Genomic DNA, 57,671 nt, shown 5'->3' on the forward strand with positions numbered 1-57,671 from the left:
AGCCTGAACGCCGCCGTGATCACGGAGTACGCGCTCGCGCAGAACTTCCCGAATCCGTTCAATCCGTCCACGAGCATTGTGTTCGACATGGTGGACGCCGGGTTCGTGAGTCTGAAGGTTTACAACACGCTGGGCCAGGAAGTGGCGGCGGTGGTGAATGGCAGCATGGACGCTGGCCGTCACGTCGTGACGTTCGACGCGGCGAATCTGCCCAGCGGCATGTACCTCTACCGCCTCGAGACCAACGGCTTCAGCGCGCAGCACAAGATGTTGCTGATGAAGTAATTCAAGCGGGGTGGTAGGGGCCGAGTGCGTCGCCCCGCCGTTTCCCCGCCGGAACCTGAATAAACAACAGCGGGCGGCCCAATCGGGTCGCCCGCTTTCTTCGTGTCCCCTCCGTTCACGCGGAGCAGGAGGGGGATTCTGATCTCGGCAACTCAGTTCTGCGAAGCGTTCATCACGGCCATACGGTCTTGACAAGGTAGTGGTAGCGCAATGTCGCGTGCGCCAGCGCATTGCTGTCCACACACAGGGTGTCGGTCACCTCGGCGATCAGATCCACAAACGAGCCGTTCTCGGCCACGTCGCGATAGACCCGATACGCCGCCACGTTGCCCGCGGGACGCCGCCAACGCAGCGACATGTGGGGTCCGCTGGCCAAAGCAGTCAGTTGCAGCGGTGGCTGCACACTGATGCTGTCCGGTCCGTACCAGATGAAGACCTCTTCGTCCGACCACGGCGACCAATTCAGATTGGAGTCGCGGAAGCGAATTCGCCAGCCGTAATCCTGCCCGGCGTCCAGCAGACTGTCCACCGGGCCGAACCGATCCAGTTGAATCCCGGCATTGCGGTCGATCGGCGTGTAATTTGGCGCGCCGCTGTCGTAATAGTAGTTTTCGAAATCCCGCGTGAGGTTCATCAGCGGCGCGGCATAGCTGCCGGGAGTGGCCGTGAGCTGAAGCTGCGAACTCTGGACGGTGTCGGGGCCGCCCGGCGCGGTCGCGATCAGGGTAATCGAACCGAACACTTCCCCCGTGGGATAGACTCCCAACGGGGCTGCCGGAGCCGCCGCTCCGACACTGTGTTCCCAGTGATCGAACGGCACATCGGCCATCGGCATATTGCTGTTGCCCAGCGAATAGGCCGTCGCTGCATAGCGGTGATTGGCCAGATCGACTTCCACCAGCACATAGTGATTGTAGTCGAAGGCGCGATGAACCTCCGGGTAGTCCGTCTGGTTCGCGTACATCCGCCAGCGATCCAGCGATCCTCCCCCGCCCCCGCATACCAGCGTACGCAGATTGCCGTTAGCTCGCGCGCCGCGCTCGTAGTTGTGTGAATGCCCGAAACTGATCATCGCCGCTTTGGAATAGCCTTCCAGCATCGGCAGGATTGTGTTCAGCGTCCACGACGTGTTGCCGTCGGGCCAGACCTCGCTGTGTCCGGGATGGTGTGTGGAGACGAAGATCATGTCAATCGTCGTATCGCTCTGCGCCTGCGCGAGCCTCGTATTCAGCCAATTGGCCTGCGTCGTGCCTTGCGTATTACTATTCAAAGCAATAAACAGCACGCGTCCCAGCGCGAAAGAATAGTAGCGCTCGCCTTCCGGTCCGGCGAAATCGTCGTACTTCATGTAGTCGTAGAAGTAGGACGACTCGCCTTCGTGATTGCCGATCGACACCATGAACGGAATGCTCTGATTGAGCTGGCGGAAGGGCAGGAAATACTCAGTCTGGTACGTCGCCAGACTCAGGCCGTTGCCGAGGATGTCACCGCAGTGCATCACGAACTGAATGGAGTCGGCATAGGACGCGCCAAAGCGATTGAGCAGCGTCTGCTGCATCGCATTGGCGACCTCAGTACTCCGGGAAATGTTCGTCTGGGAGTCGCTGATGAGCATGAACCGCAGCGTGCCGGATCGAGTCCCTTGGGCCGGAGGCGTGTGGAAGCGGGTCACCGGTGTACTGGCCGTGTCCGAGCGACAGCGGTAGAAGTAGGTGGTATTCGGTTGTAAATTCGTTAATGATACCGTGTGCCACACGGCCGTTCCGCCGATGGTTTGCGCACTTCCGGTGGCAGTCAACCCCAGGCCCTCGGTCAGGCCGTAATCGACAACCGTCTGCGTCGAGGGTTGGTAATGCCAACTGATCATGATGGATGTCGGAGCGGGCGACTGCAAATATGGCGTCATCACATCGGCCGGATTGCTGATCACGTGTCCGTATCCGCCCAGTGCGGCAGCTTGTGCGCCGGAGAGCGATACGTCGTAGATGGCCACCTGTGCGATGTCAATGGGGTTATCTTCGCCGTTCTCATCGGCGAAGAACAGCACTTGATTGCCGTTGTTGGCCGGGTTGAGCGCGAACCGGCCATTCAAAACCTGCGCCCCGCCGTCTTGCAGCAACGCGCCGTCCAGATAGTAGCGGTAGCTGCTGCCCAAGTCGGCGGAGATGACGAGCCGGTACCATTCGTTGGGCACCGTCGCATACGCCGAATAGCCGGTCACGCCCACGCCGATATTGCCACCGCTGTTGATGAAAGCGTCACCGTCGTTGGCATTCGTGATGCTGGTCTGGTAGAACGTGTACCAGCGTCCTAACTGCGCGACCCGGAAGTCGATCACGATCGAGAACTCGTTGACCCAACTCGCGCTGCCGCCATTGGCCGGCATATCGTGATAGCAGCGGTAGTAGCTGCCGACGCCGATGTTAATCGCACCGCTGCCGTTGGGTCCGGCGATTACACTGTGGGTGCCCTGCAGGACAAGATCGTTGCCGACCTGCGCGTAGGTCGGATGCGCCGCATCTTCAAATGTCCACCAGCCCACCGGGTTGACCGACGCGGTCATCGCGACCAGCTGAAAATCCACCGTGTTATTGCCCGGAGCCAGCGTCACGGTCTGACGTCGATTCAGGTAGTTCGCGCGGCGAACGACCGTTTCATAAGTGCCGGCGCCGACGGTGGACAGCGAGTACGCTCCACCGCCGTTGGTCTGAATCGAGTCGATGGAACCGAATCGTACCCAGGCTTGAGCGACGGGAAGTCCACTCGTGGAATCCGTCACGATTCCTGATACCGCGGCGAACGCCGCGTTGTGCCCGATCGCCGAAACCAAGACCGCGAGCGCCAGAAATCGCGCTGCTCCCAACAGGTGCGTGTTCATAGGTGTGTCTGTGAGTAGCAGAGGCGGCCCTGCGTGGCCGCCTCTTGCAGAGTAGTAGATCGCTTAATCCGGCGCGTTTCTCACGGAGTGGTCGAGCTTTGCACCGTGTAGAACTTCAGCCCCTGGCTGATCGCTCCGAGATCCAGAAAGACGGTGTCCGTGGCGCTGCCCTCAAATGTGCTATACAGGCCGCCTTGCGTGCTCGCGCTCCAGACGTGATAGTACGGTGCTTGCGTGGAGTTCCAGCGCAGCCGGATATCGGCGCCGACGCGAATCGCCGTCACGGTCGGCGGCAGGAGGGCGAAGCCCGTGGCGCGGATCATGCGGTTACCGGGGCTGCACTGCTCGATTCCCTCGTTCTCGTTGTGCCATTGCGTGTCGCACGGCACATAGACAAAGGACCGGTGCTGTCGCGCACTCGACGTGTCATGCAGGATGGACTCGTACGCCCCCGAGTTGGGGTTGGCCACGGCCACGCAGAACGCTCCATTCACTACCGGCGGCGCGCCGGTTTCATCGCGGAACAGTACTCGCGTGAAATTATCGGGATTGCCGGGAATCCCGCCAATCACATTGCCGATGCTGCCGACCGTTTCTTCGAGAATCAGGCTCCCCGGCATTCCGCCGCCATCGACATTCAGCAGTTGAACACGCAGCAGCTGATGCCGCGGATCCGGACTCGCCGCGGAGATTCCAATCAACGCGCCTTCGACGACGTAGGGAGTCTGAGGCGCATCGAACTTCACCGCCCATTGCAACCCGGTATCAAATCCCCACTGACTGGCCTCGGCCGTCCCATCGTCGTAGGCGATCATGCCGGCTCCTGCCGCGCCGACTTCGAACGCATATAGATCGGTGAGCGAGACGGCATTATGCGAATCCACCACGCGCACGAAGTACTCCCAGCGTCCCGCGCTCAAGCTGAGTGTCGCCGCAAATTCGTCCGGATTGCCCGTCGCGGCCATCGCGACGGAATCGAACACCGTCCCGGGCATGAGTCGGTAGAACAACCGTGTACTGAACCCCGGATAGTCATCGGCCACGATGGCCGTCAGGGTCACATTGCCGGGCAACTGATCGTGCAGCGCATCGTGCTCCAACAGCGGCGCGGAATTGGGTTGATCGAGAATGACAAAGACGTTATCCGAGGAGTCCACGATCCCGGCGAAATCAAGGCTGGAGACGATCAGCCGGGCAAACGGTGTGACCGGTCCGACCGGGGTCCAGAAGTGCGAGCCGTCATTGGCCGTCGCGGCTTCGAGGATTTCGGTGGGGCCGGTGTTGGCGCGCCGAAGTTCGATCTTGACGTTACCCGTAATGCCGTTCGAGGACCAGCGGATTTCATAAGGGATCTGCGTGTACCACAGCTCGCCGCCGTTGGCCGCCAGCACCTGGATATGACGCAGGCCAACTTCGAAGTCCGTTTCAGACGAATCACCGACGAGGGGGTGCGCGGTGCCGGTGACTCGGATGCGCGCTGTGGTGGTCGTCGGCCCGGTCACAGACCACGTGTACGCGCCGTCATTGGCCGTGTTGTCGGAGATGGACTCCCAACTGCCGGTGGGGAAAGCACGATTGATTTGAATCCGCACGTTTTCACTGAAACTGGCGCTGCTCCACAGGATGTCCTGCGTCTCGCCGTCGAAGTAGGCGCCGCCGCCGTTGGGCGTTCCCAGCGTGATCGAACCGCTCGTGGCAACGACATCCGCCCACTCGGTCTGTGCGATGTCCTGATTCGAGGCATTCTGCACAAACCCGATCACGGACAGGTTCTCCGGTCCCCAGGATGCGTCGCGGGCGATCACACCCTCGATTTCATAGGATTGTCCGGTCGTTATCGAAAACGGCTGTCCCGGCACAGCATTCGGCGCGGCATCGCGGAACGGCTCCGGGAACGAGGTCTCGCCATTCGGCGCGGAATAGCTGATGAGGTCCGAGACCAGCACCGCATACATGCGATAGCTGCCGCTGTTCATATTCTGGTCGGCCGTCGCCCGGATCAGGTAGTGTACGCCGGTCGCGCCGGACGGGGCGGCCCACAGCTGCATGCTGCACGGGCTGGAGATGGCGGCGCGGCTCCGGATGTCGCTTCGGATGGCGGTCGGGTCGTTCATGGCGGGATTCAGCACGCCGTCCATGTAAATATCCGGCACGCCTGTCACCCCGTAGTAGTTCACTCGCGCTGCGACTTCATTGGGGTTCAAGACATAAAAGGGATCGCCGGTGCCCGGCCACCAGACATGCCAGCTGATCTTGATGACCGTGTCGCGGGTCATGCTGTTCAGCACGGAATGCAGGCCGGGGTTGTAGGTGGCGCAAGGTCCGCAACTCGTGTTGGTGAAGTGCTCGGCGAGCACACACTGACGCGGGGCGGCCAGACCTGCGGCAGACAGAACCAACAGGAGGGCGACGGCATGCATCGCCTTGATTTGCGTAAACATATGCTCCTCGGGACGGGCTTCGGTTCGCAGGCACCACCGGTACATATCCGGTTCACTTTCAATATAGCCTGCCATGCCTCCGATGTCAAGGCGAGTTAAGAAATAGTTCACAATCTTGTGGGTCAATCACGCTATTTCACGGTCTTCCCGTCCGCTTACCGTCCCGTTGCCCGGTTCAGGGTCGGTTCGGCCTGACGCCCTCGCGCACTTATCCACCTCGACACCCCGCTTATCCACAGCAATTGGCTACAGCAACCCTAATCGAAGCTGTAGGGATTCTGCTCACTATACTTAATAATCCTTAGAGTAAGTATTTTCATAGAGAAGTGAGCAAGAAAGTGAGCCCGATTTCATTGCGCTCTCAAAGCAGCGAGCGTATATTGCCCCGCACTGACGAATAGATGATCATGCTGGTGTCACCTCTATTGACCCACAATGTTGGGAGAGAACGAGGATCTGATGAAATTTGTGTACTTCGCTTTGTGTCTCATGATCGGTGGCTTGACGGCGGCTTTTGCCAATGGCGGCGGCACGTGCGCGACGGCGACGGTGATCCCGGGCTGCCCGTTTACGGATGCCGGCACTTTTGACCTTGATGACGATTGCAACTCGCCGGTTGCCATGCCGTACAACGAGGTCTTCTACTCGTTCACGCCGTCGGCTACGGGCAATTATCAGTTCCTTGTGCGGGGCTACGGTCGGCAGGCCGCGATGCGAATCATGCAGGGCGGGTGCTGTGCGGACGGCGTCAGCAACGGTTCCGCCTCGACCCCGGTTTCGATCGATTGCGGCGAGCCTGCCAGCTCGACCACCTATTTCAGCGCGGACCTGACTGCTGGGGTTCTGTACTTCTTCCATATCGGCACTTCGACCTCGATGGTCAGTAATGCGGCTTTTGATTTTCAAATGACCTGTGTGCCCTGCCCGCGGAATGAGTCTGCCGTCAACCACGCGACTTGCCAGACCGCCGAGGTGATAGCGGAGAACGACTCGCTCTTGGCGGACAGCTCGAACGGCTCGACTCCGGACTGGTTCCGCTTCGCGCTCACGACTTCCCGCAGTGTGCGCATCTTCTGCGGTGGCCGCGAATTCGGTCATTGCATCTCGGGAGTCTATCCGCTGAATCCGCCCGATTCCCCAGTGGATGGCCGCTTCTCCGTGTTCGTCGGCACGAACTGCAACAATCTTGTGCGCCTCGGCGATTACGATGAAGAGGGCTGCTCCGCGGATGCGATCGGCGATCTCGGTTGCCTTGCGGCGGGCACTTACTGGATTCGAGTCAACTGCAATGGCAGCCAGCCCTACATACTGAAGGTCGCGTCGGGCGATCCGCCGGCCTGTCCGGCGGTTTCCGTCCCGGCTCAGCACTGTGCGGGTCCCTGCGTCGGACCGCTCCCCGACCAGGCCACGGTCAGCTACCCGATCGAAGTCGGAATCCCCTATCACATCACCGACCTCAACGTACGCTTGACGCTCACGCATTCGCACGACAGCAATCTGGATCTCTGGCTGGTCACCCCGTGGGCGGATACGATCATGCTGGCGAACAGCCGCGGCGGCGCGGGCGACAATTACACCGGCACGTTGTTCGATGACGGCGCGGCGACGCCCATTGGCTCTGGACTCGCCCCGTTCGCGGGCAGCTACCGCCCGGAAGAGCTATTGAGCGCGGTCGTTGAGCATGCCGCCAACGGCACCTGGCTGTTTGTAGCCCGCGATGACGCCACTCTGGAACAAGGATATTTGAACTGCGTCTGTCTGGAGTTCAGCTACGACCGCATTCTCGACGTGGAGTTGACGGGCTTTGACGCCGAGCGCGCCGACGGCCAGGTGACGCTGCGCTGGAGTACGGCTGCGGAAACGGAGAGTGAGGCGTTTGAAATCGAGCGCGACGGCAGTCTCGTCTCGCGCACGCCCGGTGCCGGTACGAGTACCTCGACCCGCAACTATCAGTGGACCGACAGCGATGTGTTCAACGGGACCACCTATCACTACACGCTGATCGCGGTCAGTCTCGGCGGCACGCGCCGCGTGTTGGGCGCGCTCTCCACGGCTCCGAGTTTCTCGAACGCCCCGGTGAGCGACTACGCGCTGCATCAGAACTACCCGAACCCGTTCAATCCGGAAACGAGTATTGCTTTCGACCTGCCGGTGGACGGTCTGGTCCGGCTGGCGGTATACAACCTGCTCGGACAGGAAGTCGCGCCGCTCGTGAATCGTACCTTGCAAGCAGGCCGGCACGTCGTCTCGTTTGACGGCAGCAATCTGCCGACCGGCATTTACGTCTGTCGCATGGAAGCCGCTGGCTTCAGCGATCAGAAAAAGATGATCTTGATGAAGTAAGTTCCGGAGCGTCGCATGGGTTTGTTGCCCAAACCAAAATCCGCCGAGCGGGGTGCCCTCACCCCGCCGGAATCGGAGCGAGTAGGGCCCCAGTCTTCATCGAATTTGTCAGTTTCTTCTCAGATTCCGGGCACCCCGGGACGGGTGCCTCGGCGAAATCATCTCGGCAACAAGCCCGCACGGCAGTGCGACCCGAGGCTTGGAATCGCCGCGGCAGGTCCCCTGGCCTGCCCCGAATTGTGCAACGACAGCGGGCGACCTGATTCAGGCCGCCCGTTGCCATTTCACCCCGGGCAAAGTCTCCCGAGCCCGCCGGAATTGGGGTCCGGCTCTCTCTCCCCCCAAATTTTGATATGGTGAGACAAAAGCGGGCCTTCATTCTGAGTTTCAGCTTGCAGGTCCTTCCCCCCCTCCCGCCAACTTGACTCTGCTGCTCCGCCTTGCTATATTCCTTCAAGAGCACTTGGGGGGCCCAACGGAAGTAGGTTTGACATGCCGACCATGAGTATCTTCCGGCCGAACATTCTCGCCGTTCCTGACGGACGGCCCACACCTCGACGAACCATCTTCGACACCTTGCTGCGCTCCGCGGCGAGGTGTGTTTTGTTGTGGGCGATTGCGACTTGTTCCGCCCAGCCTCCCGACACGCTGTGGACGCGGACATTTGGGGGAAGTCGCGACGATTTCGTAAACGCAGTCGGGGTAGACAGTTCGGGCGCGATTGTCATCGTGGGTTGGTCCCATAGTCCTGAAACACCAGGAGGTTTCTGTGCACGTTTGAATTCGCAAGGAGAATTGCTTTGGGCTCGCGGTTACGAGCCGGAGATCCTGAGCTGGATAATGGCCGTTCAGGCACTGAACGACGGTTCATCACTGCTCGCGGGCTGGTTGAACGCTCCATTCGGTGTACCCGTTCTGGCCAAAGTGAATAGCGATGGCGACACGCTATGGACTCGCCGGTATGAGGAAACAGAGAACGAGCGCATTCAGGCACTTTGCTTGGCGAGTCCTGACGGCTTCGCGCTCGCACTCGATGGGACCGGCGGTCCCGCCGGTCCTCAGATTACGGTCATCCGCACGGATGAGTTCGGGGCCGCTCTCTGGACGCACGACTACTGTCGCAGAGACGTGTATTATGTCAGCGGCATCTGCCAAACTCGTGATGGGGGATATGTCATCAGCGCGCGTGTACACGATCCCTTCGACTACTATGTGTTGAAGATCAGTAGCGACGGGGACTCCTTGTGGTCGGCTGTCATCGATGGTGGCGACTTCACAGCGTATTCAGAGGCGATCGTTGCCGACAGGGAGAATGGAGTGTTCGTGTGCGGATGGGTCGAAGTGGATAGTAGCTTCGACACGGAGATCTTCATCGCCCGTATAGCCGGCAATGGGGAAGCGCGCAGTTCCAGAACTTACGGAGGTATCGGCCAACAGGCGGCGTGGGGCGGCGCGCTCACCGAAGATGGCGGTCTGATGCTGGCGGGGTCGAACAACTCGGGGAACATCGCCAACCCGGATCTCTTTCTATTGCGACTCGATAGTCTTGGTGACAGCCTGTGGTCGCGCAACTATGGTACGGATGCCGTCGAACACGGATGGGGAGGTCTCGCGATCAACGCAACCGGGGAGATTGCGATGGCTGGTGGTGTACTTGGCACCGGTGGCAACTGGGATGTCTATGTCGTCAAGACTGCGAGTGAGGCCAGCGACAGTCCCCGCGAGCGCTCCCCCACACCCAGCTCGCTTCGAATTCTCAGCATCTATCCGAATCCGCTGAACGGCGTCGCCACAATCGAGTTTGAAACGAGTTCTGGTGACCTCCTGACATTCAAGCTCTTCAATGTTCTTGGTGAGCAGGTGGCTAACGTATTACAAACACGCTTTCAACCAGGCAGGCATCGGATATTCATTGATACTGCCCGTTTTGCGAGTGGGGCATACATTTGCAGGGCTGAGAGCGGCGCTTTCAGTCTCGCTCTCCCGTTGTACGTCGTTAGATGATACCGAGTGATTAGCTCACGGTCTCAGCATGACTCTGAAGCGGCGCCCACTCCCTGAAGCTGACCCATGAGTAGATCAGAGTGGAGTGTACCCAAAAAACTGGACGGTCAGGAGTGTTGAGGTCTTGCACGCGGCGGCGGCATGTGCGGCACGTGCCCCGCTCGGGAGGACGTGCAGCATAGCTAATGAAGCGTCGCGGACGGCGGGACTTGTTGTCCATTCACAGGCATGTAGAATCGAACAAAGCAACGCGGGCGACCTGATTCAGGCCGCCCGCTTGTCATTCAGTCACCCTATCGGTTCACGAGGGGTCTCTACGCTGAGGCGGGTTAGCGCACCGTTCCCGCTGGCATCTTAGCGCCGGACACGCGCGTTACCCGCCCGGAATCAGTGGCGGTCTTCCGCCGCTTAGCCCTTTGGCACCTTATTCTCCACGACGCGCGGCTCCGTCCGCGGCGGCAGGAATTGCGGTCCCGCTCCGGTCACGGTGTAGCGCAGGACTTCCACGGTCTGGTTGGGATCGATCGAGCTCGTTTCCGTCCGCGTATTGCCCTGCACCACGGTTCGCACTTGGAACGCCTGCGCGCCCAGTCCGTTGCCGCAGTCGCTGTACCAATCGACTTCGACGATATATTCACCGACCGGTGGATTCGTGGCCCAGAAGATATTTTCGGGACGGCCATTGATGTAGTTTCCGCACAGATTATCGCGATCCAGCGTGCCGCCCGTGGACGTCACATCGTGGCCGTAAAAGCAACGCTCGCCGCCCGGCTCCGTCACCCACAAATCCAGGTCGAGCGGGTGTTCATTGAACCACGTGAGCGTGACCTGCACGGCGCCGGTGCCCACCGGAATCGTCGGTGTCGGAATACAGACGCACATGCCGGTATCGGGCAGCGTCGTGCTGCCGCTGGTGTAGCTGACGCTGCAATTGGGGTGATCGAAATAGTGCCACGGCTGATTGATCGTCACGTCTGTGAACGTATGCGAGTAGTTGTAGGGCCAGAAGGAATCCCGGTGCTGAATACACAGGTGGTACGACCCCTGCGGCATGAACAGCTTGCCCTCGCTGGCCCAACCGATGGTTCCCGGCGGCGCCCAGAGTCCGCCCAGTCCGTATTGCGGCATCAGGCCGTTGTCAAATTCCGGGTAGGTCAGAGCGTAGGTCTCGACGCAGATCCGCAGCCAGGAGTTCGACAGGTTCGTGACTTGCAGGCACCCCGCCGCGGTGTTGCGCGCGGGCGCCCACGTGCCGAACCACGTCGATAGACTGGCCGTCTGCGCGATGATCGTATGCGTTTCGGCGTCATAGCGGCCGCCGTAGTATTCGAGACTGTCCGTCGTGGGGTTAATGCGGTAGATCGCTACGTTTCCCGGATCAGGATTGCCGTCCACCGGAATCGCGATTTCGACCGGCTCCGCGAACACGAAACCTTCCGGGCCGAAGCGATAGACCTGCGTGGCCTGTGTTTCTCCGGCCGGCACCGCCGCGGTGATTCCATTCGGTCGTTCGATGGAGAAGACGACGGTCGCGGGATTGCCGTCTTCAAGATGCGGTACCGCACCCACCGGCACACTGATCCGCGCTCCTGCCGGAGTCGTGATCACGCCGGACGAGTCGGATTCCACCGGCCCGCTGCCGTTGTCGGGGACGACCGCGGCCAGAATCGTGAAGTCGCCGTCGCTGACGTCAAACACCTCGGGATGATTGGTATCGCTGACCTTGATCCGGCAGGTCGGAGCCACGGCGCTCACCACGCCCCACGCGTACGAGTTCGCGTTCTCCTGATGGATAACAATATCGTTCCAGGTGGTGCCGCCGTCACTCGAATACTGCAGCGTCACGTGCGTCACGTCCGTCGAGATCCAGGTAATCGTCGTCGTCGTGCCGGCACTCAGCGTTTCACCGCCATTGGGCGCCGTGAGTGTGATCGAAGGCGTCGGATCCGGCTCCTTCTCATCTTCGTTCTTGGGACAGCCGATGAAAATCAGTGCCGCGACTGCGAGCACCAGACCTAACCAAAAGTATCGCGTGAGCATTGCCGCCTCCGGAAATTTTTCCCTGTCGAATCAGGTGGAATCCGTGCCTTGGAACACGGTGATAGTTGAAACTTCACGGATTGCAAAGCCCGTGCCCCGTGAATAGCTTCACAAGCCGCTCGGCAAAATCACGGCCCTGCAACGGGAAACGGCTTGGCTTGCGGCGGCGGGATGGCGACCCGGCAGTGTAGGGGGCAGTGGAGGGCCGTCGGAATCCGCAAATTACCCGCAAGGCTGCACATCATAGCCCTGAGGTCAATTATCACATACTATCACAAACATCACCGATATAGCTTCAGGGGAACCTCCTCCACGCTGCTCAGTTTATTGCATGTAGCACAAGGCAACCGGGACAATTCAGTGCTGCCGGTTTCGCGGTGGGTGGAACATTGGCCGCGATCTTGCACTCGAATTCAGTGTGATTCCAAGGAGTAAGTAACGATATGTCCGCAACGAAATCCCATCGCAATCGTAATTTAGTGGTCACCGGCGGAGTGTTGCTGGTCGGCATTCTGGCCGGAGTCTTACTGACCGCGAAGTTGAACTGGACGGAGTCCAGCACTGCGCAAGGCGTCGCCGGCCCTGTAAACGTCGGCTACAATGCGGTCTCTGCGCCGCTGGTGAACAACGACGGTGAAAGTCCGTTCGTCGCCGTGGCCGAACGCGTCTCGCCGACCGTCGTGAACATCACCTCGGACCGCAAGATCACGTTCGGTGGCGGAGACATGCCGGATCTCTTCCGGGACTCCCCGTTCTGGGAGTGGTTCCATCCGCGCGGTCAGGGTGAAGGGGATCAGGAGAACACTCCCCGCCCGCATTCCAAGAAGAAGGAATATCATTCACCGGCGACCGGCTCCGGAATTATCATCAGCCGCGACGGCTACATTCTGACGAATAATCATGTGGTCGAAGATGCCGACAAGTTGTCGGTCAAGGTACTGGACGGCAAGGAATATGTGGCCACGGTGGTGGGCGCCGACCCGGAGACCGACGTGGCGGTGATCAAGGTCGATCATATGTTCGATGCCACCGCGGTCGCGTTGATCGGGGATTCCGAGAAGCTGCGCATCGGCGATTGGGCCATTGCCATGGGCAATCCGCTCGGTCTCGACTGGACATTGACGGTCGGCGTGATTTCCGCTGAAGGTCGTTCCAATCTCGCGATTCAGGGTGGCGGTCCGGCCTATCAGAACTTCATTCAGACGGATGCCTCGATCAACTTCGGTAATTCGGGCGGTCCGCTCTGCAATATTCACGGTGAAGTCATTGGTGTGAACACGGCGATCAATCCGTCGGGTCAGGGCATCGGCTTCGCGATTCCGATCAACATGGCCATGAAGGTCGTCAAGCAGCTGCGCGAAAATGGCGCGGTTGCCCGCGGCTATCTTGGCATCCGTCCGGCTCCGCTGACCGATGACATTCGCTCGGCCATCGGTTTCCCCGAAAACGGCAAGGGCATTTGGGTGGACATGGTGGAGAAGGGCAAGCCCGCCGATGAAGGCGGCCTGCGGGACGGCGACGTGATTACCAAGTTCAACGGTAAAGACGTGGACGACGTGGACAAGTTCCGGATGCTCGTCGCGGATCACACCCCCGGTCAGAAAGTAAATTGCGACATCTGGCGCAGCGGTGACAACCGCAGCTTGACCTTCACGCTCGGCGACCGTGCCAAGTTGGCGACGTTCCTCGGCAAAGGCGGTGAGAAGCCGGAATCACAGAAGACCGATGAGAAGTGGCTGGGGATCACGGTCGAACCGGTGACCGAGCAGTTGGCTGAAGCACTGGAACTCGACGGCACCTTTGGCGTCGTCGTGACGGATGTTGATGCCGATGGCAAGGCCGCCGAGAAGTTGCAGGAGCGCGATGTGATTATCGAGATCGACCGCAAGACTGTCGATTCCGTCAGTGACTTCCGCGACATCGCATCGAGTTTGAAGGATGCCAACAAGGCCGTGCTCTTCCGCATCATTCGCGGCGGAGTCAAGACCTTCGTCGCCATCGACACGAAGTAAGAATCAGCACTCGAGTCCCGGGATAAGTCGAGGCGGCCCTGCGTGGCCGCCTCGACTTGTTTGCGGTGAAATGACGACGACATTATTCGATAACTGGAGTAAGCATATCGCAATATCTCAATCAAACGCTCGCGGACTGGAGCTTGCATCACGGATCATTTCTCCTTAACTTCGGTCAGATTGAGCAGAATCGGTTCGCGCCGCACGCAAGAGGCGATTCGTCACTGAAACGGAGGGTCATCATGAGTAGAGTCAGTCTGTCTTTACTGTTGCTGGTTGTGGTCACCGCTTCGCCCGGTTTCGGGCAAGTGAAGTGAGCGTCACCGAATCTCCCGGTCGGGAGGTTTCAAGCGGCTCGCGGTTTCAGTGTTGGAGAAGCGGAATTCGGAATTGACTACGAGTACGAGTATCTGAATCATGCCCGGCGCGGTGTCGAGATCACGGCCAATCCAAAGGAAGAGGCGACGGAGTTCTCGACCTTGACATTGTCGGGCAGTTACGCGCTGTCCTCGCGACTGCGGGTCGCCGCGCTCGTGCCCTATCGTCGAATCGTCTCGCCGAAGAAGGATCTGACGAGCGGAGATCGCTATTTCCGGCACTTCAGCGGGGTCGGTGATTTGATTGTCGCCGGAACCTACCTGCCGTTCACGTCGATGGGACGCGGGATGAATTTGGCGCTTACGGCCGGCGCGCGATTACCCACCGGCGATGCGAACCCGGATCACGACTGGGGGTACGGCATTTCCCGTGATCCCGTGCTGCAGACGGGGTACGGCACGGTCGATCCGGTCTGGGGCGTCTCCGGCGGAGCGTGGCATGGCCGGCTCTCGACCACGGCCACAGTGGCGGGGCGAGTCTCCGGCGGCGAAAACGTCTATGGTTATCGCTACTCCAACGAAGTGCAATCTCAACTCGGCTTGCGCTATCGATTCAGTGATCGCGTGTCGGCTGGCCTGTCCTCCGCATATCTGAAGTCCTGGCACGATGTGGACCAGCAGGTTATGGTCGGGAACACCGGCGGGGAGTGGCTCTACGGAATTCCGGAAGTGACGTTCTCCGCGGCGGGGGTTCAGTTGGATGTTTCCATGCAGTTCCCGCTGTACTATTTCATTAACGGCGGTCAGTTGATGTCGCAGAGCATTCTCACGACGGGTCTGCGCTTCGATGTGACGCAGCCGGCGATGAACTTCTTCTCGGTGAATCGCGCGGAACTGTCGCCGCTGGCGCAGTCTGGGACCGCCTTGACGAAGCTCCTGCCCGCCGATCTCAGCAATCTGGGCGGGAGCGGGGAGTGGCGCCTGATTGAGTTCATGTCGCGCCAGTGTCATGCCTGCCGGGAGTTTGAACCGAAACTGCGGAACTTCGCATCGCGGCACGGCAGCCTGTTTGTCGCGCAGATCGATATCTTTGATTATTCCGCCGAATCGCTGAAGCCCTATGCCATCGAATCGACGCCCACTATGATTCTGTTCGGACCGGACGGTCAACCCGTGGCTCGCGTCGAGGGAACGGATCTGGCGAAGATCGAGGCGGCTCTGGCGACGAATCCGTAGGTCCCAATCGGGCAGTCCGATGAGCAGCGGGCGACCCATGATGGGCCGCCCGCTTAGTCGTTAATGAGAGACGTCTGAGTTCATCGCGCGGACTGGGTCGTGCGCACCGGCCACGCTCCTTACTCGATCACGGCAACCACCTGATAGCACCGGGATTCCGCGGGCAGCAGTGCGGTCCACGAGGTTCCGGCGAAAATGCCGCTGAGATCCGGAGCGAACGGTCCGTCCGCCGACGGTGCGGAATATACAACATAGCTTGCCGCCCAAGGCGACGCCGTCCAATCCAACTGGATCGAGTCCAGTGACCTGGAGATGACGAGTTCGTTGACGCCATCCGGTGTCCATCCCGCCAATCGCGCCAGCATCACCCAGAACGCGCGGGCTTTGCGGTTGCAGTTCAGGGACTGCGAGTGCGCGCAGGAACAGGTGGCACAAAGCGGATCGCCGGGGTGCGCCGCGCACCATTCGACGGCCCAGTTGCCACCATTGTAATCGCAGTTGTCGTTGGCGTAACGATCGAGGTAGTATTCGCCATCGGGATCGTAGCTCTCGAGATCCGCGAAGTCGAACAGCACTTTGTTCTGCGCGCGGCAGTAGGCGCGGATCTGTTCGTTCCGCTGATGGAGGGTGCCATTGACGCCGCTGCCGTCGAGATGGCCGGTCATGTAAACGAACGTCACGTCCGGGAAGTCAATCTCAAGCTGATTCATGAGCGACAAGTAGCTCTCGATATCAGCCACCGTCGCGGAGCTCACCTGTCCGCACCATGACCACATCACGAGATTGCGCAGGTGCGGATAGATCGCGAAGGCGCCGTCGCTGTTGGAGAGCATGGTGCGCGTTCGCTCGGCCCACGTCACGCGGTCGGGATTACCGAGGTCGCCGTCGGGCACGTAATCCCACAGCGACAATTCGTCAGCGGGAGCGATGGGGTTTCCGGCGCCGTAGCGGTAATGGTTGTAGTCGTTGAACCAGTCGTACAGGGTGTCGGACGCGAGCAGCACTCCCATTCCGCTGACAATCTGGCTGCCGTGTGAGGTGTGCCCGTAGGTCAATTTGAACTGGCTTCGCGCGCTTTCAATGGTCTCGCGGGGCACGAGGTCCAGGCGTGCGCAGGTGTGGTCAATAATCAAGCCTTGACCGCGAACGGCCGCCGCGGCGAGTAAGACCACACACCATGTGTGAACGGAGTTGCGTTTGAGGTTCATTTTCTTTCATCATGTTGAGGTTCTGTCGAATCTGCCTTGCAGTCTGCTATTGTCGGTGTGTCATCGTTGCAGCGAAAGCGTTACAAATGTGACTGCTGCTGGCAGCGTAGATAGAGACAACATACAGAACTCTCAGCGCACTGTCAAGCCCGGCGTCAGCGCTGAACAACTTGCGGCAAGAAAATGCAGGTACGCTCAAGTCGTCGCGTCACTCCTGATACGACGAATTCGCCGTGGCTCTCTGTAGGGTCTCACTCCGAGCAGTAGGGAGATGCGGAAGTGGGCTGACCCGCCCGCTTCGCTTTCTCCCGCCCCCGTTCACGGGGGGCAAGGGGGGTCTCGTCAAACCTGCCATTCGCGGAGTAGCCACCGCGTCCCTTGTCTCGCCGGCAGGGACTGTGTCCCTGCCGCAATCAGGGAACAGTAATCACAGTGGGCGGTCATCAGACCGCCTGCACTTCTTGTTTGATCCTTGATCCTTGATCCTTGTTCCTTGTTCCTTGATCCCAATTCCCGTGCTCTTCTCCTTCTCCGCTCCCCTCGATTTCCGCCAGACCTTGCGCTACATCGGTCGTTTCGAGAACGATACGCTGCACGCCGTCCGCGATGATGCGTACTATCATCTGCTCGGGGATGACCGCGGCTATTTTCTGGTGAAAGTCCGTTCCGCTCCGCCCCAACTTGATTGGGGGGGGCAGGGGGGAGGTAAGCCGCCGAGCCGGGTTAAGTCTCCGCAACCCGGCCGGAATCTGCTGCAAGCTCAGATTGTGCAGGGCGGTCATTGGAAACTCCGTGAGCAGCAGCTCTCCCATTTCTTGGCGCGCACCTTCGGGCCGGACGAGACGCTGAACGCGTTCTATCGCTGGCGCGGCAAAGACGAGGTGTTGCGGCGGCTCGTGCGGCGGTTTCGCGGCGTGCGCGTAGTGGGCGTCGCCAGCCTCTGGGAATGCCTGCTCTGGTCCGTGATCGGACAGCAGGTGTCGGTGCAGTCCGCCTTCGCCGTGCGTTCGCGTGTGACGCGGCTCTCGGGCGCGCAGGTGACGTGGCGCGGCCAACTCTACGAAGGCTTTCCCACTCCCGAAGCGCTGCTCAGTTTGACCCCGCAACAGCTGCGCGACTGCGGCTTTTCGCGGCAGAAAGCGGAGTACGCGCTCGGCATCGCGGAGCAGATCCTGAGCGGCGATCTCAACGAAGCCGCGCTCTGCTCCGGTCCGCCGAGTGCGATGCGCGGCGCGCTGCTCGCGCTGCGTGGCATCGGCCCGTGGTCGGTGGAGTACGCGATGATGCGCCTGCACGCCGATCCCGATGCCTGCCCGTACGAAGACATCGGCCTGCGCAACGCGATTACGCGAGAATACGGTCTGGCGCGTCAAGCCACCGTGCGCGAAGTCGAGGAGTTGAGCGAGCACTGGCGCCCCTTCCGCGCCTATGCCACGTTCTATCTCTGGCAGACGCTGTTGTGATCCCGCATGGCAGCACGCGCGCTTGGCTTTGCGGCGGCACATCTCGTGAGCATTGATGTGCCCCGCTCGGAATCGGTTCTAATCTCGCCCATTTCCCGAGGGTAGAGGCGGCCCTGCGTGGCCGCCTGCCCCTCGTGGCCGCCTGCCCCTCGTGGCCGCCTGCCCCTCGTGGCCGCCACTGGTCTTCTCCCCCACATCCTGCGGGGGGATCAAAGGGGGAGATCTTCCCCTACCAAAATAGAAGCGGCTGCCCGGTTCGTCCGGACAGCCGCTTTGCAATAGATAGAATCTTTGAGTCGGAAGACACTCAGGTGTTGCGGCCGCCCGTTGCGTCAATATAGAACTTAACCGATCCGCCGAACCAGAATTCAATGCGATCGTTGGCGAACTTCACGAGGCTCTCCGTCGCGCCGCTGCCGCGAGAACAACGGAGTTGCCATTGACGTTCAGGTCGGCCTCAGCGTTCACCTATGTGAACTTCGCCATCCGGCCCCTGTCGAAAAAACCCGGCCAGACCGTTTACCTTCAGCGCCTGAAGGCCTCGGTTCGGCAGGTCCGTCTCTTTGATCTCCGCCCGCCACGTCCCGTCCGGTGCAGGAGCTTCATGATTGCGGACGCTCAAACGCGCGTCTTGGGCGCCGTCGGATGAGTCCATGTTCTGATGATTGTACGTGTTGGCCGGATTGCCCCATGACATAGCACACCTCCTCAGTGTTCCCGTTTATTGTGTATATGCCCACGGCCCTCCAAACGGGCCAATGTCGGACCGCGAGCTGTCTCTGTCTAAAATCGTCGGATTCCCGCTACTAACCGCTGGCGATCCGGTCAACAAGCGGCCAGAAAGGAGATCGAGCATTGGATCGCCATGCAAATCTCCCGGACCGGGATCGAAATTGAAGTAGTCATGTTCGTTCCGCCAGAACATGTTATATCCATACACCACAGGGTTCACTGCGTAGTTAGCGTTCCACATGGCATATGCTGCCGACTCTTCGAAAATATTGTTGAACACGGTTCCTTGAAGTGACCAGATTTGCAGACCCACATATCGAGCGATCAGAAGGTTGTTGTGAATCATGCCGCTCGTACGGAGAAGATAGATCAGTACATTCTCTGTGTCCGCTTGGACGATATTATTCAGAAATCTGAACCGCACACCATCGTCAAATTCAACGGTGGTGTGGCCTGCGTGCCTAATGGTTAACCCTCGGATTACGAGTTCGGTTCCACAGGCCGGTGCGAAACAGGCGTTGTGTGCATGTTGTGCATCCAATATGCACCTCGTCGGCCCATGTTCCGATTCGAGCCAGATCCCCTTGCCGAACAGATTCAATGTCTCATAATACGTGCCATCTCTTACTCTGATCGTATCGAAGTCGATCGCGGCATTGATCGCATCTTGAATGCGCGCGTAATCATCGGGCACCCAGATCAAGCGCGGTCCCTGTGCGAGAGAATTTGCCACATTGATGCGCAAAATTGGACTCACTCCGAGATTGCCGTACTCGTCGCGTGCCCGCGCTTCCACGAGATGTACCCCGTCAAGCAGCGAGTCGGTGATCAACGTCAGTCGATACGGCGGCGCGGTGATACCACTCGTCTCGAGTCCATTTACAAAAAACTTGACCTCGGCAATCTGTGAGCTATCCGTCACCGCGACATCCAGCCCTACGGTTCCCCGAACCTCGGCTTCCGGCGGAGTCACCCACTGCACCTCCGGCGGCTGCCAATCCGTCGGCCCGTAGTTGTTCGTGACGTTCTTTTCCGTGCAGCCGACAATTATTGCCGCCAACGCCAGCACGCCGTAGCGCATCTGTCTCATGATAGAACTCCTCTGATCCAAGACCCGTTTGTCTTAATGTATGGCCAATGCGCTCTGAAGTCAAGCCGGGACCCCCAAACCCGGACCACGGGCTTCAGCACATTGTCCGCCTTCTGCACGGTAAGGCGCTGACGCCGCCCGGCCTGCCGTAGCTCAGATTTCTGGCTTTCCAGGGACAGCCGGAATTCCGAGGATGTTGTAAAAATACGAAATTTCTCTTGACATTTGCACAAGTATTTAGTATATTCGTCCCTGGAAGGCGATCTCCTCCGCGCACACATCATCCCACGGCCCTTGGTGGCCAAAGTCGGCTTCGTTCCTTCGCATCTTTCGCTTTCAAACAACTGTTGAAGTCTTAAATTTTCATCGAGTAAGGTAGTTCGTTCGGGCAAAAAGTAATTTGCGCGGCACCCGGAGCAAGGTCTCCAGCCCCATCGCCCCCCGCTCGCCACTCAGATCGGTGCGGCAGCGCGAGGCCGGAGACCGGCCCTTGCAACTTGCAGCAAGACACGGAGCATATGCCCCGCCTCCGGGGGATATGAACGTGATTGCGGCAAATTAAGATCAAGTTAATTCTTAACTAAGGTTACCGCCCCAGCTTGACACCACGGCCTTTTTGTCGTATCTTTTCTACCTGAATGTGTGTCTGCAAATTGCTTCGATGAGACCGGGTAGCGCAGGGTGATGCGAATGGAAAATGGTAGGGTTTTTCGCTTTCTGGTGATGTTCTTGACGCTGGTCGGTGTGCTGTGGGCGATTCGCGAAATCGCCGGACATCGCCCTTCGGCTCCCGCGGCCGTGCAGCCGACGGCCGTGAAGGCTGCCTACACTCCGGCGGCGGATGGCGCAGACTACTCACTGCCGCTGGTAGCTTTCGAGAACTCCTGTGAAGACGGCCAGAAAGTGGATATCAGTGAGTGTACCGGCAAACTTTCTCGCAGTGAGGGCCGGACCTACCGGCTCAAACTCGACCAAGACGCGCCGGTCATGATCGAAGTGCGGCCGCTCGATGGCCTCTTTGATCCGAGCTTCGCCCTCATCGACGAGTACGGGCACTGTCTGATCGGCATTGATGATGCCGGCGAGGCAGCCTCCGAGCGCGGGGAGATCCCCAAGCTCGCGGCCGGGCGCTATGAGTTGATCGTAAGCGGGTATGGCGATCAGTGCGGACCGTTTCAGCTCACCGTGCGCGAACCCCTGCCCCTGCTGACGATGGCCGGGAACCCGCAGCTGCGCAAGGGCGGCAACGGCGCTTCGTTGCACTGGGAGACGTTCGGTGAAAACGATATCACCCATTTCAAGATCTATCGCCTTTCAGCTGCCGGACGAAGCTGTGTGACCACGGTCCGCAGCCACGGTAGCCCGGCCGGGACCGCCCGCTATCGCTGGGTTGACCGCAAGCCGGCGGAGATCGATGCCTACGAGTTGGAAGCGATTGCCGGGGACGGCCGAACCCAGATCGTGGCCACGGTCGCCTCCTGACCTCCCGCTGAGGTTTCTAAAATCTTTGGGGACAACCATTTGGTTGTCCCCTTCTTGTTGCCTTTCGCATTAGGGTTTCTTAAATTATCTCTATAAACTACGATTCTGTTCTGACCCGCATTTTCACGGCGACCGACCCGTCCACCATGACCGATCAGGAACTCGTCAAATCCGCCTGGGAATTCCGCGACCGCGCCGCCGCAACCTATTCCAACTACCCGGTCGGAGCGGCGCTGTTGTCCAAATCGGGGAAAATGTACGGTGGATGCAACGTGGAGTCGTCGAGCTACGGTTTGTCCTGCTGCGCAGAGCGCGTCGCCCTGTTCAAAGCGGTTAGCGAAGGCGAGCGCGAGTTTGTCAAAATCGCCGTGGTCGCCGAGGCGCCCGTGACGGCGACTCCGTGCGGCGCCTGCCGGCAGTTGCTTTCCGATTATTGTGGCGAGCTGGAGATTCTGTTGTCGCGCAAACCGGGCGAGCTGGAGCGAGTGCTGCTCTCTGAGATTTTTGCGCGGCCGTTTGTGCCGACGATGCTGAAATAGTATTCCGAATCCGGGCGCCCGGGGACGGACGCCGCGGCGAACCTGCAAGATGCCGATCACGATCAAGATTCCCAAGCCACCCCAGGAACGTCCTCTGCGCGAACCGCCGGATGGTCCGCACCTGATCGGAATTTGCGGCGGCTCCGGCTCGGGGAAGACGCTGGTCGCGCGCTCCGTGGCGCGCGCGCTGGGACCGGATCATGTACTGCTGATCGAGCAGGACAGTTACTACAAGGATCTCTCGGAGATTCCACTGGATGACCGGAATCATGTAAACTTCGATCATCCGACGGCGTTTGATACGCAGCTCATGATCGCGAACATGCGCGAGTTGCTGGCGGGGCGCGCGATTCAGCTGCCGCTTTACGACTACACGCGGCACGCGCGGGCGGGCTATGCCGAGACGTTTCCGCGGGATGTGATCCTGATCGACGGGATTCTGATCTTCGAAGATCCGGCGCTGCGCGATCTGATGGATATTCGCGTGTACGTGGATACGGAACCTGATGTACGATTGGCGCGCCGCATCCGCCGCGACATCTCGGAGCGCGGACGAACGCTGGAGAGTGTGCTCGAACAATATGAACTACAGGTACGGCCCATGCATGATTTGTATGTCGAGCCGTACAAGAAGTTCGCCGATGTGATTATTCCGCAGGGCGGGCTCAACAAAGTTGCCGTGGACATGCTGGTGACCAAGGTGCGGGCGCTACTCCGGAAAAGCTGAAAGCCGGACACCCCCCTTATGATCCCCCCTTGAAAGTGGGGATGGGGTGCGAACAGGAATAGCGATAAGTACCATGAATCAGGCAGCGACTAAGGCGCGAGGAACGAAATCACAGATTGACGAATTCCTGGCGATCAAGCGAATCGCGATCATCGGGTTGTCGCGGGAGCAGCGCAGCTACTCGCGAAGCGTTGCGCGTGAATTGCGGCGGCGCGGCCGCGATCTGATCGGCGTCAATCGCAATAGCAAAGACATCGACGGTATTCCGTGTGTCGCGGAGATTGCGGCGCTGCCCGCGGGGTTGGATGCAGCGCTGGTGATCTTGCCGCCCGCGCAGAGTGATGCAAGTGTGCACGCGTGCCTCGACGCGGGCCTGCAGCGGATCTGGGTACGTGGTCAGGAGGGCCGGGCCTCTGTCCGTGCGGAACTGGCGGAGCAGTGCGTGAAGCTTGGCGTGACGCTGATCGACGGGCATTGTCCGCTGATGTTCCTCGCCGGGACGGGCTTTCCGCACTCGCTGCATCGGCGGTTTGCGCAGTGGTTCGGGATCTATCCGCGATGAAACGGGTCGAAACAGGAACAAATAAAAGATGCTGAACGATCATCCCAGCATTCCGTTGGAGATGGACCGGATCCGAGCCTTCTGCGAGCGCTGGAAAGTCGTGGAGTTCTCGCTGTTCGGCTCCGTGCTCACCGATCAGTTCCGGCCCGACAGCGACGTGGACGTAATGGTGGAGTTTGCCCGGGACGCAACATGGGGATTCGACATCGTTGAGATGGAGCATGAACTCGCGACGATCTTCGGCCGCCGTGTGGACCTGCTGACCAAGCGCAGCATCGTCCAGAGCGAGAACTACCTGATGCGTAACAGCATTCTCTCGAATATTCGGACGCTCTATGCCGCATGACGAAACCTATCTGCTCTACATGCTGCTGGCGGCGCGGCGCGTAGCGGTGTCGGTTGCCGGTGTGACACGCCAGGAATTCGACACCGACTTGGAAAAGCGGGACTCAGTCGCTCTGCAAATCGGCAATGTCGGGGAGGCCGCCAGTTCGGTATCACGGCCATTTCAGGATGCTCATCCCGAGCTTCCGTGGTCCAAAATCATTGGTACTCGAAACCGGATCTTTCACCGCTACATGGAGATTGACTGGGATATAGTGTGGAACATCGCGACCATCGAACTCCCGCAAGTCGCCGAACAGCTTGCGCGCCTCGTGCCGCAGCAGTAGCCACCTCTCCGGTATCGCATGGTGAATCCTGAGCAGTGGACCGCGGTTGATGCATACGTGATCGACCTGTTGCATCCCGCGGATGCGGTGCTCGCTGACGTGCTGCGCGCGTGCGACGACGCGGGGTTGCCGCGGATTCAGGTGGCGCCGAATCAGGGGAAGCTGTTACAGATTCTCGGGCAGGTGATCGGTGCGCGACAGATTCTCGAAATTGGCACGCTGGGCGGCTACAGCACGATCTGGCTCGCGCGGGGACTTCCGGCGGACGGCTATCTGCTCACACTGGAAGCGAATTCGCATCATGCCGATGTCGCGCGGGCGAACTTGCGGCGCGCTGGCTACGAGCGCACGGTCGAAGTGCGGCAAGGGAACGCGCTGGAGATTCTGCCGGAACTCGTGGCGGCGCGACGCGGACCGTTTGATCTGATCTTCATTGACGCGGACAAGCCGAGCTACGCTGAGTATTTCGCGTGGTCGCTGAAGCTCGCGCGGCCCGGCACTCTGATCATCGCGGACAATGTGATTCGCCATGGCGAAGTGGCGAACGGCGCGAGTGCTGATCCGCTGGTGGTGGGTGTTCGGCAATTTCTTGCCGCCGTGGCCGCCGAACCGCGTGTGCAGGCCACCGCGATCCAGACCGTTGGCTGCAAGGGTTGGGACGGGTTGGCGGTGATGGCGGTCATGGGGAAATAGAAATCAAATCAAAACAGTGCGAGCCGGATTGCGGAAGAAGTTGGGGGAGGCATCGGAGATGGTTGTCGTGGCGCAAGCCGCCAAGATCTTACTTCAGTATTGCGCGCCACAAGCGGGAGTCGTTACGCTGGTCTTGCTTGGAGAATCTTCATGACAAGTGCAAATCCGCAACCGAGTTTGGAGATTATCGCTAGCGCTGCTCGAGATGCGCAAAGACGTGTGATGGGAATGTCACTTGTCGGGCTAGCGGTCCAGCGACAGCACGACTTGCTTGAATACTTCGTCCCTCTGGTGAAGAAGGCCATCGCGGATTTGTGCCAGCAAGATGATCGTCGCGTGCAGATGTCAACCGAACAAATCAGAGACCATATTCGGGAACAGTATTGTATTGTCATTCCTTTGGTGACGGTTCAGACCTTGTTGCGTCGACTCGAACAAACGGGGGTACTGAGGACTTTCGAAAACGGGAAGTTTGTTGAGGTGAGTGGTGACCTGCGCATAGAGGAACTAGATGCGCAAGATCGGCGTGCGCGCTCGATAAATGAGCTGATTCAAGCGTTTCAGAACTATTGCAAGGCAACGGACGTGTCCATTTCGGACGGAGAAGCACGGGTCCTTATTGTCCAGCAGTTCCGGAATCATGCGGTCGACGTCGCTGCTCTACTATTAAGTGCGGATGAATCTCAGGCCCAGGCATCCACGACCGATGTCTCGCCCAAGCTCAACCGGGAATTTGCCGACTTCTTCCGAGAAATCAGAACGAACAATGAACGACTGTATGGAATAGCACGCGATCTCTATTTGTCGTCGTCACTTCTCGCAGTGGTAGAGTTACGCGATAATCTCGCGTCTTTGCCGGAGCTAAAGAGCAAGGTAAGAGTATTCTTGGACACGAATTTCTTGCTCCGCCTTCTCAACTGGCAAACCGTTTATGAATGTGCTGCAGCACAAGAATTGTTCGATGCGCTTACCGCCGGTCGAGCATCAGTTTGCGTGTATTCCTTTACAATTGCTGAACTCCGCAGAGTACTTGAGTGGTATGGGCGCGAGGCACTTGATCTATTAGATGGGCCGGTGAGGGAGTCGTTGCGAGAGAGCGACCTCAACGGCGTTGTGTCGGCTGTTCATAGACGCAGATTGAGTCGCATAGACTTCGAGCGATCTGTCGATAATCTTGAAGGTGCCATCGGCACCATGGGGCTTTCGGTTATTCAGACCGCCGAGCCCGGGCGTATGAATTTGGAATCAACCGAAATTGAGTCGCTCGTGAACGGCAAGCGAGTCTCCAAATTTAAGTCCGGGAAGACTGATGAAATCCTCAGACAGGAGGCAATGCATGATGTCGCTGCCGTTCATCAAGTGAGAAGAGCGCGCGGCGGCGAGATAGGGAGTTTCAAGGAGGCACAGGACTGGTTCTTGACGTGCGACAGGGTCTTGCACCGTTGGAACAGGGAGGCTCACAGGGCGAATGGTACCATTCCGGAAGTGATTATGGACTATAGCATGACTAATCTGCTCTGGATAGCCAACCCTCAAGAACTCGCCAGCGCGGGAATTGACCATTTCCTCTCCAATGTCTCCGTTGGAACGACATATGACACCAGAACGCTTCATCTATTCCAGAAGCTGGTACGAAATCATGCCAAGGAGACTCCCGGCGACTTGCCTGTTATCGAATTCGCTTATAGAACTCTTCGATCGCAAGAGGATAGGGAGGAGCTTCTTCAGGCGCAATCGAGGATCGGAACGGCTGATCTTGAAAGCGTGATTCGTGAGAAGATTGATAAGTCGCTCCGTGAGGCACAAGCAACAAGACTACGAGAGGAGGACGAGCGCGGAAAACTCGCTCGTGAAGTGGAACTGCTGAAGTCCCAGTCGGCGTCTACGATAAAAGACTATGTTACGCTTAAGAAAGCAAGCGAGGAACAGTCAGCCGAGGTTGCAGCCGAACTTCAATCATCCAAGAACGAATTAGTTAGTGCACGACAACAGCTTGACAGAGAGAGAGAAGCGCGTGAAAGAACTGAAGCCGACTACAAGAAGGCGCTAGCTGAACGAGATAAGAAGGAGCGGGAACTGCGCGAGACCAGACTGACCTTGCGGTTCAGACAAGTTCTCATCGCCTCCATCTCTCTCACTCTGCTTCTGTCTCTGTTCACGTGGCTAAGTGACTACTCAGGATGGTTCAGGCTGGTTGCGCTAGCACCTGTCGCTGGATACTACGTGTGGTACAAATCCGCCGACACTGTACCAACGGATCGAACGCTGAGGATCTTCGCAAATGCTTTCAACATAACGGTCACATTGATTCACATTTGGGCAGTGTTTATCCACGCCACGGCGCCCTGAAAGTGAGTCTTCTTGTGCATCCCGCTGCATGCAATGCTGAATGGCCATAGACGGTCTGCGTAACGCTGCTCTCGATGCGGGATGTACAGCCAGAGCGCATATCCATGCGGCGCTACAAAGGTCGGTGGCACTTTGATACGGGCGATGCAAGCGGCCCCTACAGCAAATTCGCAATTCAGGTTTCAAGTTTCACGTTTCAAGTTTGCGTGTGCATCCCTCTCCTCGTAATACCGGCTGGATTGAAGTAATTTGCGGACCGATGTTCTCGGGGAAGACCGAAGAACTGATCCGCCGGCTCGTGCGCGCGCGGATTGCCAAGCAGGCGGTCGAAATCTTCAAGCCGAAGCTCGATGTGCGCTATGCCAAGACCGAGATCGTCTCGCACTCGCGGCTGGCGATTCCGTCGTCAGTCGTGGAGTCGCCGTGGGAGGTTCTGGAGCTGGCGAAGCATGCCGAGGTGGTGGGCGTGGATGAAGCACAGTTCCTCGGACTGGAACTCGTGCCGGTGGTGCAGCAGCTCGCCGATTCCGGCAAGCGCGTGATTATCGCGGGGCTGGACACCGACTATCGCGGACTGCCGTTCGAGCCGATTCCGCAGCTGCTGTGCATCGCCGAATATATTGACAAGACCCTGGCCATCTGCGTGCGCTGCGGCAATCCGGCGAAGCACACGCAGCGGACGGTTGATTCCGACGAGCGCGTACTGGTCGGGGAATATGACTCCTATGAACCGCGCTGCAGGAAGTGCTTTGTGGCGCCGGCGGCGAAGATCGCTGTGGACCAGCTCACGCTGACGATCAACAAGGGATGAGGACGGCGGGATGGGAAGTCAACGATGAACGATGAACGATGAACGATGAAGCCGCCATGAGGACGATGCGGGGACGGCGATGAGTGACCCCGCGCCGGACAGCCGCGGCAAGCCGGGGGCTGACTTGAAAGCCCGGCTACTCGACTTTTCGCTTCGGATCATTCGACTTCAAGGAGCATTGCCCAAGGCGCCCGCGGCACAGACCATCAGCAGACAGTTGCTGAGAAGCGGGCTCTCGGTTGGCGCTCAGCAGCGCGAGGCGCATCGCGCAAAATCCGATGCCGACTTTGTCAGCAAGATGGAAGGTGCGCTGGGTGAGCCGGGCGAGACGACGTATTGGTTGGAGCTGCTGATCGTCGCGAAGATCGTCGAGCCTCGCCGCTTAGCACCACTCATGCGAGAAACCGAGGAATTGACATCAATACTTGTAGCATCGGTGAAACGAGTCAAGTCCCGAAGGACCCGGTCCTGACCGCTTCGTCGTTCATCGTTCATCGTTCATCGTTCCCGAATTGATGGAGCGCCTCCTTTCCCTGCTCGGCATTCCGGTTCTGATCCTGCTGGCATGGTTGATTCTGTCAACCGACCGGCGGCACTTTCCGTGGCGGGTGGTGCTATGGGGCGTGGGGCTGCAATTCACGTTTGCGTTTCTGATTCTGTGGACACCGTGGGGGCGGAGTGGCTTCGCGTGGCTGGGGGATGTCGTCACCAAATTCCTGAGCTATTCGAACGAAGGCGCGGCCTTCATGTTCGGGAATTTGGTCAAGCAAGAGTATCAGCAGACGTTCGGCTTTCAATTCGCGTTTGCGATTTTGCCGACGATTATCTTTGTCGGCGCGGTGACGTCAATCGGCTATCACCTCGGGGTCCTGCAGCGCATCGTCAAGGGCGTCGCCTGGCTGATGGCCAAGACGATGGGCACGTCGGGCGCGGAATCGCTTTCGACCGCCGTGAATATCTTCGTCGGTCAGACCGAAGCGCCGCTGGTGATCCGGCCGTTCCTGAACCGGCTCACGATGAGCGAACTGAATGCGGTGATGGTCGGCGGGTTCGCGGGGATCGCGGGCGGCGTGATGGCGGGATATATCCTGCTTGGCGTTCCGGCGAAACATCTGCTGGCGGCGTGCGTGATGTGCGCGCCGGCGTCGTTTGTGTTCGCCAAGATCGCGATTCCGGAACGTGACAAGCCGCTGACGGCCGGCCAGGTGCAGATGCCGGAGATTCCCCCCGCGTCCAACGTGATCGACGCGGCGGGTGCGGGAGCGCGGGACGGATTGTTGCTGGCGGCGAACGTGGGCGCGATGCTGATCGCATTCATCGGGCTGATTGCGCTGATTAACGCGCTGCTCTCGTGGACGTCGGGCCACTTGTTCGATTGGGGCTTTCTCTGGTTCCCGGATAGTCTGCGCACGATCTTCAGCGTCGTGTTCGTTCCCGTCGGGGTGATCGTCGGCGTGCCGTGGCACGAGTGCCGCGATTTCGCCTACCTGATCGGCACGCAGATCTCGATTAATGAATTCGTCGCGTACATCGAGCTGTCCAAGCTGATCGAGTCGGGCGCGCTTAGCGAACGCACGATCACGCTGGCGTCGTACGCGCTGTGCGGCTTTTGTAATTCTTCGTCCGTCGCGATTCAGATCGGCGGGATCTCAGCGCTGGTGCCGGAGCGCCGGCACGATCTGGCGAAACTTGGCTTGCGCGCGATGTTCTGCGGCGCGTTCGCCTGCTGGCAGACCGCCACGATCGCGGGCGTGCTGACATCCTGAATTCACGGCCAAATTTGTCTTTCACCGATAGGCTGCGCTCAACGTACATTTAGCCCGCGCACCGGATGCATCGGCGCGCGGAAAAACAGGAGAGGTCCGCCATGAAGCCGTTTTTACGTCTGTTATTGTTGCTGACACCGCTGCTGGTGCTGCTGGGTTGCAAGGAAGAGCACAACACGACCATCATTCAGGCCCCGGCGACGGACCCGCTGCGCGAACAGTTCGCGCTGGTGCCGCTGGGACCGATCGACTATCCGCCGGACAATCCGCCGATGCAGGAGCGAATCACGCTCGGGCGGCTGCTGTTCTTTGACCCGATTCTGGGCGGCGAGCTGGACGTGTCGTGCGCGACCTGCCATCATCCGGACTTTGCGTTCGGCGACGGGCGCCAGTTGCCGATCGGTGTGGCGGGCGGCCGCAGCCTCGGACCGACGCGCACGAGCGGCAGTTCGCGGATCAGCGGCGCTCCTGTCGGGTTTACGCCGCGCAATGCGCCGACCTGTTTCAACACCGCCTATAACGCGGACGAGCACGGCGTGCACGGTCACAACGGATTCCAGTTTTGGGACGGTCGCGTGAAGAGCCTCGAAGTGCAGGCGACCAAGCCGATCACGTCGCGCGTGGAGATGCGCGGCGATGCTTACCCCGGCGATGACGACGTGGCCGGCGCCACGTCGCTGGACTCGGTGCTGAATCGCCTGCGCGCGATCGACGAGTACGTCGCGCTGTTCATGAACGCCTTTCCGCAAGAGCACCAGGAATGGCAGATGGGTCTGCGCGAGCACGTGGTGGACTCCTCGACTTACGGCCGGTCGATCGGCGCGTACGAACGCGAGTTGGTCACCCGCAATTCGGCGTATGATCGCTATGCCGACGGCGACGATCATGCGCTGACCAATTCGCAGAAGCGCGGTTTGGAGCTGTTCTTCACGACCGCGAAATGCAGCCAGTGCCACCCGGCGCCCGTGTTCAGCAACTATGAATTCACCGTGCAGGGCGCGCCGCAGATCGGTCCGGGCAAGGCGATTATTCCGGGCGATGACCTGGGCCGGTGTGAATTCACGCTGAATCCCGGTGATAATTATGCCTTCCGCACACCGACCCTGCGCAACGTGGAACTGACCGCGCCGTACATGCATGACGGCGTGTTCGGATCGCTGGAGGAAGTCGTGCAGTTCTACAACCATGGCTGCCAGCCGCGCCATCCGCAGTGTCCCGATGAAGCGGTGGATTCCCTTGTTCGTGATCCGCTCAATCTGACGGACGGGCAAGTCGAAGACCTCGTGTCCTTCCTCAAGGCGTTGACGGATCCGGGCACGGCGTTGCCGCAATTGCTGCTGACGGTTCCGGAGCGTGTGCCAAGTGGGCTGACGCCGGTATTCGGGTTGAGCGCGGACGGCGGACCGTTCGCGGAACCGCCGGCGGTTGAGCCGCGCGACAAGTACGCGCACGTGCACTAATCGGGAATTGGCGGATCGGAATTCCATGATGGTCAGGAGACCCTGCGCGGGGTGCGACGGTCTGGTGACCCTGGCGGCGTGGACTCTCCGATTCCGACAGCCGGCGTCGCACGCGGCAGGTAATTGAAAAAGGGCGGGTCCACGACCCGCCCTTCTGTTCCTGAGTTCATCCGTGCTCGTCAGCTCCCGGTGCGCGCCGGTGGGACGGGTGTGGACTCCACGATGAGTTCGCGGGCGCGTGACAGTGCCTCATCAAACGTTGCCACGACGTTGCTTTCGCCGATCAGTACGTACACCGGCGATTTCATCAGCGCGACAAACGGCTGCGCGCGAATCTCGGAGATAATCAGGGCCGCCCGCTGCTTGCGGGAGAGCTTCCAGAGTTCTTCGAGTGCGTGCAATCCGGTGCTGTCGATGGCATTGACCTTGTCCATTCTGACAATCCGGACCCGCGGCAGTTTGCGCGCAATCTGCATCGCTTCGCGCAGCTTGTACACCGCGCCGAAGAACAGCGGCCCGTTGATTTCGTACACATCCACGCCGCGCGGAATCGCGGACGCGGCAGGACTCTTCTGGCTCGCCCGATCCAATTCCTGCGTGAAGACTCGCACGCCGGTCACCGCCGACATGCGTTTGATGAAGAGCGCACCGGCCAGCGCAATGCCGATCTGGATCCCGGTGGCGAGGTCAACAAGCACGGTGATCCCGAGCGTCGTGAAGAGGACGGCGATGTCAGCCTTCGGCCCCTTGAGTTGGGCTACGACCGCTCGCCAGTCAAACAGATGAAAGGCCACGACGACCAGCGTGGCGGCGAGGGCTGCGAGGGGGATGAGCGACGCCCAGCGGCCAAACGCGAGCAGCACCAGCAGCAGGAATAGCGCGTGCGCAGCGCCGGATGCGGCGGTGGTCGCGCCGTTGCGAACGTTGGTGGCGGTGCGGGCAATGGCCGACGTGACCGGCAGACAGCCGAAGAGCGCGCTGCCGACATTGGCCAATCCCTGGGCGGTCAGGACGCGATTGGGTTCGTGTGTGTTGCCGGTGATGCCATCGGCTACGACCGCCGCGAGCAACGATTCCATCGCGGCGAGCAGCGCGATGGCAATCGCCGGCGAGACCATCGTGCGCAGCAGATCAAAACTGAGCGCCGGGAACACGGGCGGCGGAATGGCGGACGGCAGATCGGGGAAGCGACTGCCAATGGTCTCCACGGGGAGTTGAAGCAGCTGCACGGCGGCGGTCGTGACGACGAGTGCGATCAGCGACCCGGGGATCTTCCCGAGCGGCCGGAATCCGGTCAGTTGCAGCAGCACGGTGATGGCCGAAATCGCGATGGCGTAGTAATTGGCCGAACCGAGCGCGGAACCGGCGGTGATCCACTTGGCCAGCACATTGCCACCGGCGACCGACACCGGCAGGCCGAGCAGATCGGGCAACTCACCGGTAACCAACAGAATCGCGACCCCGGTCGTGAATCCGGTGGTGACCGGGTAGGGAATGAACTTAATCAGTGAGCCGAAGCCGAAGCGGCCCATGAGCACCAGGACGACTCCCGCCATGAAAGTCGCGACGGCCAGCGCATCCAATCCGTATTGCGTTACGATCCCGAGCGCGAGCACGACAAACGGGCCCGAAGGCCCGCCGATTTGTACTCTGCAACCGGAAGTCAGCGCGATCAACGCCCCGCCGATCACCGCCGCGAAGATGCCTTTCTCGGGGGAGACACCGCTGGCGATGGCGAAGGCAATGCAAAGCGGCAACGCCACGACACCGACAATCAGGCCGGCGGTAACGTCCGCAAGAAGTGCCGCACGAGTGAAGTCTCGCAGTCGTAACATGGGGTCGAATTCACGAACCGGGACGCAGGTGCCCGGGAGCTGCGAAGGAACTCACAAACTCAATGAAAAGTGGGGCGCGACTCGTTCCGATTCCGGCGGGGTGAGGGCACCCGGCTCGGCGGATGTTGGTTTGGGCAACGAGCCCGTGCGACGCTACGGCTGAATCAGTAGTCCACGCGTTTGGCCGGTGCGACGGCTCCATCCTCGGCGAGCAGGATGCGGGCACGGGCGAGCGCTTCTTCGAAACTCGCCAGCACATTTTCCTCGCCGATTTTCTCGAACACCGGCGACTTCATGAGGGCGACAAACGGCTGTGCATGAATCTCGGAGATCAGGAACGTGCTGCCGTGTTTCAGGCAATCGTGCCAGACCTCTTCCAGAGCGCGCAACCCCGTGGCGTCGATCGCATTGGCCTGAGCCATGCGCAGAATGCGCACGCGCGGATGCTTGCCGACGACATTGATCGCTTCCTTGAATTTGTACACCGCGCCGAAAAAGAACGGCCCGTTGATTTCATAGACATCCACGCCGGGCGGAATCTGGTATCCTTTCGCTCCGAGTTCGATATCCGGCTGATCGGTCAACTCGCGGCGAATCACGGCCACGTTCGTAACCTGCGACATCCGCTTCATGAACAGGAATGCGGCCATTACCATGCCGACTTCGATGGCCACGGTCAGGTCCACGACCACGGTCAGCCCGAAGGTGATGAGCATAACGGCCACGTCGCCTTTTGGACTGCGCAGGGTGGCGACGAACGAATGCCATTCGAACATGTGGTAGGCGACGACCACGAGGATGCCGGCCAGGCAGGCCAGCGGAATCAGCGACGCCCACTTCGCTGCAAAGACCGTAATGACGAGCAGCGTGAGCGCGTGAACGATTCCCGCGATCGGCGTACGGCCGCCATTCTTGATATTGGTCATCGTGCGGGCAATGGCGCCGGTCGCGGGCATGCCGCCGAACAGGGCTGACGCGAAATTGGCGGTGCCCTGCGCGACGAGTTCCATATTCGACCGGTGGCGGCCGCCAATCGCGCCGTCGGCAACCACCGCCGAGAGCAACGACTCAATCGCGACCAGAATGGCGATGACCATGGCGGGCTGAATCAAGCCGCGCAGCACGTCCGGTGACAGATCCGGAAAGACCAGCGCGGGGAAGACCGACGGAATCTCGCCGAACCGCGTACCGATCGTCTCCACGTTTAGCCCAAGCAGTTGCGTCAGCACGGTCCCCGCGATCAGCGCGACGAAGGGGCCGGGGATGCGCTGCGAGATGCGCTTCCAATTCGACCAGTTCACCAGCAACAGGATGGTCCCGAGGGAGATGGCAAACGCCTCGGGACTCACGTCCGGAATCGCGGGAATGATCGCCAACCATTTTCCCGCAAATTCCGCGGGCAGGTCCGGCAGTGTCAGACCGAGCGCGTCGGGAAACTGGCTCGAGAAGATCACGACGGCAATTCCGCTGGTAAAGCCGGTGACCACGGGTTGCGGGATGAACTTGATGACGGACCCGAGGCCGACCAGGCCCATTACGACGAGCACAATGCCCGCCATCAAGGTCGCGGTGATCAGCCCTTCGATGCCATACTGTTGGACGATTCCGTAAACAATCACGATGAACGCGCCGGCGGGCCCGCCGATCTGCACGCGGCTTCCGCCCAACGCGCTGATCAGAAGTCCCGCGACGATTCCGGTGAGTAGCCCGCGTTCGGGAGATAATCCGCTGGCGATGGCAAACGCGATACACAGGGGCAGCGCCACCACGCCGACAATAATGCCCGCGGCCACATCCTGGCGGAACTGTTCGCGGCTGTAATCCTGAAGGGTCGTAAGTAATTTCGGTCTCAGCATGGTTTTCAATTTAGCAAATTCCCTGCAATTTCGCAACCCCGCGGAAACGTGATTTTTCGCCACCCGAGGGTCGCATAAGCCAAAGTCCTGAATGTCAGCCAAACTCTGCCCCAAGATCATACTCGAAGGGACGCGACTCACGCACAAGACCGATCTCGCGTTCGCGTTGAACGAACATCCGCGGATCGTTGGGCCGCGCCGGTATCGCTATCATTCCCCGCTGATCTCCGCCGAGTGGTGCGCGTTCACGAACTTCCCGTGGGGGCGGGGGCCGATCAATTTCGCGCCGGACGAGGAGCAGCGCGCCCTGGAGACCTATGCGACGTGGGCGCGGCTGTTTGAGCTGATGCCGTACTACTCGTGGATCGTGGACCGGTTCCACATCTCGACGCAGGCCTATCAGTCCGCCGAGCGGAACCGCGACTATGACTTCGGGTGGTTGGAAGCGAAGCTGTTGCCGCTGAAGTTTGTGATCATCTTTTGCACGCGTACGGCCGCCTCGTTTGCCGGGGCGCGCGACAAGCGGCTGGAAGTCTCCGGCAAGCCAAGCCAGTATGACGATCTTTCGGTGTTTGTCCGGGAGCAGGAACTCATGCGCGAGCTCATCTCGAAATCGCGGTTGCCGCACTATGAACTGGACGTGTCCGACGGCGACCTGCCGCGAGCCTGCGACCGGATTGCCGACTGGATGACCGGCACGGGGGCGCTATGGGCCTGAGCCACAGGTTGCTGCCCGACGTGCAGGCCATGGCGAGACGGGTCCCGGGGCCGGCCGATGTGGCGCTGATTCTCGGCTCGGGACTCGGCAAGTTCGCGGACACACTGGAAGATGCGCGCGCGGTTTCCACGCGCGATCTCCCCGGCTATCCGCAATCCACCGTGGCGGGACATGCGGGGCGAATTATCGTGGGAAACGTCGGCGCGACTCGGGTCATGGCGTTTCAGGGTCGCGTGCACGTCTATGAGGGTTATGCGCCGGAGGTGGTGGTGACGCCGGTGCGACTCGCGCACGTGCTGGGGATTCGCACGTTGATCGTCACGAATGCAGCGGGCTCGTTTACCCCCCGGTTCGCGCCGGGCGATCTGCTGCTGATCGAGGATCACATCAACCTGCAATTCCGAAATCCGCTGCTGGGACTCTGGGATGAGGGAGTGCGCTGTCCCGACGTGTGTCAATTCTACGATCAGGAGTTGATCGAGCTGGCGGAGCGGGTGGCGTTACGGGAGCAGATTCCGTTGAAACGCGGCACCTTGGCGGCGCTGACGGGCCCCACGTATGAGACCAAAGCTGAGGCGCGCATGCTGGCCCGCCTCGGCGCGGACGCGGGCTGCATGTCCACCGTGCCGGAAGTCATCATGGCGACGGCACTCGGGATGCGCGTGCTGGGGATTTCCTGCGTGACGAATTTCAGCGCAGCGATTCCGGGATCGGTGCTCGATCATGAGCATGTGCAGCGGGTGGCGGAGCGAGCCAGTGAGAAATTCCAACGACTGGTCGGAGGAGTGCTGCGAGGGGAGAAGGCGGAAGGATGGCGGACGAAATGAAGGAACAAGGAACAGGGATCAAGGAACAAAGTTCCGAGAGACTTGAATTGAGAGCGCGGACCAAGCGGCTTGCCCTTCGAGTCATCCGGCTCTACCAATCGTTGCCTCGATCAGGAGCGACGGGTCCGATTGCCAGTCAAGTCCTTCGCTCGGGGACTTCTGTTGGTGCGCAATATCGTGAAGCGTGCCGAGCGCGGTCCAACGCCGAGTTCTTGAGCAAGATACAGAGTGCAATGCAGGAACTTGACGAGACCGGATACTGGCTTGAGTTACTGATCGACTCCGGATTGGTACCGCGGACCAAAGTGGGTCCTCTGAGTGGTGAAGCCGATGAGCTGCTTGCAATCCTGTACTCCATTCAACGCAAAGTCAAGAGGTCGGCTCGATGACGCGCTACGCATTGATCCTTGTTCCCTGTTCCTTGTTCCTTGTTCTGGCTGCTTCCGCTCAGCAGCTCTACGATCCCGGCGACTGGGTGTCCTATCAGGATTTTCGCTATGCGCGGGCGCTGGACGCGGGTCAGCATGAGCTGTTCGTGGCGACGTCGGGCGGGATTCTCAACTACGATCTGCTCAAGCGACAGTGGTATGATCCGATGGTCGTCGGCTACAGTTTGTCGGGGCCGGTGCGAATCGACGATCCGATGCTGCTCTATTTCGATGATCCGGCGCAGCGCTTGTGGGTGGCGACACGCACGCAGCTACTGCAGTACGACCTCGGGATGGAGAGCTGGAAGCTCACCGATCACGACCGTTGGACGGAGCAGGAGCTGGTCGTGAATCTGGGAGTGGGCGGTGAAGATTTGTACGTAGAGACGATTCCGGCCAGCCTCTATACGCGGCTGTTCCACCCGAATAGTCCGATTCCCGATCCGATCTGGTATGATGCCGTCACGCGCTACAAGGGCTCGCGGCAGTTCGGCGGCCTGATGATCGATATCAGCGGGGCTGATCCGGGGAACGTCCGCTGGCGCGGGCTGCGTTCGAAGATTCCGCTGGAACGCAACGATTTGCTGAATCCGCAGCCGCTGCCACCCGTCGGCTTCCCGGTAGCGCTGATGCCCTCCGGCTATACCTGGCAGGCTGACGGCACGGTCATCGATCAGCAGCTGCGCCCGGCTCCGATCACAGACTGGATCATGGACCGCTGGGGTACGCTCTGGACCGCGCAGTGGGGTGCCGGGATCATGCAGACCGATTTGAGACTCGGGAGCGCGACATTCTACCAGGCGGGACCGGCGGGAAACGATGTTCGCACGATCCACATCGGACCCGAAAAGATCTGGATGGGCGGGCTGAACTCGGGCGAGCGCGAAGGATTTGCGCGGGTGAACGACTATTTCGACGAGTGGACGACGGTTGAGCGGCGCGCTGACTCACGCATCCGATCCACCGACGTCTGGGACATCACGGACTGGGGCGGCAAAGTCTGGTTTGCAACCAATGAGGGGTTACTCTCGTATCATGAGAAGAGGGGGACGTGGGAGCGGCTGGATGTGACGGACAATCTCTATGCCAGTGAGATTCGTGCGCTGGCCCGCGGCGGGAATTCGCTCTGGGTGGGGACGGTGCGGGGCCTCTGCGAACTGGGCGCGGGGGGGGAGATCTGGCGGGTACAGAATCCGGGAATCGAACTGGCCGGAGTGACCGATCTGCTGCTGTTCAACGATGACCTGTTCGTGGCGACGCCGCAGGGGCTGTTCAAGGGGTCCGCGAGCAACCGTGAATTCAGCTATGTCGATCTCGAAGGCGGTCTGCTGAATGCGCCGGTCGTGGACCTGTGTCTCGATGGCGATAGTGTGTGGCTGGCGACCCCGGATGGGATTGAAGTCATGAACACAGACGGCGGTTATCTGAAAAGCTGGCTATCGAACACGTGGTTCAACAGCAGCCGCGTGAGCAGCATTCTGGCGACGGACCGGCATGTCTGGGTGGGAACCGACGGCAGCGGCATGTACCGCTACCGCAAAGATACCGGCGAGTGGATCAGCTATACCACCGCTGACGGGCTCATCGACAACCACGTTCAGGTGCTCCGGTTGTTTGGCGATGACTTGCTGATCGGAACCCCGAACGGTTTGACTCGGTTCTATTGGAACAGGGCGGGCCGGCTGAGGTAGGAGGCGGCAGGCCCGAAGCGAAATCCACCGACTCCCGCCTGTGGACGGCAGTCGCGTCCATCGGCGATCCACACGGGCGATGCAATCGGCCCTTACTGCAATCCAGGAACCATGAACGTTTGGCCTCGGCATATCATCCTAGGGCTGCTGATTTCGTCGGCGAGTTTTGCGCTGACGACGGCGGATCGGGTGAAGTTGAATGAACTCTACTTCGCCGGTTCGCCGTTGGGCGTCATGCAGGACGGATTTGTCGAGCTGTATAATGGCGGGGATCAGACCGCGTATCTCGACGGCGCGTTTATCGCCCAGGGGCTGGACACGTTCGCGCAGCTCTGTTTCAAGTTTCCCGGGGAGCCGGGGGACACGTTGCTTCCGTTGCGTCCGTCGCAATATTTTGTGATCGCGATTGACGCGCACGACTTCACGGGCGAGGACCCGCTGTCGCTCGATTTGCGCGGGGCGGATTTTGAGAGCACGGATTCGCTGGAGCTTGCGCCGGGAGACAATCCGGCGGTGCCGAATCTCGACGATGCGCTGTCGATTCCGTTCGACTGGTTCTTCGTTCCCGGGGCGGGGCAGGTGTTGTTGGCGACGGGTGAGGATTTTCAGATTCGGCCCTGCAATCCCGATCAGGCGTGCGGCAGTCTGGTGGCGGTGCTGGATTGGCATACGATCGTGGACGGCGTCGAGTATCTGCGCAATCTGCACGATTACTGGCCGCAATTGAACGACTCGATCGACACGGGCGCCATCATCGGTGTGTTGCCACAGACGGGACACTCGGCCGAGCGCATTTCGCCGGGCTTCGACACCAATCACAGCACCTCGGATTTTGTCGAGCTGAGCGCCCCCACTCCGGGCTTTGGCACGACGGCGGCGCGCCCCCGTGAGCGCGAAATGCCGGAGTCGTTTTCGTTCGAGTCGGTCTATCCCAATCCCTTCAACAGTTCGACGAGCATCCGCTTCACGCTGGCGCGCGACGAGCCTGTGCAGCTTGCCCTGTTCGATCTGCTCGGAAATCATGTGCGGACGCTGATTGACGCGACCATGCCCGCCGGGGCGCACTCTGTGCAGTGGAACGGAGCCGGAGCGGCCCGCGAGCTGTCGAGCGGCGTCTATTTTGCGCGGCTGAGGGCGGGCGGCGAAGTCGCCGTGCGAAAAGTCGTGCTGCAGAAGTGAGTGCGAATTGCTGAATCGCTGAAGTGCAGTTGCTTCTGACACCTCCCTGTAGTCCCCCTTGAGCGGGGGACGGGTTGCGTGAAGGCGTGGCCGCTGCCCCTGATCTTCGACGATCCGCACGGGTGATGCGATCTGCCCCGCGCGTTCGCGGAAGCGCGAATCCGGGCTCCCGCGGACGGATGCCCCGGCGAAGAAATTTCTATTTTCATCTATTCGATTAGATTTCCATGGCTGCTCCCAAACCCGAGAAACTGAAGCGCGCGTGTCCGAAGTGCGGGACGACGTTCGACGAGTTCGCGCAAACCGCGGCCTTCGGCTGCGCGCATTGCTACGAAGTCTTCGCCGATCTGCTCGACCCGGTGCTGCGTCGCATGCACGGCGTCACGCGGCGCAATGCCCCCGATGCCACGGCGCCCGAGGCGCCGACCGTGCGGGTGGTGAATGAGGACAACGACACGCAGACCAAACTCGACTTCATGGTGCGCGAGGATATCGAGATGGAGTTGCAACTCGCGTTGCTCGAAGAAAACTACGAAAAGGCCGCACGGCTGCGGGATCGCTTGAAGGAGCTGTGATCGTCTCACTCCCCTTTTCCTTTTCCCCGGAACCGCGGGGGACTTTCCGATGAGCAGGATCGCCGATAACTCTCCGCTGAACGTGCTCGATCCCCTGCCGCGCTGGGCGACCTCCGGCGACATGGATAGCGCGGTCATTCTCTCGACGCGGGTGCGCATCGCGCGCAATCTTGCCGAAGAGAAGTTCACGCACAAGCTCGACACGGAAGGCCGCATTCGCGTGCTGCGACTGGTGGGGCGCGCGATCAGCGACTCCCAGCCGGTCGAGGCGGGAATCTTCTTGTCGCTGGCGTCGCTGACGGCGCCGGAACTGGCGCTGCTGCACGAACGGCGGGCGATATCGCTGCGAATGAAAGCGGATGAGAGCCCGCGCGGCGTCTATGCCTGGAAGCAGCGGGATCGCGCGGTACAGGTGTGTACGGACGACCACATTCGCGCCGTGGAGATCGTCGCCGGACTGCAACCGGAAGCCGCCTACGAGAGTCTGGCCCCGATCGTCAACGAACTGGCAACTTACCTGCGCTTCGCGTGGTCACCCACGCTGGGCTTCCTCACCACCCGGCCCTACGACCTCGGCGACGGCGTCCATGTTTCGGTGGTTGCCCATCTGCCGGCATTGGTGATGACTCGCGGGATCGAACCGCTGGTTCAGGAATTGGCAACCGCTGGTTTCTTTGTCACGACACCGAACGGTAGCGGGTCAGAAGCATTCGCGAATCTCTTCGACTTCTCGAATGGCCCGGGACTGGCTCGAACCCTACCGGAGTCCCTCGGACGGATGAAATCACTCGGGGAGCAGGTGCAGGAACGGGAAGCTCTGGCCCGAATTGACCTCCAAACTCAGCGCCCTGAACAGATTCGGGATCGTGTCGCCCGCTCCGTCGCCATCCTGCAATCGGCCCGCGTGCTGACTACACGTGAGGCTCTGGCCCTGCTTTCCGGCGTACGGCTTGGCCTTGACCTGGGCTGGGTCGAGGGGTTGGACCGGGCGATCATATCGTTGTTATCTTTTGAGTTAACCCGTCCGTACTTGGACTATACGGCTCCACCGAAGACTGCCGTTGATGATCGGCAACGCCGCCGTGCCGCCCGTGCCCGCGAGGTCTTTGCCTCCGTCAAGTATATTGGTTAGCGTCCCCCAAACCGGTCAATCTTGCATAGGCAGAATTTTTGCAAATTCGACACCCTGACTGAATCGTGGTTTGGTTTTGTCACAATCTCCGCAGAGCCACGCAGCCGTTCCACGTTCTCCATGAGGACGCCGGGTTTGGGGTACTTGGAGACAAGTGCGGTCGGGCGTATGCCGCGAGGTTGCTTTTCCCATTCGACCGTCGTAAATTGAATTGAGTCTCATAGTTGAGGTAACGACGCGCGGCATTCGGCCCCGTCTGAGGTAACCATGCAAAATAAGTTCTCCCTGCGGGTTCAGCAGGTGATTCAATATTCCCGTGAAGAGGCTCTGCGGTTAGGGCACGACTTCATTGGTACCGAGCATCTTCTGCTCGGCATCATTCGTCTCGGCGACGGGCTGGCCGTTCAAATCCTGCATAATCTCGGTTGCGATCTCGACGAGATTCGCGAGTCCGTGGAGGAGATGGTGGATACGTCCAAGGGTACCATGAAGATCGGCAACATTCCGTTCACCAAGCGCGCGGAAAAGGTGCTGAAGGTATCCTATATCGAGGGCAAGAATTACTCGTCCGATATCATTGGCACCGAGCATTTGCTGCTCGCGCTGTTGAAAGAGGAAGATTCGATGGCGGCGCAGGTGCTGCACGGCTTCAGTGTGACCTACGAAGGCGTGAAAGCGGAGCTCGATAATCTGCTGCGCGGCAGCGGCCAGGCGCAGCCGTCGGCTCCGGCGGAGAAATCGAAGACGCCGAATCTCGATCACTTTTCGCGCGATCTGACCAAGCTTGCGCGCGACGGCCAACTCGATCCGATCATCGGCCGTGACCGCGAGATCGAGCGCGTGGCGCAGATTCTCTCGCGGCGCAAGAAGAACAATCCGGTGCTGTTGGGTGAACCCGGCGTCGGCAAGACGGCCATCGCCGAAGGCCTGGCGCTGCGCATTGTGCAACAGAAGGTGTCGCCGATCTTGTTCGGCAAGCGCGTGGTTGCGCTCGATCTCGGTTCGATTGTCGCCGGCACCAAGTACCGCGGGCAGTTCGAAGAGCGCATCAAGGCGATCATGCAGGAAATCGAGAAGAACTCGAATATCATTCTATTCCTCGATGAGCTGCATACGATTGTCGGCGCGGGCAGTGCGTCCGGGTCGCTGGACGCCTCGAACATGTTCAAGCCGGCGCTGGCGCGCGGCGAATTGCAGTGCATCGGCGCGACCACGCTGAAGGAATACCGCCAATCCATCGAGAAGGACGGCGCGCTCGAGCGCAGATTCCAGAAGGTGATCGTGGATCCGCCGTCGGTGGAAGACACCGTGCAGATTCTGTTGGGGCTGAAGGAGAAGTACGAGGAGCATCACGGCGTCAAGTACCCCCAGGATGTGATCGAACTCTCGGTGCAGCTTTCGGACCGCTACATTACCGATCGCTTTTTGCCGGACAAGGCCATCGATGTGATCGATGAGACCGGCTCCTGCGTGCGCATTTCGCATATTGTGATTCCCGAGCGGATCATTCAGATCGAGAAAGAGATCGACGGCATTCGCGGGCAGAAGGAGGACTTGGTCAAGCGGCAGGAATACGAAAAGGCCGCGATGCTGCGCGACAAGAAGATCAAGTTGGAGGCGATGCTGAAGGAGGAGAAGGAGAAGTGGGAGAAGAGCGAGGCGCGTCCCACGTTGTCCGTGACTCCCGACGACATCGCCGCGACGGTTTCGCGCATGACCGGCATTCCCGTGCAGCGCGTGACCAGCGGTGAGGGCGAACGGCTGATGAAGATCAAGGAGTCGCTGGGCGGCAAGATCATCGGGCAGGACGAAGCGCTGGAAACTATTGCGCGCTCGTTGCGCCGTGCGCGCTCGGGTCTGAAGAGCCCGCAGCGGCCGATCGGCAGCTTTTTGTTCCTCGGCACGACGGGCGTCGGCAAGACCGAACTCGCGCATGCGCTGGCGGAATACCTGTTCAATGATCCGCATGCGCTGATCCGTGTCGATATGAGCGAGTACATGGAGAAGTTCAATGTCTCGCGGTTGATCGGCGCGCCGCCGGGCTATGTCGGTTATGATGAGGGCGGACAGCTCACGGAGAAGGTGCGCCGCAAGCCGTATTGCGTGGTACTGCTCGACGAGATCGAGAAGGCGCATCCGGACGTGTTCAACATTCTCTTGCAGGTGCTCGATGCGGGCGAACTCACCGATGGCAGCGGTCAGCGCGTGGATTTCCGCAATGCGATCATGATCATGACCTCGAACCTCGGGACGCGCGAAGCGGCGAAGTCGATGCAGTTCGGCTTCACCGAGGGGAATGTGGTCAATCATGAGAAGATGAGCGGGCGAATGCTGGAGGAGGTCAAGAACATGTTCCGGCCCGAGTTCCTGAACCGCCTCGATGAGATCGTGGTGTTCAAGATGCTCGAGCGCGATTCCATTGACCGCATTCTGTTGCTCTATGTTGAGGACATTAATAAGCGGATCGTTGACCGCAATCTCAAGCTCACGCTGAATCAGAAGGCCAAGGACCTGATTATCGACCGCGGCTACAAGCCGGAGGTCGGGGCGCGGCTCTTACGCCGAACGGTTGAACGAGTGCTGGAAGATCCGCTGGCCGAAGAACTACTGAAAGGCCGCTTTGCGGAAGGATCAACGATCCAGGTCAGCGCGAAAGACGACCAACTCACCTTCCGCGAACTTCGCGAAAAAGTCACCGAAGCCGCGGACGAGTAAAACCCCTTCCTGAAATGAGAGCGCCGATACAGTTGTATCGGCGCTTTTGCCTCGTTGTTTCTGCCTGACATCCAATCACCAACTTCCCGTGGGGGGAATCATGAAGACATTGCTTGCGTTTTTGTTGTCGCTGATGTTGTTGCCGGCGGCGTTCGCGCAGTTGGATACCGTGTGGACGCGCGGCATAAGTTATCCGGGCTTTGAGTCGGTCTTCACCGGCGCGATTGCTTTTCAGGACGGCGGCTATCTGGCGTGGGGTAGCCGCACAGCTCTATTCTCAGACGCAATTGTCGCGAGATTTGATGCCAGCGGGGACACGCTGTGGACGCGTGTGCTCGGGGATCTTGAAGACGACGTGGTCGGTACGGTTGTGCCCATTGCCGAGAATCGCTACCTCGTATGCGGGACTACCGATACGCCCGGCCGGCAAAACGCGTTGTTGTACGTTGTGCTGAATGCCGATGGGACTACGTACTCTCAGCTTGACTTTGGTGGTGATGATTTAAACGGCGCAGTCGCGGCTGAGCAATCTTCTGACTCAGGGGCTGTGATGATTGGGCACTGGCTGGATCCCGGGTCCCGCCTCTTCGTCATGGGGATCGCGCCGAATGGCAGCATCCTTGCGGTCCACCGGCTTCCGGATCCCTATACCTACTTCGACGACTTTGATATCTCGTACGAAGGGGACTGGGTCGGCGCGATTTCGGAGTGGGACAGCTTGCATTTCGTGCGTGTCAATCAGGCCGGGCAGGTCATGTTGTCGCGATATCTGCACGGATGGAACGAGATTCGGTACCCGCTAATTCGGACGCACCTGAACGGTGGCTTCTTGCTCGCCCTGAACGCGCGGCGATTTGGTGGCACGAACGATGTCTATTTGTCTCGCTTGACAGAAGATGGGGATACGATCTGGAGTCGCTCAGTGGGAGATCATGACCCCAGCCAGAGGATCGAAGACATCTTGATTCTTCCTCTGGATGGACGAATTCTGCTGTGCGGCGCGATCTTCGGCCACAACCTGGCCCTGCTGGAGACCAACGGGGACACGCTCTGGACCGCGTCCATCAATTACGCTCCTCGTGCGATTGTTTCCGCAACTCCCCAAAACGTGGTGTTTGCCGGACAGGGACCCACTCGCGCAGAGGCATGCCTGGTCAACCTGAGCCTTGAACTCGGTGCGGTGGGCCGAAACGTGGTCCAATCGTCTTGGCGCCTTTCTTCCTACCCCAACCCGTTCAACCCAGCAACAACGATCTCGCTCACCATCCCGCAAACGGCGCACACAGTGGTGACCGTCTTCGACATCATGGGCCGCGAAGTGCAGACGCTGCACGATGGCGTGCTCGAACGCGGAGAGCATCAGTTCATGTTTGACGGCGGCACGCTGCGCAGCGGACTCTACTTCGCGCGGGTGACGAGTGGGAGTTTCGGCGGAACACAAAAACTCTTGTTGCTGAAGTGATAAGGAGGCGTTATGTCTCGCTATGGGGTACTGGTATGTACGTTATGCTCTGCGCTGGTCGGCTTCGCCCAGCCGCAGGAAATCTGGCGCTGGACTTACGGCGGCAGCGACATTGAGAAATGCGCGCAACTCAGCAAGACAACTCGCGGCTACCTGTTGGCCGGAAGTGTCTCCGCGACACAAAGTGGTCCGTCTGAGCTTTACGCCATCGAGATCGACAGCGCGGGCGATATGGTCTGGGCTGCGACTCATCAGTCCGGCACCTTTGATGCCGCGTTTGCCGCGCGCGAGCTTCCGACCCGTGAGTTCGTCATCGCCGGTATCACCCGCGCGCCGGATGCAAAATACCTGTTGCGTCTCGACAGCAGCGGCGTCGTTCGGGATACGATCCCGCTGACGATGCCCGCCGCGGAGTATCGTGACGGCAGCATCACCGGCAGCGGCGGACTCGTCATGAGCGGCGGCACTTTGAATCACATTGCCGTCACTTGTACCGACAGCATCGGTCAACTGGAATGGTCACACCAGTATGGGAACGAAGCTTATTTGTGCGCGTGGCACGCCGTTGAAACCCGCGATGGCGGCTGGATCGTGCCCGGTTGATCGCATCGCTCCTCCGGTGGTTCACCGGGACCGGTAGTGCGGGTTAATGCCGAGGGGGATTCCGTCTGGATGCGGTTCTACGATGAGACCAATCACCTGTTCATGCCGGACACCGCGGCGGACGGCGGATTTTTTGTTTCGGGCGATTATCACGGCACGGACGGACCCTACTTTTCCATCCTGCGGACGGACAGCGCGGGCGAGGTGATGTGGGTACATCACCATCGCGCAAACGTTATGGAACTGGTCCCGACGATGATCCGCGCGACGCCGGATGGTGGCTGTGTCGCGGCAATGCTGGTCAATAATCAAGGCACCGCGCAGCAGCCCCTGATCATGCGCGTTGACAGCGCGGGCAACGAACTATGGGTAAAGAGTCCGGATTCGACCGGCTGGTCTTCGCTCGGCGGATTAATCGCGCTCGACGACGGTACGATCCTCTTTGCGGGAACCTATCTATCGGACTTTTGCCTGCTGGCGCTGGAACCCGAGACTCAAGCGAGTGATCAACGCACTCGGCCATTGGCCAATTCATTCGACGTTCTGGCCCGTCCCAACCCCTTCAACCCATCAACAACAATCTCACTGACCATTCCGCAGACCGCACGGACGAGCGTGGTTGTCTATGACATCATGGGCCGCGAAGTGCGGACGTTGCATGCTGGAGTGCTCGAACGCGGAGCGCACGAGTTTGCGTTCGACGGGAGTGCCCTGCCGAGCGGCTTGTATTTCGCGCAGGTGACCAGCGGGACGTTTGTCGCGACGCGAAAACTGCTGTTGCTGAAATAGAAACGGCGGCCACACAGGGCCGCCGCTACTGGAAGATAAAAGACGTTTTCAGATCCCGATGAGGCACGCGAAGGTGCGTGCCGTCAAGTGCGTTCCTGCTATTCACACTTCAACCTCGTAGGGCGATCATGCGAACGATTGCAGCTTGCTTGATTCTACTGCTGAGCGTGTCGGCCACGATCACGCGGGCCGATCTCACGTTTGATTATCTGCACGTCTACGGCATTCCCGAGGGTACCAGTTCATACTGGCGCACGAGCTATGAGCAGGGTGTGGACTACTTCGAGTTATGGCGCACGCGGGCCGATTCCGAAGAGTATGTACTTGTGGTCACGACACCGAGCCGCGGCGACGACCCCGACGGGACCATGTACCATTACTACGACGAGCCGCTCGGTCGCGGCATCGAGTATCACTATTACATTTCCGCGTACGATCTCGACGGCAGTGGCGGGGTTGTCAGCGATACGGTTTCTGAACGTACAGCACCCGTGGAGTTCACGGTATTCGACTACAGTCCGGCCTGCCCGAGCGGATACTGGATACAGTTCGTCGTGGACTACGAAGTCGATGTGCAAGAGTATGTACTGACGGGCGGCTTCTGGGCGGGATGCCAGGATCTGATCGCCGTCGTTCCGGCCATCGGGCAATCCGATAGCGCCGTCACCTACGACTACTTCGACTCGACACTTGACACCTATGCGCAAGGCTATTGCCTGGCTGCACGCTGCACGGATGGCTCGCTCTACGACCCGGGCTGGGCATTCATTCCCGAACCACCGGAGTCCCGGACCAGTCTCGATGATTTTGGGATTGAGCCGCAAGGTCCGCGCGCACTGGTGACATGGTCAGCACAGCACGAATGGTGGCTGCGCTGTTATGAGTTGCGCCGCAAACCCGTGGATTCGAGCGAGTTTGAACAGATCGCACAGGTCAGTCCAGCGAATTCTTGGGAGCCTGTGACCTACTCAAGCATTGACTCAACGGTTGCGCCTGACCAGTGGTATGATTACCGGTTAGGCTATGTCGATGACGCGTACCAGTTCCACGCATTGCGCGATACGACTTTTCAATTCATCGACGCGGTCAGCGGTGCTCCGCCGATGGCAGAGAAGTACAAATTGCTCGCTTACCCCAATCCCTTCAACCCCTCGACCAACATTTCGCTGACCATCCCGCGGACGGCGCGGACGTGCGTGGTGGTCTATGATTTCATGGGCCGCGAAGTGCGGACGCTGCACGACGGCGTGCTCGAACGTGGAGAGTATGAGTTTGCGTTCGCCGGGACTGCCCTGCCGAGCGGCTTGTATTTCGCGCGCGTGACGAGCGGGGCATTTGTCGCGACGCGAAAACTGCTGTTGCTGAAATAGAAACGGCGGCCACACAGGGCCGCCGCTACCCGACACCTATTAGAAACTCCCGGCCACACACCGGGGGTTTTCTTATTCGTTGCTGACTGCCGTTACTTCGTAGAAGCGCGGAATCGGGATGCGCAGTGAATCCGGAACCTGCGGCATCGCCGCCGTCGAGTCGGTCCAGGTGAATTGCGCGGTGGTTCCGATCAATAGCCGGTCGCTCATGTCCGGCTGCGTCGCGCGCCAGACATGAAAACTATCGGCCGGCTGCGATTCCTTCCAGCGCAGTTGCACCAGTGCTCCGTTCAACGCATATAGTGTCAAATAGTGCGGCGCCATCGGCGGGCCGTTCACGTGGAGCCGGCACCACAGCGTGTCAAAGCTGCCCGTGCCATCCGCCCGCACGAGAAAATCGAAGTCACTGCCGTATAGAGTGGTACCGGTCAGGTGACCATCGGGCAGGAGCACGATCCCCGGCGGGAGTTGACCCGCCACCTGCGCCCAGAGCAGTACGCCGCTCCCGCCGATCGCCACGAATTGCTCCGTGTAAAGCGAACCGGCCGTGGCCGGCGGCAATTCGTCGTTCAAGATGGTGAGCGGCAGCGGAACGAAGCTCACCCCCTTCAGCACCCAATCGTCGGGGTCCACCGCGAGCGAACCCGGCGTGATCGCCGCGTCGAAGTAATAGCGCTCGCCGCGTGCGGCGTGTTCCACCGTGTGCTGTTCCGCTCCGCTGTTCCAAGTCAGATCAAGGCGTGTGCGAAACGTCGTATCCGGATCGGACTGCACCTGCTGGATGCGGATCACGCTGAGCGGATCGCCGCCCACGGTGCCCGTGCCGGACGAAACTTCGTAGAGCGGCCGGTTCGTGCGATACAAATAGGCATGCAGATAACCATCGACGTCCAGACCCGTTACATCCGCGGCGGCGGCGAGGAAATCCGCCGTCGTGGCGCTGCCGTACGCATGACGCGCGCGGTATTCACGAAGCACCGCCCAGAACAGGGAATCGTCGCGAATGACGCCGCGCAGAATGTGCAGGATCCATGACCCCTTGTTGTAAACCGTGTTCGAGCTGAACAGCGGATCGGGATTGTACAACGGTCCCGACGGATCCACGACTCCGTTGAAACCCGGAGTCGTCATCCAGGTCCGCAGCGAGTCGAAGCCGCCGGCTTGTTCCATCCAGAGCGCTTCGCAATAGGACGCGAATCCCTCGTTCAACCAGATATCGGGCCAGTCCAGGAGCGTCACGCAATCGCCCCACCACTGATGCGCGACCTCATGCACCAGAATGTAGTCGTAGGTGCGCGTCCCCGTGGTGATCACGCGGCCATAGGAGGTATTGCACTGGTGCTCCATCCCGCCGGGGAAATTGTTCATCGAGTGGCCGTACTTTTCGCTCGCGAACGGATACTCGCCGAAGCGTTGCGCGAGGTAGCCCATCATCGACGGCAGCGGCGACCAGCTCAGCACCGATTGATTGTAGCGCTCCGGATAGGTGTAGTGATCGATCGGGATGCTGTCCCCGTTGAGCGCGACGTACCAGTTGCGATAGAATCGGTAATTGGTCACGTTGATCGTGATCAGGTAGGTGGCGATCGGCTTGCGCTCCGTCCAGACCACGCGCTTCGCGCCCGCCGGCAATGCGATCGTCGAATCCAGGGTGCCGTTGGAAGTCGCGGTCAGGGTATCGGCGCAAATCACGGCGATGGTCACGCTATCGGCCTTGTCCTCCGGGGTGTCCTTGCATGGCCACCAGTCGCGCGCACCGAGGGGTTCGGAAATCGTGTGGATGGCGGGAATCTGCGCGGGGCCAATCTGACGCGTATAGTACCAGAAGGACCATTGCCCGTTTGTCACGCAGGGCGTGCCGTGATACCAGACCGAGATCGCGAGCGGTTCGCCGAGCGTGTACTGCCGTTCGAGGCTCACGGTGATCTCGTTCGCGAGGTGAGTGAACGCCACTGCCACTCCCGCTGACCTGATCGAATCGACGATCAGCGCATCGCAGAGATCGAAATGAAGTTCCGCGAGCTGCAATTCCGCGCAGGCCGCCGCCAGCTCGAGTTGGGCCGTGATCTGACGCCCGGCGTAGTTGCGCACGTCGATGGTCAGCCGATAGTACAGCGCATCATACTCCGGGGCATGGTCCCACTTCAGCGTCGGCTCGGCGAGCACGCGCTCATAGCGCTGCGCCTCCGTGGCGTGAAACTCGGCCGGAGTCGCAGGGGGGGTCTCGTGGTCGGCGAGCGACGCGGCCGGGCCAGACAAGAGCAGCAGGCTCGCCAGCCCCAAGCGCCGGAATGCAGTGAGAGTTCGTCTGAACATAGCTGACAGAGAATATACGACCGCCTGTGACCTGCATGCAAGGGATTTGTGTGCAATCGGTTACATTGTTCGGTTCAGCCGGTTGGCGACCGCAGCCCGGGCGTGGCTCAAGAGTCCTCAGTAACTATCTTAAATCTATAGACATAAGTATGTCTGCCGGGCGGTCTTTGGGCCGTTGGTCACGCCCCGGCTCAAACCCGCCTCGCTGACAGCGGGCGATGAACTTAGGGGAGGCTTCCTGGGTCGGTACGGTGGGGGCATCAAGCAAATCCCAACGCTGCGGCTATATCGCAAATTCACGATTTACGATTTTTAGGAATAGTGATTGACACTTCGAAATCTAAATCGTATATTGACGATTGACAGTTGACGATCATAGAAGGCAGGGAAATGATGGCAAACCAAGAATTAACAGAACTTAAACTCTACAGCTCAGCGACAGAACAGGCCGGCGATATCGAGTTGGCGAACCTCGCTCGCACGCTTGGTCACCCCCAACGAGTTGCCATCCTCCGCTTCCTGGCCGGATGCGGGGCCTGCTTCTGCGGGGACATCGTGGACAAGCTACCCATCAGCCAATCCACGGTCTCCCAACACCTCAAGAAGCTGAAAGAAGCCGGTTGGATCCAGGGCGAGATCGACGGCCCGCGCGTCTGCTACTGCATCAACCCCAAGACACTCGATCGCTTCAAGCTACTTATCGACGCCCTGCCGACCGGTGCATGCAAGTGCTAACTGCGCGCGGCGGGGCCTTTCGGGCACGCGAATCGGCCCCCCCGGCGGCTGCAATTTGTCTGAAGTTTCGATTTTCGTTTTTCAATTTCCAATTTGGAGACACTCCATGACCACCCCGGATAACATCCATACCATCGTTCGTGAACGATACGCTGAAGCCGCGAACGGGCCGGGCTGCGGCTGCGGTTCCGGCGGCTGCTGCGGCGCGGATCTTGAGAGCGTGGACGACATCGCGCTCATGATCGGCTATGACAAATCCGATCTCGCGGCGATTCCCGCCGGCGCGAATCTCGGACTCGGCTGCGGCAATCCGCTCGCGCATGCCGAACTGCAAGCCGGCGACGTCGTGCTTGACCTCGGCAGCGGCGCCGGCTTCGATTGCTTTCTCGCCGCGCCCAAAGTCGGACCGAGTGGCCGGGTGATTGGCGTCGATATGACGCCCGCCATGCTCGACCGTGCCCGCGAGAATGCGCGCAAAGGCAACTACACCAACGTGGAATTCCGCCTCGGGCAGATCGAACACCTGCCCGTGCGCAATAGCGAGGTGACTGTGATCATCTCGAACTGCGTGGTGAATCTCTCACCGGATAAGCCGCAGGTCTTCCGCGAAGCGTTCCGTGCGTTGAAACCGGGCGGCAAGCTGCTCCTCTCCGACCTCGTGCTCACGCGGCCGCTGTCGCCCGCGCTGCAAAGCTCGGTCGAAGCCTATGTCGGCTGCGTGGCCGGGGCCTCCCTGAAAGCGGACTATCTGAGCGACATCCGCCTTGCAGGGTTCGCCAGTGTGGAAATCGTTCAGGAGCAGCGCTACGATGTCGGCCTGAATCACGTGGCTGACGCGCTCCGCAAGGAAGCCCTGGAAGCGGTCGTCTCCGTGAAGGTGCGCGCGATCAAGCCACTGTCGAGCTGCTGCTAAGCGCGCGAACTTATCTGATGAGTTCAGCAATCTCCGGCGTCACGCGCAAACTGTCGTTTCTTGACCGCTATCTGACGCTCTGGATCTTTCTGGCGATGAGCGCCGGGATCGGCGCAGGTTCGCGGTTCCCCGGACTCCCCGCGCTGATCGATCGCTTCAATGTGGGCACCACGTCGTTGCCGCTGGCGATCGGTCTGATCCTGATGATGTACCCGCCGCTGGCCAAGGTCCGCTATGAGGAGTTGGGCGAGGTGTTCCGCCATTGGCGGGTGCTGGCGCTCTCCCTCGTCCAGAACTGGATTGTCGGGCCGCTGCTGATGTTCGCGCTCGCGATCCTCTTTCTGCCGGACAAACCCGACTACATGGCCGGACTGATTCTGATCGGCCTGGCGCGCTGCATCGCGATGGTGATCGTGTGGAACGATCTTGCGCGCGGCGATCCCGAGTATGCGGCCGGACTCGTCGCGCTCAATTCGATTTTTCAGGTGCTGTTCTTCGCGTTCTATGCCTATGTCTTCGTCACGCTGCTGCCGCCGCTGTTCGGCCTGCCGGGCACGGCGGTAGAAGTGACGATCGGGCAGATCGCCCAGAGCGTCTTCATCTATCTCGGCATTCCGTTCATCGCCGGATTTCTGACCCGTTTCACTTTGATCCGGCTCACGAGCAAGGAGTGGTATCAGCGCGTGTTCATCCCGCGCCTCAGCCCGCTCACGCTGATCGCACTCTTGTTCACGATTGTCGTCATGTTCTCGCTGAAAGGCGACATGATCCTGACGCTGCCGTTTGACGCCGTGCGCGTCGCGCTGCCGCTGTTGGTCTATTTCGTGATCATGTTCTTCCTCTCCTTCTGGATGAGCAAACGCGCCGGGGCTGACTACCCGAAAGCCGTTACGTTGTCATTCACCGCGGCCTCCAATAACTTCGAACTGGCGATCGCCGTGGCGATTGCGGTATTCGGCGTGCATTCCGGCGCGGCCTTTGCCGCCGTGATGGGTCCGCTGGTGGAAGTGCCCGTCCTGATCGGACTCGTCAACGTCGCATTCTGGATCGAACGCAAGTATTTCAAGGTCGCCCGGAGCATCTGACCCACCGTGCCGACACAGTTCCGGCGGTCGAGGTTTGCATCTTATTGTGAAAATCTTCACATTACGAAACACCCTGTTGCTGGCCGCGCTGCCCGTCTGGATAATCCTGTATGCCAATCTGGAACGCGCGGCGCAGGCCGTCACCCGCCTCGCCTTCCCGCGGGATCCCGCCAGTCGGCTCGCCGCCGCCCTGGAGTTCTTCGTTTACGAAGCGCCAAAGGTGCTGCTATTACTCGCGCTGGTCGTGTTCGGCGTCGGCATCGTGCGCTCGTTCTTCACACCCGACCGCACGCGGCGCATGCTGGCCGGAAGACGCGAATTCGCGGGCAATGTGCTGGCCGCGCTGCTCGGAGTGGTCACGCCGTTCTGTTCCTGCTCCGCTGTGCCGCTCTTCATCGGCTTCGTGACCGCCGGTGTCCCGCTGGGGGTGACGTTCTCGTTTCTGATTTCCGCTCCCATGGTCAACGAGATCGCGCTCGTGCTGCTGTTCGGCTTATTCGGCTGGGAGATTGCGTTGCTCTATCTCAGTACCGGACTCGCGATTGCGATTGCGGCAGGCTGGACCATCGGCAAACTACGGCTCGAGCGCGGCGTCGAGGGCTGGGTGTATCAACTGCCCGCTGATGCCGCGGCTGATGATGCCACACCCTCGTGGAGCGTGCGCATTGACGCCGGACTCACCGCCGTGAAAGAGATCGTCGGCAACGTGTGGCCATATGTGCTCGCCGGAATCGCCGTCGGCGCGTGGATTCACGGGTTTGTGCCCGAGGGCTTTCTCGCATCGATCATGGGCCGCGACGTGTGGTGGTCCGTCCCCGCGGCCGTGCTGATCGGGATTCCGCTGTACTCGAATGCCGCGGGCATCATTCCGATTGTCAGCGCTTTGCTCGAGAAAGGCGCCGCGCTGGGCACGGTGCTGGCATTCATGATGGCCGTGATCGCGCTCTCCCTGCCGGAGACGATCATCTTGCGCAAGGTGCTTAAGCCGCAGTTGATCGCCGTGTTTCTCGCGGTCGTCGGCAGCGGCATCATTGCCGTCGGTTATCTATTCAATCTCCTGATGTAGGTTGAGGCCCCCTATGCATCGCGTCGAAGTCTTTGGCACGGGCTGCGCCAAATGCAAGCAGCTCTTCAGTGAAACGCAAGCCGCCGCGCAGGAAGCCGGCGTCGAAGTGGAACTGGTCAAGATTGAGCAGATCGAGGAAATCGTAAAGCGCGGTGTGCTGAGCACGCCCGCGCTCGCCATCGACGGCACGATCAAATCCACGGGCCGCGTCCCCGCGCGGGCCGATCTCGTGTCCTGGATTCGCGCGGCCTGCTCCGCTCCGTCGAATTCCTGAATTTTGATTTCACCATGAACACCAACACCCTGACGCGCACCATCATCGTACTCGCCGCCGTGACCGTGATCATCGCCGGCGTGCTGTATGTCCGTCGTCCGTCGGAGCAGCTCGCTGTGCCGGAGGATTGCTCAAATTGCCCCGGCCTCGCGCTGGCCGCCGCGGATACGGAGCCGGCGCTGGCGCCCGACAGCCTGCCGGTTGCCCGGTCCGACAGCACCGCCATGACCACCATCGCCTATTACTTCTATACCACGCAGCGTTGCGCGTCCTGCTTCAAGATCGAAACCTATTCGCACGAGGCCATCGCGCAGAATTTCGCCGCCGACTTGAAGAGCGGCAGACTTGTCTGGAAGATGGTCAATATCGACGAGCCGGCGAACGAGCATTTTGTCGAAGACTACAAGCTCTACACTAAAGCGCTGATCCTGGTTGACTACGCCGCCGGGACGCAACTGCGCTGGAAGAACTGCCAGAAGGTCTGGGAGCTGCTGAATGACAAAGTTGAATTTCAGTCGTACGTGAAGCGCGAAGTCGCCGCGTTTCTTGCCGCGAAGTGAGCGAGAGCATCTGGCTCGGTATTGGCTCGGCAATTTGGCTGGGCATCCTGACCTCGATCAGTCCCTGTCCGCTGGCCACGAACATCGCGGCCGTCTCGTATATCGGACGTCGTGTCGCGCACCCGCTGCACGCGCTGGGCGGCGGCCTGCTTTATTCGCTGGGTCGCATCATCGCCTATGTCGGCAGCGGCGCGCTCGTGTCCTGGAGCGTGCTCTCGATTCCGCGCCTGTCGATGTCGCTGCAGAGCTACATGAGCATGGCGCTTGGCCCGTTGCTCGTACTGATCGGCCTCGTCGTCACCGGCTGGATTCCATTACGCCTTCCCGGTTCGGGCCGCTGGCGGGAACAGATCAGCACGAAGGCCACGACGTACGGCTGGTGGGGACCGCTCTTGCTCGGGATCATCTTCGCGTTGAGCTTTTGCCCGGTGTCCGCGGCGCTGTTCTTCGGCAGCCTGATTCCGCTGTCGGCGCAATACGAGTCTCTCGTCCTGTTGCCACTCGTCTATGGCTTGGGCACCGCGTTACCGGTGATTGCCGTTTCGTTTACGCTGGCGTATAGTGTCCATGCGCTTGGTCGCGTTTTCAATGCGCTCACGAAGATTGAGCGCTGGTCCCGCCTGGCGACCGGCCTCGCCTTCATGGGGATTGGCCTGTACCTCGCGGTGCGCGCCTACTTCCCCGAATGGACGGATTAAGCGCCGAGCGGGGTCTTGTTCGCCGAGCGGGGTGCCCTCACCCCGCCGGAATCTTCGCTTCGCCGAGCCGTGCGTCCTCGCGCAGCCGGAATCGGAGTCTTCTTCGCCGCGGCATGTGTCTCCACATGCCCGGAATCGGGATCTTCTGTTCGCCGAGCGGGGTGCCCTCACCCCGCCGGAATCTTCGCTTCGCCGAGCCGTGCGTCCTCACCCCGCCGGAATCGGAGTCTTCTTCGCCGCGGCATGTGTCTTCACATGCCCGGAATCTTCGCTCCGCCGAGCGGGGATTCCTTCCCCGCCGGAATTTCGCCTTGCTTCCCGGTATGGGCGGATTAAACTCTACCCCGGTGATTCTGTCTAACGATCGGACGGCCAGAATCGAAACAGACCGGAAACCATCTCCGGTCTGTGCCGTTTAACACACAGCAACTCCATCCAATTCCGCCATTTCATGAAACGCTTCGTCATCGCTGCACTTGTGATCGTCGCCGCCGTCGCCGCCTACTTTGTCTGGGGTCGGAGTGATTCCGCCGGATCGCAGCGCGGGAAATATCGCCTCGGCACCGTGGACCGCGGCAAAGTCCAAATGGTCGTTACCGCCAGCGGGACCGTCAGCGCCGTCACCACCGTCACCGTGGGATCGCAGGTGTCGGGAACGCTCGATGAGATCCTCGTCGATTTTAATTCGCCCGTCAAGAAGGGCCAGGTCATCGCGCGCATCGATCCCACGTTCCTGCAAGCACAAGTGACCGAAAACGAGGCTAATCTCGAACGCGCCAACGCGACGCTGCGTCAGGCACAGCGTGATCTACGTCGGGTCGCCGATTTGGCCGAAAAGCAGCTCGCCGCGCAGGTGGACCTCGACAACGCGCAGACCGCGCTCGAAACCGCGCAGGCCGGCGTGAAACAGGTCGAAGCTCAGGTGCAGCGCACCCGTGTCAATCTCGCCTATTCCGTGATTCGCTCGCCGATCGACGGCGTCGTGATTTCGCGCAGCGTCGATGTCGGCCAGACTGTCGCCGCGTCGCTGCAAGCGCCGACGCTGTTCACGATTGCGCAGGACCTGAAGCAGATGCAGATCGAAACGAGCATCGACGAAGCCGACATCGGCAAGCTCGAAGAAGGGATGGACGCCACGTTCACCGTCGATAGCTATCCCGAACTGACGTTCCGCGCCAAGATCTCCCAGATTCGCTATGCCGCCGTCGAGGAGCAGAATGTCGTGACCTATCCGGTCATTCTCAAGGTGGATAACCCCGAGCTGAAATTGCGCCCGGGGATGACGGCAAATGTGACGGTCGTGGTCTCGCAACGCGACGATGCCTTGCGCGCACCCGCGGCGGCCGTCCGCTTCAAGCCTGCCGACTACAAACCGAACGCGGGCGGCGGAACAGCCGACTCCGCGCGCGGCGGCCATCGCGGTGACGGCGACTTCAAAGGCCGGCGCGAACGCGCGAAACCCGATGCAACGGTTGCGCCGGGCGCGCCCGCGGAATCACCGGCGAAGCAGGCGACGCTGTTTGTGAAAAACGCAAAGGGCGAGCCGGAACCGCGCCGCGTACAGATCGGCCTCAACGATGGCAGCTATGTTGAACTGCTGGATCAAAATCTGAGTGCGGGGGATTCCGTAATTGTCGGTCTGACCGGAACGACGACGCAAGCCGTGACGATGATGCCGGGCATGGGCCCGAGTGGACCGCGCCGATGAACGGCAACGGCCAGCCCGCCGTCATTT

General features: G+C 60.2%; 48 protein-coding genes (1 of these 48 running past the window's edge). 39 read left to right on the forward strand and 9 right to left on the reverse strand.

Translation table 11 applies throughout. The annotated features are described in order from the left end of the window. On the forward strand, positions 1–285 hold a 285-nt coding region (locus HZB60_02090), incomplete at its 5' end, for a T9SS type A sorting domain-containing protein (GenBank protein ID MBI5058553.1). 172 nt (positions 286–457) lie between these two features. On the opposite strand, the gene HZB60_02095 is transcribed toward HZB60_02090, so the two are convergent. Then, complete coding sequence (locus HZB60_02095; protein ID MBI5058554.1) at positions 458–3,163, reverse strand: fibronectin type III domain-containing protein; 2,706 nt, start codon at positions 3,161–3,163, stop codon at positions 458–460. 80 nt (positions 3,164–3,243) lie between these two features. Continuing rightward, positions 3,244–5,679 carry a hypothetical protein gene (locus HZB60_02100; GenBank protein ID MBI5058555.1) on the reverse strand — a complete coding sequence of 812 codons (2,436 nt, stop codon included), beginning with the start codon at positions 5,677–5,679 and terminating at the stop codon, positions 3,244–3,246. Between the two features lie 384 nt (positions 5,680–6,063). Between HZB60_02100 and HZB60_02105 the strand changes: the two genes are divergently transcribed. Further along, positions 6,064–7,947 carry a T9SS type A sorting domain-containing protein gene (locus tag HZB60_02105; GenBank protein MBI5058556.1) on the forward strand — a complete coding sequence of 628 codons (1,884 nt, stop codon included), beginning with the start codon at positions 6,064–6,066 and terminating at the stop codon, positions 7,945–7,947. 777 nt (positions 7,948–8,724) lie between these two features. Further along, complete coding sequence (locus tag HZB60_02110; protein MBI5058557.1) at positions 8,725–9,951, forward strand: T9SS type A sorting domain-containing protein; 1,227 nt, start codon at positions 8,725–8,727, stop codon at positions 9,949–9,951. Positions 9,952–10,359: 408 nt separating this feature from the next. Here the strand turns inward: HZB60_02110 and HZB60_02115 are convergent, their stop codons facing one another. Further along, positions 10,360–11,991 carry a hypothetical protein gene (locus HZB60_02115; GenBank protein MBI5058558.1) on the reverse strand — a complete coding sequence of 544 codons (1,632 nt, stop codon included), beginning with the start codon at positions 11,989–11,991 and terminating at the stop codon, positions 10,360–10,362. Positions 11,992–12,434: 443 nt separating this feature from the next. Between HZB60_02115 and HZB60_02120 the strand changes: the two genes are divergently transcribed. Next, positions 12,435–14,003, forward strand: a complete 1,569-nt coding sequence (locus HZB60_02120; protein ID MBI5058559.1) for a Do family serine endopeptidase — start codon at positions 12,435–12,437, stop codon at positions 14,001–14,003. Positions 14,004–14,482: 479 nt separating this feature from the next. Then, positions 14,483–15,556: a transporter gene (locus HZB60_02125; GenBank protein MBI5058560.1), complete on the forward strand. Its 1,074-nt coding sequence runs from the start codon at positions 14,483–14,485 to the stop codon at positions 15,554–15,556. A 119-nt stretch (positions 15,557–15,675) separates the two neighbouring features. On the opposite strand, the gene HZB60_02130 is transcribed toward HZB60_02125, so the two are convergent. Further along, positions 15,676–16,764 carry a hypothetical protein gene (locus tag HZB60_02130; protein MBI5058561.1) on the reverse strand — a complete coding sequence of 363 codons (1,089 nt, stop codon included), beginning with the start codon at positions 16,762–16,764 and terminating at the stop codon, positions 15,676–15,678. 500 nt (positions 16,765–17,264) lie between these two features. On the opposite strand from HZB60_02130, the gene HZB60_02135 reads away from it, so the two are divergent. Next, a complete protein-coding gene (locus HZB60_02135; GenBank protein MBI5058562.1) occupies positions 17,265–18,227 on the forward strand; it encodes a DNA-3-methyladenine glycosylase 2 family protein in 963 nt (320 codons plus the stop codon). 457 nt (positions 18,228–18,684) lie between these two features. On the opposite strand, the gene HZB60_02140 is transcribed toward HZB60_02135, so the two are convergent. Next, complete coding sequence (locus HZB60_02140) at positions 18,685–18,924, reverse strand: hypothetical protein (GenBank protein ID MBI5058563.1); 240 nt, start codon at positions 18,922–18,924, stop codon at positions 18,685–18,687. 24 nt (positions 18,925–18,948) lie between these two features. Then, positions 18,949–20,049, reverse strand: a complete 1,101-nt coding sequence (locus tag HZB60_02145) for a hypothetical protein (protein MBI5058564.1) — start codon at positions 20,047–20,049, stop codon at positions 18,949–18,951. Between the two features lie 690 nt (positions 20,050–20,739). On the opposite strand from HZB60_02145, the gene HZB60_02150 reads away from it, so the two are divergent. The 12 genes from HZB60_02150 (at position 20,740) to HZB60_02205 (ending at position 31,109) form a co-directional block, all read left to right on the forward strand. Further along, positions 20,740–21,531: a hypothetical protein gene (locus tag HZB60_02150; GenBank protein ID MBI5058565.1), complete on the forward strand. Its 792-nt coding sequence runs from the start codon at positions 20,740–20,742 to the stop codon at positions 21,529–21,531. A 146-nt stretch (positions 21,532–21,677) separates the two neighbouring features. Further along, a complete protein-coding gene (gene cdd / locus HZB60_02155) occupies positions 21,678–22,070 on the forward strand; it encodes a cytidine deaminase (protein MBI5058566.1) in 393 nt (130 codons plus the stop codon). Between the two features lie 49 nt (positions 22,071–22,119). Next, positions 22,120–22,797, forward strand: a complete 678-nt coding sequence (gene udk, locus HZB60_02160) for a uridine kinase (GenBank protein MBI5058567.1) — start codon at positions 22,120–22,122, stop codon at positions 22,795–22,797. Between the two features lie 73 nt (positions 22,798–22,870). Continuing rightward, a complete protein-coding gene (locus HZB60_02165) occupies positions 22,871–23,359 on the forward strand; it encodes a CoA-binding protein (GenBank protein ID MBI5058568.1) in 489 nt (162 codons plus the stop codon). 61 nt (positions 23,360–23,420) lie between these two features. Beyond that, positions 23,421–23,705, forward strand: coding sequence for a nucleotidyltransferase domain-containing protein (locus HZB60_02170; protein MBI5058569.1), 285 nt, complete (start codon positions 23,421–23,423; stop codon positions 23,703–23,705). After that, entirely contained in the window at positions 23,695–24,030 is a 336-nt protein-coding gene (locus HZB60_02175) for a DUF86 domain-containing protein (protein ID MBI5058570.1), read from the forward strand. The genes HZB60_02170 and HZB60_02175 overlap by 11 nt, the downstream gene beginning before the upstream one ends. Positions 24,031–24,051: 21 nt before the next feature. Next, complete coding sequence (locus HZB60_02180) at positions 24,052–24,723, forward strand: O-methyltransferase (GenBank protein MBI5058571.1); 672 nt, start codon at positions 24,052–24,054, stop codon at positions 24,721–24,723. 150 nt (positions 24,724–24,873) lie between these two features. Then, complete coding sequence (locus HZB60_02185; GenBank protein MBI5058572.1) at positions 24,874–27,072, forward strand: hypothetical protein; 2,199 nt, start codon at positions 24,874–24,876, stop codon at positions 27,070–27,072. Positions 27,073–27,280: 208 nt separating this feature from the next. Continuing rightward, positions 27,281–27,883, forward strand: coding sequence for a thymidine kinase (locus HZB60_02190; GenBank protein MBI5058573.1), 603 nt, complete (start codon positions 27,281–27,283; stop codon positions 27,881–27,883). Positions 27,884–27,962: 79 nt separating this feature from the next. Then, the gene (locus tag HZB60_02195) at positions 27,963–28,355 is read left to right on the forward strand and encodes a four helix bundle protein (protein MBI5058574.1); all 393 of its coding nucleotides are present in this window, start codon (positions 27,963–27,965) and stop codon (positions 28,353–28,355) included. Between the two features lie 43 nt (positions 28,356–28,398). Then, complete coding sequence (locus HZB60_02200) at positions 28,399–29,649, forward strand: NupC/NupG family nucleoside CNT transporter (GenBank protein ID MBI5058575.1); 1,251 nt, start codon at positions 28,399–28,401, stop codon at positions 29,647–29,649. A gap of 101 nt (positions 29,650–29,750) precedes the next feature. Then, the gene (locus tag HZB60_02205; GenBank protein ID MBI5058576.1) at positions 29,751–31,109 is read left to right on the forward strand and encodes a cytochrome-c peroxidase; all 1,359 of its coding nucleotides are present in this window, start codon (positions 29,751–29,753) and stop codon (positions 31,107–31,109) included. Between the two features lie 179 nt (positions 31,110–31,288). On the opposite strand, the gene HZB60_02210 is transcribed toward HZB60_02205, so the two are convergent. Together HZB60_02210 and HZB60_02215 are read right to left on the reverse strand one after the other, a co-directional pair. Further along, entirely contained in the window at positions 31,289–32,944 is a 1,656-nt protein-coding gene (locus HZB60_02210) for an STAS domain-containing protein (protein MBI5058577.1), read from the reverse strand. Positions 32,945–33,108: 164 nt separating this feature from the next. Then, entirely contained in the window at positions 33,109–34,800 is a 1,692-nt protein-coding gene (locus HZB60_02215) for an STAS domain-containing protein (GenBank protein ID MBI5058578.1), read from the reverse strand. Positions 34,801–34,891: 91 nt separating this feature from the next. On the opposite strand from HZB60_02215, the gene HZB60_02220 reads away from it, so the two are divergent. The 12 genes from HZB60_02220 (at position 34,892) to HZB60_02275 (ending at position 48,289) form a co-directional block, all read left to right on the forward strand. Beyond that, positions 34,892–35,518, forward strand: coding sequence for a hypothetical protein (locus tag HZB60_02220; GenBank protein MBI5058579.1), 627 nt, complete (start codon positions 34,892–34,894; stop codon positions 35,516–35,518). A 29-nt stretch (positions 35,519–35,547) separates the two neighbouring features. Next, positions 35,548–36,345, forward strand: a complete 798-nt coding sequence (locus HZB60_02225; GenBank protein ID MBI5058580.1) for a purine-nucleoside phosphorylase — start codon at positions 35,548–35,550, stop codon at positions 36,343–36,345. Beyond that, positions 36,342–36,734 (forward strand): four helix bundle protein, encoded by a 393-nt coding sequence (locus tag HZB60_02230; GenBank protein ID MBI5058581.1) that lies wholly within the window; start codon positions 36,342–36,344, stop codon positions 36,732–36,734. The genes HZB60_02225 and HZB60_02230 overlap by 4 nt, the downstream gene beginning before the upstream one ends. Continuing rightward, complete coding sequence (locus HZB60_02235) at positions 36,731–38,464, forward strand: hypothetical protein (GenBank protein ID MBI5058582.1); 1,734 nt, start codon at positions 36,731–36,733, stop codon at positions 38,462–38,464. Before HZB60_02230 ends, HZB60_02235 begins: the two co-directional genes overlap by 4 nt. A gap of 111 nt (positions 38,465–38,575) precedes the next feature. Next, a complete protein-coding gene (locus HZB60_02240) occupies positions 38,576–39,643 on the forward strand; it encodes a T9SS type A sorting domain-containing protein (protein ID MBI5058583.1) in 1,068 nt (355 codons plus the stop codon). 227 nt (positions 39,644–39,870) lie between these two features. Next, positions 39,871–40,218 carry a UvrB/UvrC motif-containing protein gene (locus HZB60_02245; GenBank protein MBI5058584.1) on the forward strand — a complete coding sequence of 116 codons (348 nt, stop codon included), beginning with the start codon at positions 39,871–39,873 and terminating at the stop codon, positions 40,216–40,218. 49 nt (positions 40,219–40,267) lie between these two features. Continuing rightward, positions 40,268–41,350, forward strand: coding sequence for a hypothetical protein (locus tag HZB60_02250; GenBank protein MBI5058585.1), 1,083 nt, complete (start codon positions 40,268–40,270; stop codon positions 41,348–41,350). 267 nt (positions 41,351–41,617) lie between these two features. Further along, the gene (locus HZB60_02255) at positions 41,618–44,065 is read left to right on the forward strand and encodes an ATP-dependent Clp protease ATP-binding subunit (GenBank protein MBI5058586.1); all 2,448 of its coding nucleotides are present in this window, start codon (positions 41,618–41,620) and stop codon (positions 44,063–44,065) included. Between the two features lie 100 nt (positions 44,066–44,165). Next, positions 44,166–45,527: a T9SS type A sorting domain-containing protein gene (locus tag HZB60_02260; protein ID MBI5058587.1), complete on the forward strand. Its 1,362-nt coding sequence runs from the start codon at positions 44,166–44,168 to the stop codon at positions 45,525–45,527. Between the two features lie 12 nt (positions 45,528–45,539). After that, on the forward strand, positions 45,540–46,130 hold the full coding sequence (locus tag HZB60_02265; protein MBI5058588.1) for a hypothetical protein: 591 nt from the start codon (positions 45,540–45,542) through the stop codon (positions 46,128–46,130). A 69-nt stretch (positions 46,131–46,199) separates the two neighbouring features. Further along, complete coding sequence (locus tag HZB60_02270; protein ID MBI5058589.1) at positions 46,200–46,919, forward strand: T9SS type A sorting domain-containing protein; 720 nt, start codon at positions 46,200–46,202, stop codon at positions 46,917–46,919. A gap of 128 nt (positions 46,920–47,047) precedes the next feature. After that, complete coding sequence (locus HZB60_02275; GenBank protein MBI5058590.1) at positions 47,048–48,289, forward strand: T9SS type A sorting domain-containing protein; 1,242 nt, start codon at positions 47,048–47,050, stop codon at positions 48,287–48,289. Positions 48,290–48,361: 72 nt separating this feature from the next. Here the strand turns inward: HZB60_02275 and HZB60_02280 are convergent, their stop codons facing one another. Further along, positions 48,362–50,605 carry a M1 family metallopeptidase gene (locus HZB60_02280; protein MBI5058591.1) on the reverse strand — a complete coding sequence of 748 codons (2,244 nt, stop codon included), beginning with the start codon at positions 50,603–50,605 and terminating at the stop codon, positions 48,362–48,364. 390 nt (positions 50,606–50,995) lie between these two features. Between HZB60_02280 and HZB60_02285 the strand changes: the two genes are divergently transcribed. The 9 genes from HZB60_02285 to HZB60_02325 form a co-directional block, all read left to right on the forward strand. Further along, positions 50,996–51,340 carry a winged helix-turn-helix transcriptional regulator gene (locus HZB60_02285; protein ID MBI5058592.1) on the forward strand — a complete coding sequence of 115 codons (345 nt, stop codon included), beginning with the start codon at positions 50,996–50,998 and terminating at the stop codon, positions 51,338–51,340. A gap of 106 nt (positions 51,341–51,446) precedes the next feature. Next, a complete protein-coding gene (gene arsM / locus HZB60_02290) occupies positions 51,447–52,253 on the forward strand; it encodes an arsenite methyltransferase (protein MBI5058593.1) in 807 nt (268 codons plus the stop codon). A gap of 17 nt (positions 52,254–52,270) precedes the next feature. Beyond that, positions 52,271–53,338 carry an ACR3 family arsenite efflux transporter gene (gene arsB / locus HZB60_02295; GenBank protein ID MBI5058594.1) on the forward strand — a complete coding sequence of 356 codons (1,068 nt, stop codon included), beginning with the start codon at positions 52,271–52,273 and terminating at the stop codon, positions 53,336–53,338. A 34-nt stretch (positions 53,339–53,372) separates the two neighbouring features. Continuing rightward, complete coding sequence (locus HZB60_02300; protein MBI5058595.1) at positions 53,373–54,404, forward strand: permease; 1,032 nt, start codon at positions 53,373–53,375, stop codon at positions 54,402–54,404. 13 nt (positions 54,405–54,417) lie between these two features. After that, on the forward strand, positions 54,418–54,678 hold the full coding sequence (locus tag HZB60_02305) for a TM0996/MTH895 family glutaredoxin-like protein (GenBank protein ID MBI5058596.1): 261 nt from the start codon (positions 54,418–54,420) through the stop codon (positions 54,676–54,678). A 14-nt stretch (positions 54,679–54,692) separates the two neighbouring features. Further along, positions 54,693–55,238 carry a hypothetical protein gene (locus HZB60_02310; GenBank protein MBI5058597.1) on the forward strand — a complete coding sequence of 182 codons (546 nt, stop codon included), beginning with the start codon at positions 54,693–54,695 and terminating at the stop codon, positions 55,236–55,238. Between the two features lie 8 nt (positions 55,239–55,246). Beyond that, complete coding sequence (locus HZB60_02315) at positions 55,247–55,936, forward strand: sulfite exporter TauE/SafE family protein (GenBank protein ID MBI5058598.1); 690 nt, start codon at positions 55,247–55,249, stop codon at positions 55,934–55,936. Positions 55,937–56,387: 451 nt separating this feature from the next. Next, positions 56,388–57,644 carry an efflux RND transporter periplasmic adaptor subunit gene (locus HZB60_02320; GenBank protein ID MBI5058599.1) on the forward strand — a complete coding sequence of 419 codons (1,257 nt, stop codon included), beginning with the start codon at positions 56,388–56,390 and terminating at the stop codon, positions 57,642–57,644. Next, a protein-coding gene (locus tag HZB60_02325) for an ABC transporter ATP-binding protein (GenBank protein MBI5058600.1) crosses the window boundary here: on the forward strand, positions 57,641–57,671 show its 5' portion. It continues 671 nt past the right edge of the window; only the first 31 of its 702 coding nucleotides appear in the window; it begins with the start codon at positions 57,641–57,643; its stop codon lies off the right edge, out of view. Before HZB60_02320 ends, HZB60_02325 begins: the two co-directional genes overlap by 4 nt.

This window comes from candidate division KSB1 bacterium, assembly GCA_016214895.1.
GTDB lineage: Bacteria > Electryoneota > RPQS01 > RPQS01 > RPQS01 > JACRMR01.

What these genes read in the sequence shown, in the direction of transcription:
- arsM (MBI5058593.1), top strand. Translation starts at nt 51,447, where the DNA reads ATGACCACCCCGGATAACATCCATACCATCGTTCGTGAACGATACGCT.
- HZB60_02305 (MBI5058596.1), top strand. Translation starts at nt 54,418, where the DNA reads ATGCATCGCGTCGAAGTCTTTGGCACGGGCTGCGCCAAATGCAAGCAG.
- HZB60_02130 (MBI5058561.1), bottom strand. Translation starts at nt 16,764, where the DNA reads ATGAACCTCAAACGCAACTCCGTTCACACATGGTGTGTGGTCTTACTC.
- HZB60_02115 (MBI5058558.1), bottom strand. Translation starts at nt 11,991, where the DNA reads ATGCTCACGCGATACTTTTGGTTAGGTCTGGTGCTCGCAGTCGCGGCA.
- HZB60_02175 (MBI5058570.1), top strand. Translation starts at nt 23,695, where the DNA reads ATGCCGCATGACGAAACCTATCTGCTCTACATGCTGCTGGCGGCGCGG.
- HZB60_02215 (MBI5058578.1), bottom strand. Translation starts at nt 34,800, where the DNA reads ATGCTGAGACCGAAATTACTTACGACCCTTCAGGATTACAGCCGCGAA.
- HZB60_02200 (MBI5058575.1), top strand. Translation starts at nt 28,399, where the DNA reads ATGGAGCGCCTCCTTTCCCTGCTCGGCATTCCGGTTCTGATCCTGCTG.
- HZB60_02165 (MBI5058568.1), top strand. Translation starts at nt 22,871, where the DNA reads ATGAATCAGGCAGCGACTAAGGCGCGAGGAACGAAATCACAGATTGAC.
- HZB60_02255 (MBI5058586.1), top strand. Translation starts at nt 41,618, where the DNA reads ATGCAAAATAAGTTCTCCCTGCGGGTTCAGCAGGTGATTCAATATTCC.
- HZB60_02285 (MBI5058592.1), top strand. Translation starts at nt 50,996, where the DNA reads ATGATGGCAAACCAAGAATTAACAGAACTTAAACTCTACAGCTCAGCG.
- HZB60_02275 (MBI5058590.1), top strand. Translation starts at nt 47,048, where the DNA reads ATGCGAACGATTGCAGCTTGCTTGATTCTACTGCTGAGCGTGTCGGCC.
- HZB60_02220 (MBI5058579.1), top strand. Translation starts at nt 34,892, where the DNA reads ATGTCAGCCAAACTCTGCCCCAAGATCATACTCGAAGGGACGCGACTC.
- HZB60_02320 (MBI5058599.1), top strand. Translation starts at nt 56,388, where the DNA reads ATGAAACGCTTCGTCATCGCTGCACTTGTGATCGTCGCCGCCGTCGCC.
- cdd (MBI5058566.1), top strand. Translation starts at nt 21,678, where the DNA reads ATGACCGATCAGGAACTCGTCAAATCCGCCTGGGAATTCCGCGACCGC.
- HZB60_02140 (MBI5058563.1), bottom strand. Translation starts at nt 18,924, where the DNA reads ATGTCATGGGGCAATCCGGCCAACACGTACAATCATCAGAACATGGAC.
- HZB60_02310 (MBI5058597.1), top strand. Translation starts at nt 54,693, where the DNA reads ATGAACACCAACACCCTGACGCGCACCATCATCGTACTCGCCGCCGTG.
- HZB60_02195 (MBI5058574.1), top strand. Translation starts at nt 27,963, where the DNA reads ATGAGTGACCCCGCGCCGGACAGCCGCGGCAAGCCGGGGGCTGACTTG.
- HZB60_02235 (MBI5058582.1), top strand. Translation starts at nt 36,731, where the DNA reads ATGACGCGCTACGCATTGATCCTTGTTCCCTGTTCCTTGTTCCTTGTT.
- HZB60_02205 (MBI5058576.1), top strand. Translation starts at nt 29,751, where the DNA reads ATGAAGCCGTTTTTACGTCTGTTATTGTTGCTGACACCGCTGCTGGTG.
- HZB60_02095 (MBI5058554.1), bottom strand. Translation starts at nt 3,163, where the DNA reads ATGAACACGCACCTGTTGGGAGCAGCGCGATTTCTGGCGCTCGCGGTC.
- udk (MBI5058567.1), top strand. Translation starts at nt 22,120, where the DNA reads ATGCCGATCACGATCAAGATTCCCAAGCCACCCCAGGAACGTCCTCTG.
- HZB60_02280 (MBI5058591.1), bottom strand. Translation starts at nt 50,605, where the DNA reads ATGTTCAGACGAACTCTCACTGCATTCCGGCGCTTGGGGCTGGCGAGC.
- HZB60_02245 (MBI5058584.1), top strand. Translation starts at nt 39,871, where the DNA reads ATGGCTGCTCCCAAACCCGAGAAACTGAAGCGCGCGTGTCCGAAGTGC.
- HZB60_02230 (MBI5058581.1), top strand. Translation starts at nt 36,342, where the DNA reads ATGAAGGAACAAGGAACAGGGATCAAGGAACAAAGTTCCGAGAGACTT.
- HZB60_02270 (MBI5058589.1), top strand. Translation starts at nt 46,200, where the DNA reads ATGCGGTTCTACGATGAGACCAATCACCTGTTCATGCCGGACACCGCG.
- HZB60_02145 (MBI5058564.1), bottom strand. Translation starts at nt 20,049, where the DNA reads ATGAGACAGATGCGCTACGGCGTGCTGGCGTTGGCGGCAATAATTGTC.
- HZB60_02260 (MBI5058587.1), top strand. Translation starts at nt 44,166, where the DNA reads ATGAAGACATTGCTTGCGTTTTTGTTGTCGCTGATGTTGTTGCCGGCG.
- HZB60_02265 (MBI5058588.1), top strand. Translation starts at nt 45,540, where the DNA reads ATGTCTCGCTATGGGGTACTGGTATGTACGTTATGCTCTGCGCTGGTC.
- HZB60_02210 (MBI5058577.1), bottom strand. Translation starts at nt 32,944, where the DNA reads ATGTTACGACTGCGAGACTTCACTCGTGCGGCACTTCTTGCGGACGTT.
- HZB60_02170 (MBI5058569.1), top strand. Translation starts at nt 23,421, where the DNA reads ATGGACCGGATCCGAGCCTTCTGCGAGCGCTGGAAAGTCGTGGAGTTC.
- HZB60_02250 (MBI5058585.1), top strand. Translation starts at nt 40,268, where the DNA reads ATGAGCAGGATCGCCGATAACTCTCCGCTGAACGTGCTCGATCCCCTG.
- HZB60_02100 (MBI5058555.1), bottom strand. Translation starts at nt 5,679, where the DNA reads ATGGCAGGCTATATTGAAAGTGAACCGGATATGTACCGGTGGTGCCTG.
- HZB60_02240 (MBI5058583.1), top strand. Translation starts at nt 38,576, where the DNA reads ATGAACGTTTGGCCTCGGCATATCATCCTAGGGCTGCTGATTTCGTCG.
- HZB60_02105 (MBI5058556.1), top strand. Translation starts at nt 6,064, where the DNA reads ATGAAATTTGTGTACTTCGCTTTGTGTCTCATGATCGGTGGCTTGACG.
- HZB60_02185 (MBI5058572.1), top strand. Translation starts at nt 24,874, where the DNA reads ATGACAAGTGCAAATCCGCAACCGAGTTTGGAGATTATCGCTAGCGCT.
- HZB60_02225 (MBI5058580.1), top strand. Translation starts at nt 35,548, where the DNA reads ATGGCGAGACGGGTCCCGGGGCCGGCCGATGTGGCGCTGATTCTCGGC.
- HZB60_02150 (MBI5058565.1), top strand. Translation starts at nt 20,740, where the DNA reads ATGGAAAATGGTAGGGTTTTTCGCTTTCTGGTGATGTTCTTGACGCTG.
- HZB60_02120 (MBI5058559.1), top strand. Translation starts at nt 12,435, where the DNA reads ATGTCCGCAACGAAATCCCATCGCAATCGTAATTTAGTGGTCACCGGC.
- arsB (MBI5058594.1), top strand. Translation starts at nt 52,271, where the DNA reads ATGAGTTCAGCAATCTCCGGCGTCACGCGCAAACTGTCGTTTCTTGAC.